The 57,671-nt window shown below is 73.0% G+C and carries 47 protein-coding genes and 1 tRNA gene (2 of these 48 cut by a window edge); 21 read left to right on the top strand and 27 right to left on the bottom strand.

Features of this window, described 5'->3' with window-relative positions; translation table 11 throughout:
* On the top strand, nt 1-580 hold the end of the coding sequence (locus WAB15_RS33965; RefSeq protein WP_407288587.1) for an alpha-L-fucosidase. The gene continues 1,250 nt to the left of window position 1, outside the view; the window shows 580 of its 1,830 coding nt (coding positions 1,251-1,830); its start codon lies off the left edge, out of view; the stop codon is at nt 578-580.
* A gap of 120 nt (nt 581-700) precedes the next feature.
* Nucleotides 701-1,276, top strand: coding sequence for a TIGR03086 family metal-binding protein (locus WAB15_RS33960; protein WP_399145144.1), 576 nt, complete (start codon nt 701-703; stop codon nt 1,274-1,276).
* 52 nt (nt 1,277-1,328) lie between these two features.
* Here the strand turns inward: WAB15_RS33960 and WAB15_RS33955 are convergent, their stop codons facing one another.
* Nucleotides 1,329-1,499 carry a hypothetical protein gene (locus WAB15_RS33955; RefSeq protein ID WP_384429709.1) on the bottom strand — a complete coding sequence of 57 codons (171 nt, stop codon included), beginning with the start codon at nt 1,497-1,499 and terminating at the stop codon, nt 1,329-1,331.
* A 373-nt stretch (nt 1,500-1,872) separates the two neighbouring features.
* Here WAB15_RS33955 and WAB15_RS33950 point away from each other — a divergent pair, with 373 nt between their 5' ends.
* A complete protein-coding gene (locus WAB15_RS33950) occupies nt 1,873-3,297 on the top strand; it encodes a lipase maturation factor family protein (RefSeq protein ID WP_407288586.1) in 1,425 nt (474 codons plus the stop codon).
* Here WAB15_RS33950 and WAB15_RS33945 read toward each other — a convergent pair.
* Nucleotides 3,191-4,279, bottom strand: a complete 1,089-nt coding sequence (locus tag WAB15_RS33945) for a tetratricopeptide repeat protein (RefSeq protein ID WP_407288585.1) — start codon at nt 4,277-4,279, stop codon at nt 3,191-3,193. The genes WAB15_RS33950 and WAB15_RS33945 overlap by 107 nt on opposite strands.
* Nucleotides 4,280-4,598: 319 nt before the next feature.
* On the opposite strand from WAB15_RS33945, the gene WAB15_RS33940 reads away from it, so the two are divergent.
* Nucleotides 4,599-5,816, top strand: a complete 1,218-nt coding sequence (locus WAB15_RS33940) for a lactonase family protein (RefSeq protein WP_407288584.1) — start codon at nt 4,599-4,601, stop codon at nt 5,814-5,816.
* An 86-nt stretch (nt 5,817-5,902) separates the two neighbouring features.
* On the opposite strand, the gene WAB15_RS33935 is transcribed toward WAB15_RS33940, so the two are convergent.
* Nucleotides 5,903-6,673 carry a PaaX family transcriptional regulator C-terminal domain-containing protein gene (locus WAB15_RS33935; protein ID WP_399145140.1) on the bottom strand — a complete coding sequence of 257 codons (771 nt, stop codon included), beginning with the start codon at nt 6,671-6,673 and terminating at the stop codon, nt 5,903-5,905.
* Between the two features lie 82 nt (nt 6,674-6,755).
* Here WAB15_RS33935 and WAB15_RS33930 point away from each other — a divergent pair, with 82 nt between their 5' ends.
* From WAB15_RS33930 to WAB15_RS33915, 4 genes are all read left to right on the top strand, one after another.
* Nucleotides 6,756-8,417, top strand: a complete 1,662-nt coding sequence (locus WAB15_RS33930; protein ID WP_407288583.1) for an acyl-CoA dehydrogenase family protein — start codon at nt 6,756-6,758, stop codon at nt 8,415-8,417.
* On the top strand, nt 8,417-9,181 hold the full coding sequence (locus WAB15_RS33925; protein WP_407288582.1) for a crotonase/enoyl-CoA hydratase family protein: 765 nt from the start codon (nt 8,417-8,419) through the stop codon (nt 9,179-9,181). Before WAB15_RS33930 ends, WAB15_RS33925 begins: the two co-directional genes overlap by 1 nt.
* Before the next feature lie 56 nt (nt 9,182-9,237).
* Nucleotides 9,238-9,744, top strand: a complete 507-nt coding sequence (locus WAB15_RS33920; protein ID WP_407288581.1) for a DUF1990 family protein — start codon at nt 9,238-9,240, stop codon at nt 9,742-9,744.
* Between the two features lie 178 nt (nt 9,745-9,922).
* Nucleotides 9,923-11,143, top strand: coding sequence for a metallophosphoesterase (locus WAB15_RS33915; protein WP_407288580.1), 1,221 nt, complete (start codon nt 9,923-9,925; stop codon nt 11,141-11,143).
* A 53-nt stretch (nt 11,144-11,196) separates the two neighbouring features.
* Here WAB15_RS33915 and WAB15_RS33910 read toward each other — a convergent pair whose 3' ends face one another.
* On the bottom strand, nt 11,197-12,960 hold the full coding sequence (locus tag WAB15_RS33910) for a coagulation factor 5/8 type domain-containing protein (RefSeq protein ID WP_407288579.1): 1,764 nt from the start codon (nt 12,958-12,960) through the stop codon (nt 11,197-11,199).
* A 564-nt stretch (nt 12,961-13,524) separates the two neighbouring features.
* Between WAB15_RS33910 and WAB15_RS33905 the strand changes: the two genes are divergently transcribed.
* Complete coding sequence (locus tag WAB15_RS33905; protein WP_407289342.1) at nt 13,525-15,687, top strand: SpoIIE family protein phosphatase; 2,163 nt, start codon at nt 13,525-13,527, stop codon at nt 15,685-15,687.
* Nucleotides 15,688-15,743: 56 nt separating this feature from the next.
* Here WAB15_RS33905 and WAB15_RS33900 read toward each other — a convergent pair whose 3' ends face one another.
* The 5 genes from WAB15_RS33900 to WAB15_RS33880 form a co-directional block, all read right to left on the bottom strand.
* The gene (locus WAB15_RS33900) at nt 15,744-17,141 is read right to left on the bottom strand and encodes an NADP-dependent succinic semialdehyde dehydrogenase (protein ID WP_399145133.1); all 1,398 of its coding nucleotides are present in this window, start codon (nt 17,139-17,141) and stop codon (nt 15,744-15,746) included.
* 714 nt (nt 17,142-17,855) lie between these two features.
* On the bottom strand, nt 17,856-19,892 hold the full coding sequence (locus WAB15_RS33895; RefSeq protein ID WP_407288578.1) for a dipeptide ABC transporter ATP-binding protein: 2,037 nt from the start codon (nt 19,890-19,892) through the stop codon (nt 17,856-17,858).
* 28 nt (nt 19,893-19,920) lie between these two features.
* Nucleotides 19,921-20,814 (bottom strand): ABC transporter permease, encoded by an 894-nt coding sequence (locus tag WAB15_RS33890; RefSeq protein ID WP_407288577.1) that lies wholly within the window; start codon nt 20,812-20,814, stop codon nt 19,921-19,923.
* Nucleotides 20,811-21,761 (bottom strand): ABC transporter permease, encoded by a 951-nt coding sequence (locus tag WAB15_RS33885; protein ID WP_407288576.1) that lies wholly within the window; start codon nt 21,759-21,761, stop codon nt 20,811-20,813. The genes WAB15_RS33890 and WAB15_RS33885 overlap by 4 nt, the downstream gene beginning before the upstream one ends.
* The gene (locus tag WAB15_RS33880; protein WP_407288575.1) at nt 21,758-23,557 is read right to left on the bottom strand and encodes a peptide ABC transporter substrate-binding protein; all 1,800 of its coding nucleotides are present in this window, start codon (nt 23,555-23,557) and stop codon (nt 21,758-21,760) included. The genes WAB15_RS33885 and WAB15_RS33880 overlap by 4 nt, the downstream gene beginning before the upstream one ends.
* Before the next feature lie 202 nt (nt 23,558-23,759).
* On the opposite strand from WAB15_RS33880, the gene WAB15_RS33875 reads away from it, so the two are divergent.
* Entirely contained in the window at nt 23,760-24,914 is a 1,155-nt protein-coding gene (locus tag WAB15_RS33875) for an ROK family protein (protein WP_407288574.1), read from the top strand.
* A 55-nt stretch (nt 24,915-24,969) separates the two neighbouring features.
* Nucleotides 24,970-26,511, top strand: a complete 1,542-nt coding sequence (locus WAB15_RS33870; RefSeq protein ID WP_407288573.1) for a M81 family metallopeptidase — start codon at nt 24,970-24,972, stop codon at nt 26,509-26,511.
* A 530-nt stretch (nt 26,512-27,041) separates the two neighbouring features.
* On the opposite strand, the gene WAB15_RS33865 is transcribed toward WAB15_RS33870, so the two are convergent.
* The 4 genes from WAB15_RS33865 to WAB15_RS33850 form a co-directional block, all read right to left on the bottom strand.
* Complete coding sequence (locus tag WAB15_RS33865; protein WP_407288572.1) at nt 27,042-28,331, bottom strand: MFS transporter; 1,290 nt, start codon at nt 28,329-28,331, stop codon at nt 27,042-27,044.
* 73 nt (nt 28,332-28,404) lie between these two features.
* Nucleotides 28,405-29,553, bottom strand: coding sequence for an amidohydrolase family protein (locus tag WAB15_RS33860; RefSeq protein WP_407288571.1), 1,149 nt, complete (start codon nt 29,551-29,553; stop codon nt 28,405-28,407).
* Nucleotides 29,553-30,953 (bottom strand): glutamine synthetase family protein, encoded by a 1,401-nt coding sequence (locus tag WAB15_RS33855; RefSeq protein ID WP_399145123.1) that lies wholly within the window; start codon nt 30,951-30,953, stop codon nt 29,553-29,555. The genes WAB15_RS33860 and WAB15_RS33855 overlap by 1 nt, the downstream gene beginning before the upstream one ends.
* 81 nt (nt 30,954-31,034) lie before the next feature.
* Nucleotides 31,035-33,098 (bottom strand): SpoIIE family protein phosphatase, encoded by a 2,064-nt coding sequence (locus WAB15_RS33850; RefSeq protein WP_407288570.1) that lies wholly within the window; start codon nt 33,096-33,098, stop codon nt 31,035-31,037.
* A 218-nt stretch (nt 33,099-33,316) separates the two neighbouring features.
* Between WAB15_RS33850 and WAB15_RS33845 the strand changes: the two genes are divergently transcribed.
* From WAB15_RS33845 to WAB15_RS33825, 5 genes are all read left to right on the top strand, one after another.
* Nucleotides 33,317-33,649, top strand: coding sequence for a DUF427 domain-containing protein (locus tag WAB15_RS33845; protein ID WP_407288569.1), 333 nt, complete (start codon nt 33,317-33,319; stop codon nt 33,647-33,649).
* Between the two features lie 146 nt (nt 33,650-33,795).
* Complete coding sequence (locus WAB15_RS33840) at nt 33,796-34,779, top strand: metallophosphoesterase family protein (protein WP_407288568.1); 984 nt, start codon at nt 33,796-33,798, stop codon at nt 34,777-34,779.
* Nucleotides 34,780-34,811: 32 nt separating this feature from the next.
* On the top strand, nt 34,812-36,161 hold the full coding sequence (locus tag WAB15_RS33835; protein WP_407288567.1) for an MFS transporter: 1,350 nt from the start codon (nt 34,812-34,814) through the stop codon (nt 36,159-36,161).
* Entirely contained in the window at nt 36,158-37,225 is a 1,068-nt protein-coding gene (locus WAB15_RS33830) for a hypothetical protein (RefSeq protein ID WP_407288566.1), read from the top strand. Before WAB15_RS33835 ends, WAB15_RS33830 begins: the two co-directional genes overlap by 4 nt.
* A gap of 64 nt (nt 37,226-37,289) precedes the next feature.
* Nucleotides 37,290-37,829 (top strand): DUF309 domain-containing protein, encoded by a 540-nt coding sequence (locus WAB15_RS33825; protein WP_407288565.1) that lies wholly within the window; start codon nt 37,290-37,292, stop codon nt 37,827-37,829.
* 36 nt (nt 37,830-37,865) lie between these two features.
* Here WAB15_RS33825 and WAB15_RS33820 read toward each other — a convergent pair whose 3' ends face one another.
* From WAB15_RS33820 to WAB15_RS33795, 6 genes are all read right to left on the bottom strand, one after another.
* The gene (locus tag WAB15_RS33820; protein WP_399145116.1) at nt 37,866-38,990 is read right to left on the bottom strand and encodes a D-alanyl-D-alanine carboxypeptidase family protein; all 1,125 of its coding nucleotides are present in this window, start codon (nt 38,988-38,990) and stop codon (nt 37,866-37,868) included.
* A gap of 208 nt (nt 38,991-39,198) precedes the next feature.
* Nucleotides 39,199-40,425: a cytochrome P450 gene (locus WAB15_RS33815; protein WP_399145115.1), complete on the bottom strand. Its 1,227-nt coding sequence runs from the start codon at nt 40,423-40,425 to the stop codon at nt 39,199-39,201.
* Nucleotides 40,426-40,578: 153 nt separating this feature from the next.
* Nucleotides 40,579-41,799: an MAB_1171c family putative transporter gene (locus tag WAB15_RS33810; RefSeq protein ID WP_407288564.1), complete on the bottom strand. Its 1,221-nt coding sequence runs from the start codon at nt 41,797-41,799 to the stop codon at nt 40,579-40,581.
* Entirely contained in the window at nt 41,792-42,403 is a 612-nt protein-coding gene (locus WAB15_RS33805; RefSeq protein ID WP_399145576.1) for a hypothetical protein, read from the bottom strand. The genes WAB15_RS33810 and WAB15_RS33805 overlap by 8 nt, the downstream gene beginning before the upstream one ends.
* 79 nt (nt 42,404-42,482) lie before the next feature.
* A complete protein-coding gene (locus WAB15_RS33800) occupies nt 42,483-42,857 on the bottom strand; it encodes a helix-turn-helix domain-containing protein (protein WP_399145113.1) in 375 nt (124 codons plus the stop codon).
* A gap of 497 nt (nt 42,858-43,354) precedes the next feature.
* A tRNA-Pro gene (locus WAB15_RS33795) sits at nt 43,355-43,431 on the bottom strand.
* Nucleotides 43,432-43,596: 165 nt separating this feature from the next.
* Between WAB15_RS33795 and WAB15_RS33790 the strand changes: the two genes are divergently transcribed.
* The 3 genes from WAB15_RS33790 (at nt 43,597) to WAB15_RS33780 (ending at nt 45,670) form a co-directional block, all read left to right on the top strand.
* Entirely contained in the window at nt 43,597-43,890 is a 294-nt protein-coding gene (locus tag WAB15_RS33790) for a YiaA/YiaB family inner membrane protein (RefSeq protein WP_393500240.1), read from the top strand.
* 84 nt (nt 43,891-43,974) lie between these two features.
* A complete protein-coding gene (locus WAB15_RS33785) occupies nt 43,975-44,697 on the top strand; it encodes a transketolase (RefSeq protein ID WP_399145111.1) in 723 nt (240 codons plus the stop codon).
* Between the two features lie 64 nt (nt 44,698-44,761).
* Nucleotides 44,762-45,670: a transketolase family protein gene (locus WAB15_RS33780; RefSeq protein WP_407288563.1), complete on the top strand. Its 909-nt coding sequence runs from the start codon at nt 44,762-44,764 to the stop codon at nt 45,668-45,670.
* A gap of 49 nt (nt 45,671-45,719) precedes the next feature.
* Here the strand turns inward: WAB15_RS33780 and WAB15_RS33775 are convergent, their stop codons facing one another.
* Nucleotides 45,720-46,643 (bottom strand): alpha/beta fold hydrolase, encoded by a 924-nt coding sequence (locus tag WAB15_RS33775; RefSeq protein ID WP_399145109.1) that lies wholly within the window; start codon nt 46,641-46,643, stop codon nt 45,720-45,722.
* 182 nt (nt 46,644-46,825) lie between these two features.
* Here WAB15_RS33775 and WAB15_RS33770 point away from each other — a divergent pair, with 182 nt between their 5' ends.
* Both WAB15_RS33770 and WAB15_RS33765 read left to right on the top strand, forming a co-directional pair.
* The gene (locus WAB15_RS33770; RefSeq protein ID WP_407288562.1) at nt 46,826-50,059 is read left to right on the top strand and encodes an amidohydrolase family protein; all 3,234 of its coding nucleotides are present in this window, start codon (nt 46,826-46,828) and stop codon (nt 50,057-50,059) included.
* Nucleotides 50,060-50,347: 288 nt separating this feature from the next.
* Nucleotides 50,348-51,667: an acyl-CoA dehydrogenase family protein gene (locus WAB15_RS33765; RefSeq protein WP_399145106.1), complete on the top strand. Its 1,320-nt coding sequence runs from the start codon at nt 50,348-50,350 to the stop codon at nt 51,665-51,667.
* 63 nt (nt 51,668-51,730) lie between these two features.
* Here WAB15_RS33765 and WAB15_RS33760 read toward each other — a convergent pair whose 3' ends face one another.
* The 7 genes from WAB15_RS33760 to WAB15_RS33730 form a co-directional block, all read right to left on the bottom strand.
* Entirely contained in the window at nt 51,731-52,336 is a 606-nt protein-coding gene (locus tag WAB15_RS33760; RefSeq protein ID WP_399145105.1) for a GAF domain-containing protein, read from the bottom strand.
* On the bottom strand, nt 52,333-52,950 hold the full coding sequence (locus WAB15_RS33755; protein WP_407288561.1) for a GTP-binding protein: 618 nt from the start codon (nt 52,948-52,950) through the stop codon (nt 52,333-52,335). Before WAB15_RS33755 ends, WAB15_RS33760 begins: the two co-directional genes overlap by 4 nt.
* Nucleotides 52,928-53,317 carry a DUF742 domain-containing protein gene (locus WAB15_RS33750; RefSeq protein WP_407288560.1) on the bottom strand — a complete coding sequence of 130 codons (390 nt, stop codon included), beginning with the start codon at nt 53,315-53,317 and terminating at the stop codon, nt 52,928-52,930. Before WAB15_RS33750 ends, WAB15_RS33755 begins: the two co-directional genes overlap by 23 nt.
* A gap of 8 nt (nt 53,318-53,325) precedes the next feature.
* Complete coding sequence (locus WAB15_RS33745) at nt 53,326-53,775, bottom strand: roadblock/LC7 domain-containing protein (protein WP_399145102.1); 450 nt, start codon at nt 53,773-53,775, stop codon at nt 53,326-53,328.
* A complete protein-coding gene (locus WAB15_RS33740; protein WP_407288559.1) occupies nt 53,765-55,810 on the bottom strand; it encodes a sensor histidine kinase in 2,046 nt (681 codons plus the stop codon). Before WAB15_RS33740 ends, WAB15_RS33745 begins: the two co-directional genes overlap by 11 nt.
* Before the next feature lie 156 nt (nt 55,811-55,966).
* On the bottom strand, nt 55,967-57,205 hold the full coding sequence (locus WAB15_RS33735; protein WP_407288558.1) for an MBL fold metallo-hydrolase: 1,239 nt from the start codon (nt 57,203-57,205) through the stop codon (nt 55,967-55,969).
* Between the two features lie 227 nt (nt 57,206-57,432).
* A protein-coding gene (locus tag WAB15_RS33730; protein ID WP_407288557.1) for a GNAT family N-acetyltransferase crosses the window boundary here: on the bottom strand, nt 57,433-57,671 show its 3' portion. The gene runs 631 nt beyond the window's last position; 239 of the gene's 870 nt are visible here — the last part of the coding sequence; the start codon falls outside the window, past its right edge — the gene reads right to left on this strand; it ends in the stop codon at nt 57,433-57,435.

Below are 57,671 nucleotides of genomic sequence, written 5' to 3'. Positions count from 1 at the left end.
CGCGGCCCGGGTGCTCGGCAGCTCCCAGCGGGTGGCGGTCACCCGCGCCGGCGACGGCTTCGACCTCACCCCGTCCGGTGCCACCCCCGATCCGCTCGCCGGCGTCATCCGGCTCACGATCAGGCCGCCGGCCGCGGCACCCGTCGGCGAGGGCACCGGCCTGACGGCGCGGAGCTGGGCGAACGACTCCTTCACCGGCCCGCCCGCGGCGGTCGGCGTGGACCCGACGGTGAACAAGTCCTACCGCTTCGACGGCTCACCGGACCCGACGATCCCCGCCGATCACTTCGCCACCCGCTGGACCGGCACCCTCCAGCCGCGCTACGACGAGACGTACACCCTCACCACCGTCTCCGACGACACCGTGCGGCTGTGGATCGACGGCCGGCAGGTGATCGACGGCTCGGTCCCGCACGGCGCCAGGGTCGACAAGGCGACCGTGGCCCTCAAGGCCGGGCACCGGCACCGCATCCGGATCGACTACACGGAGCGCACCGGCGAGGCGCATCTGAAACTGCTGTGGTCCAGCCCCGGCCAGGAGCAGCAGATCGTGCCGCGGAGTCAGCTCTACGCGGACTGATCGCGGCCGCGGACGGTACCGGCCGGCGGGCGGAAGGGACGGGAGATCCCTCGCCCCCGGCTGGGCCGTTCGGGTCACCGCGGGGGCGGTTGTCAGTGCCCGCTCCTATCCTCGGGGACCATGAGCGACGACGAGATCCTGCGGACCCATGGCGAGGCCCTCGCGCTGTTCGGCAGCCGGGTGCACGCCGTCCGCGACGACCAGTGGGACGGCCCGACGCCGTGCTCGGAGTGGTCGGTGCGCGATCTGGTGAACCACCTCACCGCAGAGCAGCTGTGGGTGCCCCGCCTGGTGCGGGACGGCGCCACGATCGCGGAGGTGGGCTCCGAGTTCGACGGGGATGTGCTGGGCGACGATCCGGCCGCGGCGTGGGACCGCGCGGCGGTGGCCGCCGTGGCGGCGTTGGCGGAGCGCGGCGCGCTGAGTCGTACGGTCCAGCTGTCCTACGGATCCAGCCCGGCCGACGCGTACTGCTCGCAGATGACGGCCGACGCGGTGGTGCACGCCTGGGACCTGTCCCGTGCGATCGGCGCCGAGGAGCGGCTGCCAGACCGGCTGGCGACGGCGGCGCTGCGCGAGGTGGAGCCGTACGCCTCGGGGCTCGACGCGTCCGGGCTGTTCGCTCCCGCGGTGGACGCCCCGGAGGACGCCGACGATCTCACCCGGCTGCTGTGCCTGCTCGGGCGTCGGCCCTGACCCGGAGGGAAACACCCCCAGGGGCAGGGCCGACGCCCGAGTGATCCGTTGATCAGTCGATGCCGCGGATGATGTACGGCTCGGCGGGGTCGTCATCGCAACCGGCGAGGCGCACCGGCGCGCAGCGATCCCAGACTTCGAGGTTACGGACTTCCCTGATACGACCTGGTCGCTCGCCCCGCTTCAAGCGGGGCTGCTTGTGTTGAGCCTTGTGCATTGCCACCACGCACTCCTTCATCGAGGTATCGGTCCGACGCGGTGGCGCCTTGTTCACAAACCGGGAGGTCGGCCAAGGTTTGTGGCGTTCCCGCGACGGGCCAATTGGTGTTGGCGTCTCCCAGAAAGGTCGTCCGTCGCCCCTCAGAGTAACGACGCCGCACCCGGCGCGCTCGACGTTTTCCGGCGAGATGGTCACATCGCCGGAAGGCGGGAATTCCGCCCCCTGTGGTGACAGGGAAATAGGGCGGGATATGTGATGCACATCACTCACTCGAATGGCCCCGCCGTTGCTGCATCTGCCCCGATCCGTACGCGGGAGAGTGACCGCGCGGAGGGAGTGTTCCCACCCGCGCGGCCGCGGTGCTACCCATGGGCGAGTGGCATGGTTCTCGGATTCCGGTTACTGGCTCGGGCGGCTCGTCTTCCAGCGGACGCTGGCGGTTCTCTACCTGGTCGCGTTCCTCGCGGCGGTGCGGCAGTTCCGGGCACTGATCGGGGCGCGCGGCATGCTGCCGGTGCCCGCGTACGTGGCACGGGTGCCGTTCGGCGCGGCGCCCTCGGTCTTCCACTGGCACTACTCGGACCGCTTCTTCGCCCTGTGGTCGTGGTCCGGCGCGGTGCTGGCGGCGGCCGTGGCGGCCGGGGCCGCGGACGCCGTGCCGCTGTGGGCGTCGATGGTGCTGTGGGCCGCCCTGTGGGCGATGTATCTGTCGATCGTGAACGTCGGGCAGACCTGGTACAGCTTCGGCTGGGAATCACTGCTGCTGGAGGCGGGCTCGCTCGCGGTGTTCCTCGGCAACGCCGAGACCGCTCCCCCGGTGCTGATCATGTGGCTGCTGCGCTGGGTGCTCTTCCGGGTCGAGTTCGGGGCCGGACTGATCAAGATGCGCGGCGACCGCTGCTGGCGGGATCTGACCTGCCTCTACTACCACCACGAGACCCAGCCGATGCCGGGGCCGCTGAGCTGGTTCTTCCACCATCTGCCCAAGCCGCTGCACCGGGTGGAGGTGGCCGCCAACCATTTCGCCCAACTCGCCCTTCCGGTCCTGCTGTTCACCCCCCAGCCGATCGCCGGATGGGCCGCCGCCGCGATGGTCGTCACCCAGCTGTGGCTGGTGCTCTCGGGCAATTTCGCCTGGCTGAACTGGGTGACCATCGCGCTGGCGATGTCGGCCGCCGCCCCGCTGTGGGCTCGGCCGTCCCACCCGCTCGCCCCACCCCCGGTGTGGTTCGAGGTCCTGGCGCTTCTGGCCACCGCCGGGGTCCTGTGGCTCAGCTACCGGCCGGCGCGCAATCTGCTGTCCCGGCAACAGATGATGAACACGTCCTATGAGTCGCTGCATCTGGTCAACTCGTACGGCGCCTTCGGCTCGATCACCCGGGTGCGCCGGGAGATCATGGTGGAGGGGACGGCGGATGCCGTGACCGGGCCCGGCACGACCTGGGTGGCGTATGAGTTCCACGGCAAGCCGGGCGATGTCGGGCGGCTGCCGCGCCAGTTCGCGCCGTACCATCTGCGGCTGGACTGGCTGATGTGGTTCGCCGCGCTGTCACCGGCCTACGCGCGGGCGTGGTTCGTACCGTTCGTGGCGCGGCTGCTGGAGAACGACCGGGACACACTGCGGCTGCTGCGCACCAATCCCTTCCCCGATCTGCCGCCGGCCAGGATCAGGGCCCGGGTCTTCCGCTACCGCTTCACGACCTGGCGGGAACTGCGGGAGACCGGAGCGTGGTGGCATCGCACCGAGGAGCGGGAGTTTCTGCCGCCGGTCGCGCGGTCAGCTCTGCACGGAACGCGATGACCATGTCGCGGGCGTGGCGCAGCCCGATGCGGGCGAAGTCCCGCTCCAACACGGCCAGTTCGCTCAGTGTCGCCTCCCGGTCGCGGCCGAGGCGGGCGCGGGACTTGGCCAGCCCGAGGCGGGAGAGCGCGACCCCGCGCGGCTCCTGCATCTCGCTGAACTCCTGCAGCGCGAGGGTGTAGATGTCGCGTGCGGCCTCGTAACGGCCGGCGCGGTACAGGACGTTGCCGCGCATCTTGTGGTTGTAGGCGAGCGCCGACGCCAGGTCCATCGCACGGCAGATGCCCTCCGCCTCGGACAGCAGGTCCAGCGCGCGGTCCGTCTGCCCCTGCACGGACAGCACATCGGCTATCCCCCGCAGCGACCAGGCGCGGCCGCGGGCGTCCTCGCCGGCCTCGGCTATTCGGGCGGACTCCTCGAACAGCTCCAGGGCTTTGGCGTAGTCGCCGGTGTTGCGGTGCATCTGGGCTATGCCGGACATCGCCCAGACCATGTGCCGGGCCTCGCCGTGCGCCCGGCCCTGTTCGAGCAGCTGCTCGTGGAGCTCGGCGACCGCGGCGTAGTCGCCCTGGATGCGGCCGGTCTCGGCGAGGCCGGCGAGCGAGTAGCCGTGGGCGAGGCGGTCGCCGCTGCCGTCGGCCAGGGCGACCGCGTGGGTCAGCAGCCGGCGGGCCAACGGCAGGCCGCCGCACTGGCGGGCCAGGGTGCCACCGCTCCACAGCGCCCAGGCCATGGCGCCCGCGTCACCGGCGGTGCGGGCGCTGCGGTAGCTCTCCCGCCAGGCGGCGCCGGCCTCCGTCACCCGGCCGAGGCGCCGGTTGGCCTCGGCGACCGCGAGCGCGGCCCGCGCCCGCTCCAGCGCGGTGTCCGCCCGGTCGTGTGCGTGGCTGGCCTTCGCCAGCACCTCCTCGTAGGAGGAGTTCACGCCCAGCGCCGAGCCCAGCTCGCCCTGGTACTCCGGGGCGAATGCCTTGCCGTACATAAATCCGTGGCCTCCCGATCATTTCCGTGCCTTGATCACGAAACTACGAGCGGCAAGGGGTCCGGCGAATCAGTCCGCGTATGGGTTGTGCCGTACGACTGGAGTGCTACGCGGGGGTTCATGGTCATCATGCGGATGTACGCGCTCATCAGGGTCGTAGGACCGGGATCCGGGCCGGAGCGGCTCCAGCACGGCGCAGGGCGGCCTCAGGGGCGGCTCAGGGGTCCGGCGCCGGAGAGGCTCCGCCATCGCGTTGCACATGCTGCACCCTGTGTTGCGGCTCTTGCCCGGGATGGACGCGGCGGGCCACCCTGCTGCCATGACAGCAGCGGGTACGGGAGCGCGGTCCGCAGAAACCGCCGGGGCGGACCGCCGGCGGTTTCTGCGGACCGCCGCGGCGGGACTGACCATGGCGGCCGGGGTGGGGCTGCTGACGGCGGCGGACACCGCCCCCGCGCCGGCCCGTGCCGAACGCGTCACAGGCCCGCCCGCGCGCCGCTCCCGTCCGCTCTATCTGGGGACCTACACCTCGAAGGACGGCGGCGGCACCGGCATCGGACTCGCCACCTACGACACCACGACCGGGCGGATCACCACCACCGGCGTCGTGGCCGGGGTCGCCGATCCCTCCTATCTCGCCCTCGCTCCGAGCGGGCGCACCCTCTACGCCGTCGACGAGCAGGAGCGGGGCGGGGTGACCGCCCTCGCGCTGACTCCCGGCGGCCCGCCCCGGGTGCTGGGCACCCGGTCCACCGGCGGCGCCGGGCCCTGCCATCTGTCGGTGCACCCCGGCGGACGCTGGCTGCTCAGCGCCAACTACCTCTCCGGCAGCGTGGCCGTCCACCCGATCGACCGGGCCACCGGCGCCCTGGGCGAACGCACCGACCTCGTCACCCACTCCAGCCCGCCGCCCGGCCCCGGTCAGGACGGGCCGCACGCCCACCAGATCATCACCAGCCCCGACGGCCGGCATGTGCTGGCCGTCGACCTCGGCAACGACACCGTCTACACCTACCGGCTGGACGCATCGGCCGGGCGGCTCGCCCAGGTGTCGTACGCGGCGCTCCGCCCCGGCGCCGGCCCCCGCCATCTGACCTTCCACCCCTCCGGCGACTTCGCGTATCTGGCGAACGAGGTCGACAACACGGTCGTGGTCTGCGGCTACGAGCGCATCAGCGGGCGGCTGACGCCCGGTGCGCCGCAGTCCACCGGGACCGGACCGGGGACCAGTTACCCGGCGCAGCTGCTCGTCACCCGCAACGGCCGCTTCGCGTATCTCGCCAACCGCGGCCACAACAGCCTCACCCGCTACGCCGTGGAGGCCCGCGGTGCGCGGCTGCGGCTGCTGGACACCGTGCCGGTGGGCGGGGACTTCCCCCGGCAGATCGCGTTCTCGCCGGATGAGCGCTGGCTGTTCGCGGCGAACCAGAAGTCCGGTTCGGTGACGGTGTTCTCGGTGGACGGGCGGGCCGGGGCGCTCAAGAGCGCGGGGGAGCCGTTCGCGGCGCCGATCCCGGTGTGTGTGCTGGCGCGGTGAGCCGAACGGGCCGGGCCGGCTGAGGCACCGCGCCAACGGCCCCGCGGGGTCGGCCGGTGAGCACCGGTCAGGGCGCCGGGCGCGGCTCAGCCGGCCAGGTACTGCCGCAGCAGGTCGCTCAGCTCCCGCTCGAAGCCGTCGTAGCGGGCGCGGAGCCGGTCGCCCGGCCAGTCGCGCGGCAGCAGCGCGTCCGGCAGGAGCGGATCGGCGAGGAGATGGCGCAGGGCGGCCGCCGCGACCGTGAAGCGCCCGGCGGGCGACTCGGCGCGGTCCAGGGCGGACATCAGGGCGCCGGCCCGCGCCGCCCAGCCGTCCAGGTCCCACAGGCGGGCGGCGAGCACGAAGGGATCGTCGTCCGGAGTGCCGCTGAGCCAGGTGCACTGCTCGGTCACGACGGGCGGGCGGGGCCGGTCGAGGTTGGCGGGGCGCAGCCAGCTGCCCTCGCGGAGTTCGGCCAGCCGCAGCGCCGCCATCGCCTGGCGCAGTGCGGTGCGCTCGGCGGCGGGCCGACCCTCCGGGGTCGTGACGACGGCGATCTCCCAGTCCCCGCGCCAGGGCCGGGTCCTGGGTGAGCGGCTCTCGTCCTGACGGGTCTGGCGCGCCAGCAGGCGGGCGGTCAGCTCGTAGGAGCCGTCGGTCTGCCGCAGGTCGCCGGCGGCCACCATGCGCGAGAGCGCGACCCGGACGGTGCCCTCGGCGATGCCGAAGAGTTCACCGACCCGCACCAGGGCGCGGGCGGGCAGCTTCGGCGGATGGTGGCCGAGCAGGGTGCTCAGCACGATGGAGCGCGCGGTGAGGGGCCGCAGCGCGAGCGCGGCGGTGCCGTCGGGGTCGTCGTGGGTGCCGGGGTCGTTCATATGTGCAGCGAATTCTAGGGCGTGGGCCGCGGGAAGCCTTACGATCTTCCCACGGCTGTTCGATTTCTGTAACGTCAATGCCATGACCGTCACCCATGAAGTCGTGAACCAGGCTCCGCCGCTGACCGGGTTCAGCACGGCGGACGAGCCGGCTCTACTGGAGGCGCTGCGCCGGGACGGCGCCGAGTGGGGCGCGCCGGAGGTGGCCGAGCTCGGCGCGCTGGCCGGTTCGGCGGCGGTGCAGGACCAGGCCCGCTGGGCGGAGCAGCAGTCGCCCCGGCTGCACACCCACGACCGCTTCGGGCACCGCGTCGACGAGGTGGAGTTCCATCCGGCCTGGCATCAGCTGATGACCGTCGCGGTGGAGCACGGTCTGCACGCGTCGCCGTGGACCGACGACCGCGCCGGGGCACATCTGGTGCGCGCCGCGAAGTTCTACGTCTGGTCGCAGGCCGAGCCGGGCCACGGCTGCCCCGTCTCGATGACGTACGCCGCCGTCCCCGCACTGCGCGCCGCACCTGACCTGGCCGCGCAGTACGAGCCGCTGCTGGCGTCCCGTTCCTACGACTTCGGGCTGCGGGCGCCGCTGACCAAGTCGGGGCTGATCGCGGGCATGTCGATGACGGAGAAGCAGGGCGGCTCCGACGTACGGGCCAACACCACGCGTGCGGTGCCGGCCGGCGACGGCACCTACCGCATCACCGGCCACAAGTGGTTCACCTCCGCCCCGATGAGCGATGTGTTCCTGGCGCTGGCGCAGACCGAGGAGGGGCTGAGCTGCTTCCTGCTGCCGCGGGTGTTGCCGGACGGCACGCTCAACGGGATGCGGCTGATGCGCCTCAAGGACAAGCTGGGCAACCGCTCCAACGCGTCCTCCGAGATCGAGTACCACGAGGCGATGGCCTGGCCGGTCGGTGAGCCGGGCCGCGGGGTGCGCACCATCGTCGAGATGGTGAACATGACCCGGCTGGACTGCGTGCTGGGGTCGGCGGCCGGGATGCGGGCGGGCCTGCGGCAGGCGCTGCACCACACGGCTCATCGACGGGCGTTCGGACGGGAGTTGGACCGGCAGCCGCTGATGCGCTCGGTGCTGGCGGATCTGGCGGTCGAGTCGGAGGCGGCGACGCTGTTGGGCATGCGGCTGGCCGCGGCGGTGGACCGCTCGCAGGCCGGGGACGCCGGGGAGTCGGCGCTGCGCCGGCTGGCGCTGGCGGCCGGCAAGTACTGGGTGTGCAAGCGGGGCAGCGGCCATGCGGCGGAGGCGCTGGAGTGCCTGGGCGGCAACGGCTATGTCGAGGACTCGGGCATGCCGCGGCTGTATCGGGAGGCGCCCCTGCTGTCGATCTGGGAGGGCTCGGGCAACGTCGCCGCGCTCGATGTGCTGCGGGCGCTGGGGAAGGAACCGGCCGCGCTCGACGCCTTCTTCGCCGAGGTGGAGACGGCCGCGGGCGCCGATCGGCGGCTGGACGCGGCGGTGGCCGGGGTCCGCAAGATGCTCGGCGGCTTGGCCTCTCCGGAGCGCGCGCAGCTGATGGCGCGGTCGCTGGCGGAGCGGATGGCGCTGGTGCTGCAGGCCTCGCTGCTGGTGCGGTACAGCCACCCGGCGCTCGCCGACGCGTTCTGCGCCTCCCGGCTCGACGGGGAGTGGGGCAACGCGTACGGCACCCTGCCGGCCGGGGTCGATCTGACCGCGATCCTGGAGCGCGTCCGGCCGCCGGCGCCGGACACGGCCGGGGGCGCGTGATGTCCATACGGATCGAGCGGGCCGGGCCGGTGACGACGGTGGTGCTGTCCCGGCCCGCGTCCCGCAACGCGGTGGACGGCCCGACGGCACGCCAACTGGCCGACGCCTTCCGGGAGTTCGACGAGGACGACACGGCGCGGGTGGCCGTGCTGTGGGGCGAGGGCGGGACGTTCTGCTCCGGCGCCGACCTCAAGGCGATGGGCACCGAGCGCGGCAACCGCGTCGCGCCGGACGGCGACGGCCCGATGGGGCCGACCCGGATGCGGCTGGGCAAGCCGGTGATCGCGGCGCTGGCCGGCCATGCGGTGGCCGGCGGGCTGGAGCTGGCGCTGTGGTGCGATCTGCGGGTCGCGGAGGAGGACGCGGTCCTCGGGGTGTTCTGCCGGCGGTGGGGGGTGCCGCTGATCGACGGCGGTACGGTGCGGCTGCCGCGGCTGATCGGCGCGAGCCGGGCGATGGACCTGGTCCTGACGGGGCGCCCGGTCCCGGCGGCGGAGGCGCTGGACATCGGGCTGGTCCACCGGGTGGTGCCGACCGGCACGGCGCGCGCGGAGGCCGAGTTGCTGGCGGCGGAGATCGCCCGCTTCCCGCAGGCGTGTCTGCGCAGCGACCGGGCCGCCCTGCTGGACCAGGAGGGCCACGACGAAGCGACCGCACTGGCCGCGGAACTCCGTTACGGGCAGACGGTGCTGGCCGAGGCGATGACGGGTGCGGCGCGCTTCGCGGCGGGCGCGGGGCGCCACGGGGAGCCGGACCGGGCCTAGGCGGTACCGCCGGTCCCAAAGGATCACGGCGTACCCGGGGTGACACCATGCGCCTCATGAGCGATCTGACGTACCCCGAGGCGGGCGGCACCCGGCGCACCCCGCTGCCGGCCGGCTACCACCATCTCCACGAGGAGCTGCCGGTCGGCCGCGGGCGCGAGGTGCTGGCCGCGGCGGGCGAGGCGATCACCACCTTCCGGATGCACCGCGCGGCGGGCACCGGCGTCCGCGCCGATGCCCCGCAGGCCGCACCGGGGGTCGCCGTCGAGGTCTCGTTGGGCGTCGGCCCGCTGCGGCTGCGGGCTCCGTGCCGCGTGGTGTGGACGGTGGCCGACGAGGACCGCATCGGCTTCGCCTACGGGACGCGCGACGGGCACCCCGAGTGCGGCGAGGAGGCGTTCCTGGCCGAGCTGCGCGCGGACGGCTCGGTGTGGTTCACCGTGACCGCCTTCAGCCGCCCGGCCCGACCCGTCACCCGTCTCGCGGGCCCCCTGGTCCTGGTCTTCCAGCGGCTGTACATCCGCCGTCTCGGCCGCACTCTGCGCCGCCTGGCGAACCACTGAACGCCGGCCCGGCGGCGGCCGGAACGCCAGCCCTCCGTCCGCTTTTCTCACGCCCTGATGCCGCCCGGAGACGCGTAGTTACCGACGCGTAGCCCCGCCACCGCTGATCGCCATACGTCCACTTGCGCTTCATCTTTTCGTCACCATCTCCCCTGGCGACCGTGAGAGAAATCCAGCCATGTGTGACGATGAACTGATCCCGCCGCAGGCGGACATGACCGAGCGGGAGTGGCTGCGGGCCGGCTCGGACGCGGCGGCCGGGGCGCCCCCGATGCCCACGACGGGGCGCGTTCCGCAGTGGGTGAACCGGCGGACGCTGCTGGGCGGCGCGATGGCCGGCGCGGCGCTGGCGGTGCTGCCCTCGCAGGCGCAGTCCCCCGCCTCGGCCGCGACCCGCCCGGGCACCCCGGGGGCCTTTCCGTTCCCCGAGCACCCCAACGGCAAGGGCGAGTTCGCCGTCCTCGTGACCGGTGACGCCGGCACGGGGGACGAGGCGCAGTACGCGGTGGCGGCCGCGGCGCGGGATGTCTGCCGGGCCGAGGGCATCGGGCTCGCGGTCGGCCTCGGCGACAACATCTACGAGAACGGCCCCGAGTCCGCCGACGACTCCGAGTTCCAGGACAAGTTCGAAAGGCCCAACAACGGCATCGACGTGCCCTGGCTGATGGTGCTGGGCAACCACGACTGCTCGGGGCTGATACCCGGCAGCGGCGGCGACCCCTCGCGCGGTGACCGCGAGGTCGCGTACGCCAAGACCTCCAAGCGCTGGTACATGCCCAACCGCTACTACAGCGTCCCGCTGCCGGCGGCCGACCCGCTGGTGGAGTTCTTCGCCATCGACACCATCCCCTGGTCGTCCTATGTCGCCCAGCTCGACCCGTACTACCACTGGGACGGGCCGTACATGCGCGAGCAGCGGAGCTGGCTGGACCGTGCGTTGAAGGCGTCGCGGGCCCGCTGGAAGGTCGTCATCGGCCACCACCCGTACCTCAACAACGGCAAGCACGGCAGCGCCGGTTCGTACGACGGGTTCGAGATCGGGAACTACACCAGCGGCGTCCACCTCAAGGACATGTACGAGAAGGTGGTGTGCGGGCGGGCCGATCTGATCCTCTCCGGCCACGACCACACCCTGCAGATCCTGGAGCCGACGGCGCGGACCGGCGGCACCCGGCAGGTGGTCTGCGGGGCGTCGGCCAAGACGGAGGACGGCAAGGCGCACTTCGGGCACCCGGCCGCCTGGCAGAACTTCTCCGACAACGGGTTCATGGTGCTGAAGGTGTCCGGCGCGCGGCTGACCATCGACGCGTACACCGTCGACGTGGCGACACGGACGGCGACGCTGCGGCACCGGACGCGGCAGACCACCCCGGTCGCGGCGGCGCGGGCGCACGCCTGACGAGGTGAGCCGTCCTGGTCGGCGCGCGCCCAGGACGGCTCGCCCCGCTCACCTCACTGCGGATGGCCCACCAGGTTGGCGACGTTGCGCTGGGCGTCCGAGGGGCCACCCGTCCCGTTGACGACGTGGTGGATCGTGCCGGTGCCGCCGAGCGACACCGTCACCATGTCGTGGAAGCGCACACCGGGGGTGTCCGGCACCTCGAAGGCGTGCTCGGCGGCGACCTCACGGTTGACGTTGAAGAAGCAGTAGCTGCCGAGGCCCCACGCCTCGTGGTTCTTCACGCCGTCGCCGACCTTGTAGGCGGCGTAGCCCTTGGTGCCGCCGTTCATCCAGGAGCCCTGGTCCGGCGGGTCGTAGGGCATCTCGTTCTGGTAGAAGTACGTCCGGCCGCGCTCGCCGTTCCAGACCGTCTGGTGCTGCTGGTAGTGCTCGACGAACAGGCCGTACATGGTGACGTCGGCGCCGTTGACGGTCAGGCCGTTGGCGGCGGTGTTGGTGTTCCAGCCGACGCCGTCGCCGTGGTCGGCGCGCCAGATCCACAGATGGTCGCCGATGACATGGGAGCTGTTGACGACCAGGCTCCTGTCGGCCTTGCCGGGGCCGGCGCCGCCGACGCGGAAGAACACATCGTGCAGCGAGGTCGGATCCTCGGCGTGGCTCGCCGCGGAGTTCTGCGGGCCGACCTCCATCAGGGACGGCGAGCTGGTGGTGCCCGCGTCGATCAGCAGTCCGGCGATCCGGACGCCGTCGACATCGGCGACGGACAGCGCCGTGACGCCGTTGTCGGGGATCAGGGTGGCCAGGCCCAGGCCGAGCACCACGGTGTCCGGCCTGGTGATCCGCAGCGTCCGGTCGAGGTGGTAGACACCGGGCGTGACCAGCAGGTGCTTACCGGCGTCCAGGGCCGTGTTGATCTGCTCCGCGGTCGCCCCGGGCTTGGCGACGAAGAAGTCGCTCAGCGGCAGTGAGCCCCCCTGCGGGTCGCCCGAGGACCAGCTGGTGCCCTGGGAGTCCTTGCGCAGGGCCGGCAGGAACACCCGGTAGTCGCCGGCGTCGTCGACGTACAGGAACGGCTTCTCGCGGGAGACGGGGGTGTTCTCGACGCGGGTGTAGGGCGGGGCGGGGAAGTCGCCGGCCGGGGCGTTCTTCGCGCCGACGAAGACCATGTTCCAGTTGGCGCCGCTCCAGCTACCCCATTCGGTGTTGCGGGACAGCCACTGCTGCTGGGAGCCGGAGCGGACCTGGCCGTCGACCTTGGTGTCGGCCAGCAGCCCGCCGCTGGACCAGCCGCCGTCGTCGAGTTGCAGATCGCCCTTGAGGTGCATCCGGCGGTACGGCGCGGCCTGCGAGACCGCCCAGCGGTCGGCGCCGCCGGACGGGTTGACGGCCAGGTTCTCCGCCGACCGCCAGAAGTTCTGTGTCGCGTTGCCGTCGAACCAGTCGGCCTCGGCGTGCACCGCGCCGTTGATGGTGGTGTCGTCCGGTGAGCGGCCGAGGCCGGCGATCTGGGTGTAGAAGCCGATGTTGGCGTCGACGTCGTACGAGCCCGGCTTGAACAGCAGCGCATGCCGGGCCGTGCCGAACTGGTTCTTCTCCTGCTCCTTGAAGACGTCGTCGACGGCGCTCTGGATCTGGCCCTTGGGCGTCGACGGGTCGAAGATCTGCACGTTCGGGCCGAGGTCGGGGTCGGCCGCGGCGGCGTCGGCCCGCGGGAGCGCGAGGGTGGCGGCGCAGGCCGCGAGGACGACGGCGAGGAGCGTGGCGCGGCGTGGCAGCCGCGCTCTGCGGTGCCCGCGGGTGATTGCGCGTGTCATCTGTGGGGGTCTCCTACCAGGTGAAGGTGGCCGGAGCGCCGACGGGAGGCGGTAACCGAGGCGCTGTCCGGCCCAGTTGAGGTCGGGCCCGGTGGTTCCGGTGTCGTGGCCGGGTGTGCGGTCCGCCCTCCTGTGCCGAGGGCAGGCGGGCGCGCACGCCTCAGCTCTGCCCTGTGGACCGGTGTGGACACGGTCCCGCTGCTGCTTGTGGCCGGTGTGGACACGGCCGACGGCTCGGCCTCATGTTTCGGGACTTGAACATGTCACGTCAAGACTCCTGCACGGGCGAGGAGTTGGCGCGGCCGGTTTCCGCCGTATGCGTTCACTGCCTGAACGCCTACGCCGCTCGGCCGGCGCACCGCGACATGCGGTGTCCCCGACCCGCGCCTAAGGTGTTCGCATGGCCGCGTTCCGGTGGGTATCGGCCCCGGTCAACGACGACCCGCGGCCGAGGGCGCGGGAGGTGTCCGCCGCGCCGCCGCCGGCCCACGCCCGGACACGCCGCCGCCTTCAAGGTGTGAGCCCGCAGTGCCCGAGCTCCAGGACTCCGCGGCGCGGCACCCCATGACCGGCCGATCCCCCGCGGAACTGCCCCCCGATCCGTCCGGCCCGGGCTACGACCCCCGCTCCGGCCGGGACTGGCACCCGGTCGAGGAGGACGTGCCCGGGGCGTCGGACCACGAGCCCGTCGGACTGCGCGAGCGGCTCTCGCTCAACCGGACGGGCACCTTCGACTGGGACCTGGACCGCGGGCGCATGGCACTGGACACCGGCGCCATGGAGGTCTTCGATCTGCGCCCGGACGAGTACGACGGCGCGCCGATGTCCCTGATCCCGCGGGTGCCGCCGGAGGAGGGCCTACGGCTGGACGAGGCGCTCTCCCAGGCCCTGCAGGACGGCCACCCGTCGTACGGCGCGTACTTCCGCGTCCACTGCCGCGACGGAAGCCGGCGCTGGACGCACTCCCAGGGGCGGATCCTGCACGACGCGGACGGGGTGCCGTACCGGGTCATCGGCATCGTCCGGGAGGCGACCGGCGAACTGGCGGACTCCGCGCTGCTGCGCTCGCTCCAGCAGGACCGGCAGCGGCAGACCGTGATGGTGCAGCAGACCACCGCCGCGCTGGCCCGTGCGCTGTCCGTCCGGGACGTCACACGGGTGCTCGGCGGTACCGGCGGAGCCCGGCGGTTCGGCGCCGACGGGCTGGTGCTCGGGCTCGTCGAGAACGACCGGTTCAAGGTCATCGCCACCGCCGGGATGGAGGGCGAGGTGCCCGAGGAGATGATGACCTCGCGGCTGGACGACACCCTCCCGCTGGCCGATGCGGCGTGCTCGCGGCGGCCCGCCTTCCTGAGCACCCGCGGCGAGCTGATCGCCCGCTATCCGCGGTTGCGCCCGTACACCGGCCTGCTGCCGACGGGCAGCGCGGCGTTCCTGCCGCTGGTCGCGCAGGACACCGTGATCGGGGCGCTGGGGCTGTTCAACACCGAGCCGGCCGTGCAGTCGCAGGAGGCCAGGAACCTGGCGCTGGCGCTGGCCGGTGTCGTGGCGCAGTCGGTGCAGCGGGCCACGCTCTTCGACCAGGAGCGCGAGTTCGCCACCGGACTGCAGGAGACGATGCTGCCGCGCCGGCTGCCGGCCATCGCGGGTGGCGCGGTCACCGTGCGCTACCACCCGTCGAGCGTCGGCCGGGACGTGGGCGGCGACTGGTACGACGTGATCGCGCTGCCTCAGGGGAGGATCGGCCTGGTGGTCGGCGATGTGCAGGGCCATGACACGCATGCGGCCGCCGTGATGGGCCAGCTGCGGATCGCGCTGCGGGCGTACGCCGGCGAGGGACACACCCCGGAGACCGTGCTGGTGCGGGCCTCCCGCTTCCTTTCCGAGCTGGACACCGAGCGCTTCGCGACCTGTACGTACGTCCAGGCCGACCTGCAGTCCGGGGCGCTGCATGTGGCACGGGCCGGCCATCTCGGACCGCTGATCGGCGACAGCTCCCGGCACATCGACTGGCCCGAGGTCTGCGGCGGGCTGCCACTGGGCCTGGCCACCGCTTTCGGGCACGACCACTTCCCCGAGACCCAGCTGTTCCTGGAGCCGGGGTCGACGCTGCTGCTGTGCACCGACGGCCTGGTCGAACAGCCCGGCCGGGACATCGGCGCGGGCCTCGACGCGCTCGCCGCGGCGGTCCGCGACGGCCCCACGGACCTGGAGGCGCTCGCCGACCGGATCTCGGACCGCCTGTGGGCCGCCCCCGGCTCCGAGGACGACATGGCCCTCCTGCTGCTGCACCGGTTGCCCGGTCCCGGCGGCGCCGACGCCACCCCGCGGCTGCGGCTGCATGTACATCAGGCCGACCCGCAGGGCGCCGCGGAGGTCCGCTCGGCGCTGCGCCGCACGCTGGACCAGTGGCGGGCGGGCGGCGTCCTGCACAACGTCGAGGTCGCCGCCTCCGAGCTGATCGCCAACGCCCTGACCCACACCGAGAGCGGCGCCCTGGTCTCCGTGGAGCTGCTGCCCGGCGCCCCGCGCCGGATGCGGCTGGAGGTCGAGGACCGCTCCAGCCGCTGGCCGCGCCGCCGCAGCCCCGGCGAGACCGCGACCTCCGGTCGCGGGCTGATGCTGGTCGAGGCCCTGGCCGACCGCTGGGGCGCGGAGCCGCGGGGCGCGGGCAAGGCGCTGTGGTGCGAGTTCGTCGTGCCGGAGGAGCCGGACGCGACGCGGTAGCACCCGCACCGCCGGGGCGCCCCGACCCGCGGACACCCCCTAGCCCTCCGGCCGGCTCAGTCCTCCGGCCCGAACCACAGCGTGGTCATATTGCAGAACTCCCGTATGCCGTGCCCGGAGAGCTCCCGGCCGTAGCCGGAGCGCTTGGCCCCGCCGAAGGGAAGTCCCGGGTGGGAGGCGGTCATACCGTTGAAGAAGACGCCGCCCGCCTGCAAGTCCCTTGCCAACCGGTCCTGTTCACCGGGATCGCGGGTCCAGGCGTTGGAACTCAGGCCGAACGGCACGTCGTTGGCGAGCGCCACCGCCTCGTCCAGGTCGGCGACGCGGTAGAGCGTGGCGACCGGGCCGAACGCCTCCTCGCGGTGGATGCGCATGGTGGGCGTGATACCGGCGAGCACGGTCGGCTCGTAGAACCATCCGGCGCGGTGCTCGGGCGGCCGGCGGCCGCCGCACAGCGCCCTCGCGCCCTGGTGGACCGCGTCGTCGACCAGTTCCTCCAGGTCGGAGCGGCCCTGCTCGCTGGAGAGCGGCCCGACCTCGGTGTTCTCGTCCATCGGGTCGCCGACGGTCAGGGCCGCCATGCGGTCGGTGAACCGCTCGGCGAAGGCGTCGTAGACCTCGTCGTGCACGATGAAGCGCTTGGCCGCGATGCACGACTGCCCGTTGTTCTGCACCCGCGCGGTGACCCCGACGCGGACCGCCTTGTCGAGGTCGGCGGAGGGCAGTACGACGAACGGGTCGCTGCCGCCGAGTTCGAGGACGGTCTTCTTGACCTCGTCACCCGCGATCGAGGCGACCGAGCGGCCGGCGGGCTCGCTGCCGGTCAGCGTCGCCGCCGCGACCCGCGGATCGCGCAGCACGTCCTCGACGGCGCCGGATCCGATCAGCAGGGTCTGGAAACAGCCCTCCGGGTAGCCGGCGCGGCGGAACAGCTCCTCGATGTACAGCGCGGTCTGCGGGACGTTCGAGGCGTGCTTGAGCAGTCCGGTGTTGCCCGCCATCAGCGCCGGCGCGGCGAACCGTACGACCTGCCAGAGCGGGAAGTTCCAGGGCATCACCGCGAGGACGGTGCCCAGCGGGCGGTAGCGGACCACCGCGCGCACCGCGCCGGAATCGCGCACGTCGGCCGGGTCGGGATCCTCGTCGGCCAGCAGCTGCTCGGCGTTGTGGGCGTACCACCGCATGGTCTTGGCGCACTTCGCGGCCTCCGCGCGGGCCTGTACCAGCGGTTTTCCCATCTCGGTGGTCATGGTGCGGGCGATGCCGTCCTGGTCCGCGTCGAGCAGTTCGGCGGCCTTGAGCAGCAGCTCCGCCCGGCGCGCGAAGCTCGTGCCGCGGTGCTCCTGGAAGGCCTGTTCCGCCCTGACCAGGTGGTCTTCGATCTCGCCCGCGTTGAGCGCGTCAAAGGTCTTCAGGGTCTCGCCGGTGGCCGGGTTGACCGTGGCGATCGCCATGATCAGCACCTCCTAGGAGAGCGGTGAGGGGGCCGGAGAGGGGTCCGGTACGGGGTCCGGTCCGGGCGGCCGGGGGATCGGCTCCGGCTCCGGCGGAATCGGTTCAGGTGGCGCAGGCGGAACCGGCGGGCCGGGAAGGGGCTCCGGAACGGGGCTCGGCGACGGCCCTCCCGGGTCCGGCGGCGTCGGCTGCGGTTCGCGGTCGAGCGTGCGCTCACCGCGAGTCAGTGGCTGCGAATGCGGATGCGGCTGCCGCTGCACGGCGGGCCTCCAAACGACGGCTGGTGGCACATGTGTCCCCGTACCCGAGTTTGGCTTGTGTATGGCCTCGCCGCGAGCCGCTGGCCGCTGCGCTTGGGCTGGCTTCCCACGTTGTCGGCTTTCCCGCCGTGGGGGTTTCTCGCCGTTGCGCCTGCGGCGGGGCCGGTTGCCGCTGCGCGGAGCGTTTTCGGCAGCGGGTGCGGCCCTCCGGACTCCGTCCTGCGGTCCGCCCCCTCCCGGGGGTGGGGGGAAGGAGACCGGTGGGGGTGGACGTCAGCCTTCGTGTGGGCGCGGTCGACGGATGGGGCCCGCCCCCACCGGCCTTTTCACCCTCCACCCACGGGAGGGGACAGACCGTAGGACGGAGTCCGTAGGGCTGTCACCGCACCCGAAACACAAACGCCCGCCGCAGGCGACACGGCGAACAACCACCACGGCGGGACAGCCGCACGATTACAGAAGGTGACAGGCCACCCGATGCCCGGCCGAATCCGGTTCGGCCGGGGGTGGCTCCGTGGTCGCGCAGACGGCTTTCGCGATCGGGCAGCGCGTACGGAAGCGGCAGCCGGAGGGCGGCGCGGCGGCCGAAGGGGCCTCGCCGGCGAGCGCGCCCGAGCCGGCTCGCAGCAGACCTTGCGTGTACGGATGCAGCGGACGGGTGAAGACCCGCTCCGCGGGACCCGTCTCGACGAGCTTGCCGAGGTACATCACGCCGACCGAGTCCGCGAGGTGCCGCACCACCGCCAGGTCGTGCGAGATGAAGAGGTAGCTCAGGCCCTTCTCGCGCTGGAGTTCCCGCATGAGCTGGAGGATCTGCGCCTGGACGGAGACGTCGAGCGCGGAGACCGGCTCGTCGGCGACCACCAGCGAGGGGGCCAGGGCGAGAGCACGGGCCAGGCCGAGGCGCTGGCGCTGGCCGCCGGAGAACTCGTGCGGATAGCGGTCCACCGCGCCGCGGGGCAGCCCGACGTCGTCCAGCAGCCCGGCGATCCGCCGCCGCTGCTCCGCCCGATCGCCGATGCGCTGGATGACCAGCGGTTCGCGCAGTACGGCGCCCACCCGCATCCGTGGGTCCATGGAGGTGGCGGAGTCCTGGAACATCAGCTGGACATCGCGCCGGTGCGTGCGCAGCTCCCGCCTGGTGAGGTCGGCGAGGTCGCGGCCGGCGAAGTGGACGGCGCCGCCGCTGGGCGCCTCCAGGCCGACGGCCATCCGGCCGAGGGTGGACTTTCCGCAGCCGGACTCCCCCACGATGCCGAAGGTCTCACCGCGCCGGACGGTGAGCGAGACGCCGGCCACCGCACTGACCTCGGCGGCCTGCCGGGTGCCCGGTCTGCGGCGGCCGAAGGGGCCGCCGTGCAGCGGGTAGCTCTTGCTGACGTCGGCGAGCCGCAGCAGGGGTTCCTCCGTACGCACCGGGGGCGCGGACGGCGCGCGGAGGGTGGCCGTGGCCGGAGGGCGGGCGGGTACCTCGGCGGCCGGGCCGGTGTCGGGGGCCGGTGCGGCGGGGTGGAAGCAGGCGAAGGCGTGGGCGGTGCCAGCGGGCGGGGTCTCGTGCAGGTCGTCGGTGAGCTCCGGCTCGGCGGCGCGGCACAGGTCGGTGGCGTGCGCGCAGCGGGGGGCGAAGCGGCAGCCGGTGGGGCGGGTGAGCAGGGACGGCGGCAGGCCGGGGATGCCGGCCGGGGGCCGGGCGCCGGCGAGGGCGCGTTCGGGGAGCGCGGCGAGGAGGGCCTGGGTGTAGCGGTGCCGCGGGGTGGCGAACAGCGGCCGTACCGGGGCGCGTTCGGCGATTCGGCCGCCGTACATCACCGCGACCCGGTCGACCCGGCGGGCGATCACTCCCAGGTCGTGGGTGACCAGGATCATCGCCATGCCGAGGCGGGCGCGCAGCTCGTCGACGAGTTCGAGGATCTGGTGCTGGGTGGTGACGTCGAGGGCGGTGGTCGGCTCGTCGGCGATCAGCAGCCGGGGTTCGCAGACCAGCGCCATGGCGATCGCGACGCGCTGCCGCATCCCGCCGCTGAGCTGGTGCGGATAGCTCCTCAGCCGCTCGGCGGGGCGTGGCATCCCGACCAGCCGCAGCATCTCCTCGGCCTTCGCCCAGGCCTCGGCCCGGCTCGGCCTCCGGTGCAGCAGCAGCGGTTCGGCGACCTGGGCGCCGATGGTGAGGGTGGGGTTGAGCGAGGTCATCGGGTCCTGGAAGACCATGCCGACGCTGTTGCCGCGGATGTCCCGCAGGACCTGTTCGGGGGCGGCGGCGAGGTCGGTGCCGTCGAACAGGATCCGTCCGCCGGTGATCCGGCCGCCGGGCGGCAGCAGGCCGAGGACGGACAGCGCGGTCATGGTCTTGCCGCAGCCGGATTCGCCGACGACGCCGAGCGATTCGCCGGGCGCGAGGTCGAGGTCGACACCGTCGAGGGCGTGCACGGTGCGGCCGCGGCCGGCGATCTCGACGCGCAGGTCCTCGATCCGCAGGAGCGGGTCGGTCATGGTGCGGGTCCTTCCTTCCGGCAGCGCGTCAGTTCTTCTTCAGGCGTACGTCGAAGGCGTCGCGCAGACCGTCCCCGATGAGGTTGAAGGCGGCGACGACCAGCACGATCGCGATGCCCGGCGGGAAGATCAGCCACCAGTAGCCGACCTGGGTGTAGGTGATGCCGGCGGAGAGCAGCGAGCCCCAGTCGGCGGCGGGCGGCGGAAGGGACAGGCCGAGGAAGGAGAGGTAGGCGACGTAGAGGATGGCGTCGGCCACTTGGAAGGTGGCGTTGACGATGACGGTGCCGACCGCGTTGGGGAGGATGTGCCGGAAGACGGCCCGGCCTCCGCCGCCGCCCATCAGCCGCATGGCGTGGACATAGTCGCGGCCGCGCAGCGCCAGCGCCTCGCCGCGGATGAGGCGGGCCGGGGAGAGCCAGGCGACGGAGGCGATGATCACGATGAGGACGGGCTTGCCGGGGGTGACGATCGCCGCGACCACGACGAGCAGGAAGAGCGCCGGAACGGCGAGCGCGGCGTCGGTGATCCGCATCATCGCGGCGTCCACCCAGCCGCCGCAGTAGCCGGCGACCGCTCCGTAGACCGTACCGAAGAGGGTGGCCAGCAGCCCTGCCGCCAGGCCGACTTCGAGGGAGGTGCGGCCGCCGTACATCAGCCGGCCGAGCAGGTCGTAGCCCAGGTCGGTGGTGCCCAGCGGGTGTCCGGCGCCGGGGGCGCGGTTGGCCTGGGAGAGGTCGGTGTGGATCTGGTCGGTGGGGTGGATCAGCGGCCCGAGGAAGCAGAAGGCGAGCAGGGCGAGGAGGATCAGGGCACCGGTGAGGGCGAGCTTGTTGCGGGCGAAGACGGCGAGCGTGCGGCGGGCCGGTCCGGGGGTGGCCAGGTCCGCGTCCGGCCCGGCGTCGAGGGCGGTGGTCGTCACGGCACGCTCCTGATGCGCGGGTCGAGGACGGCGTAGGCGATATCGGCGAGCAGCGAGCCGAGGACGGTGGCGACGCCGACGACGAGGGTGACGCCGAGCAGCACGGGGAAGTCCGAGCTCTGCGCCGCGTTCCAGAACAGCAGCCCCATTCCCGGGTAGTTGAACATCGACTCGACGACGAGGGTGCCGCTGAAGAGGGTGGGGAGGTAGAGGCCGAGGAGGGTGGCCAGCGGGATGAGCGCGTTGCGCAGCACGTGCCGGGCCATGATGCGGGCGCCGGACTGGCCCTTGGCGCGCGCGGTGCGTACGTACTCCTCGGCGAGGTTGTCCAGGACGGCCGAGCGCATATAGCGGCTGAAGGCCGCGATGATGCCCAGCGCGGTGGTCACGACGGGGAGCACCAGGGCCGGTGCGTCGGCGAGGATGCCGCGGACGGTGTCGGCCTGCGGCGCCTCGGCGGGCAGCAGTTGCAGCTGTTGGCTGAAGACGAGGATGAGGACCAGGCCCAGGAAGAACACGGGGGTGGCGTAGGCGAGGAAGGCCGCGCCGGTCAGGACGTAGTCGGCGGCCTTGCCGCGCCGTACGGCCTGCAGGATGCCGAGGGGGACGGCGAGGATCGCGGCCAGGGCGAGCGACAGCCCCGCCAGCAGGGCGGTCTTGGGGAGGCGCTCGCCCAGCAGCGAGGCGACGCTCTGATTGAGCTTGTAGGACTCGCCGAGGTCGCCGGTGAGCAGCCGGCCGAGGTGGATCACATACTGCTCGGGCAGCGAACGGTCGTACCCCTGCTGGTGGTTGAAGTGCGCGACGGCCTCCGGGGTGGCCCGCACACCGAGGATGGCGCGGGCCGGTCCGCCGGGCAGCAGATGCAGCAGGACGAAGACGATGACCGAGACCAGCAGCAGTACGACGAGTGCCTGCCCGAGGCGCTTGATGAGGAAGGCGGTCATCCGGCGGCACCGCCCTTCTTCACGAAGTACCAGTTCTGCGGTGCGAGGGAGAGCGTCGGGTTCTGGTCGACCCCTCGTAGGTCGTTGCGGATGGCGGAGACCTGGTAGGCGGGGTTGGGGGTCCACAGGACCGGGAGCCGGCGGGCCACCGTGCGGCCGTAGTCGCGCATCGCGGCCCGGTCGGCGGAGTACTCGGTGGCCCGGATCAGCCGGTCGGTCTCCGCGTCGGCCCAACCGCCCATGTTCGAGGGCGCGTTGGTGGCGAAGATCTTCTCTCCGCTGGGGTCGGGCGGGAAGTACCAGCTGCCCTGGGTGCCGAAGAAGCCGAGCTGCCACTGCGCGCAGAGCGGCTCGTCGGCCGTACAGGGGACGGTGGTGCCCAGGACGGTGTTCAGCGGCTGCTGCCGGATGTCGAGGGCGACGCCCGCCTTGCCGAACTCGGACTTGACGGCCTGCATCGTGTTGGAGGTCTCGGTCGAGCCGGACTGGGAGAGCAGCGAGAGCCGCAGCTCCCGGCCGCGCGCGACGCCCGCGCCGCAGTCGTGCGCGCCCCGCCCCGGCCGTACGCAGCGCAGCGTGCCGTCCCTGGCGGCCCAGCCGTGACCGGCCAGCAGCGCCTTCGCACGCGGTGGGTCGTACGGGTAGGGGTCGCGTTCCAGGAGGCCGGCGGGGACCGGGCCGAGGGTGGGTGCGGCGCTGCCGTGCCAGATCACCCGGGAGATCGACTGCTGGTCGATGAGGTGCTGGAGCGCCTGGCGCAGATAGGCCTGGCGCAGCAGCGGCCCGGCCGTGGGGTGGTGGAAGTTGAGGACGATATAGGTGATCGACCAGCCCTCCCAGGGGTCGATGCGATAGCCCATCTCCTTGAACCGCGCCGACTGCGCCATGACGGACGGCGGAAGGTAGCCGTAGTCGACACCGCCGGCGCGCAGCACGTTGAATTCGGAGTCCGCGGTGGTGAAGGGCTTGAGGACCACCCGGTCGAGATGCGGCCGGTCCGGCCCTCGGTAGCGCTCGTTGGGGACCAGCGAGACCTGACCGGCGGTGGTCCACTTCTCGATCCGCCAGGGCCCGTCGACCGTCTTCCACAGCGGATCGGTGGCGAACCGGGAGAACTGCTTGGCGTGTCGCATCAGCCGGGCGAAGGCCCGCTTCGGGTCCTCGTGGCGGGGGTTCCAGGCGTGTACGGGAAGGGCGACGAAGTCCTGGAGTTCATTGGCGGTGAACCACGCCGGGTTGTAGGCGCGATCCAGCCGGAGCCGGAAGGTGCGGTCGTCGACGAGCTCGAACGCCCTGACGTCGTCCGGCATCAGCTTGGGCGAATATCCGGCCCAGTCCTGCTTGTTGTGCGTGATCAGATCGAACCAGAACTTCACGTCGCGGGTGGTGACGGGCGCTCCGTCGGACCAGCGGTAGCCCTTCTTCAGGGTGATGCTGACGGTTTTGTTCCCGTCGCTGTAGCGGGGCATCTCGGCGAGGCTGCGCGGTGAGTCCAGGGTCAGTGCGTCGCCCTTCGGTTCGGGCAGGTACAGCCGCAGGAAGAGCAGGTCCTGGATGGCGCTGTTGTACGAGGCCAGATAGCCCGGGGCGCCGATGGGGAAGATCCAGTTGGGGGTGGAGGCCGGCGGCAGGGCCATGGTGACGGTGCCTCCCTCGACGGGCGTGCCCCCGGTGGCGCCCATATCGGTGACAACGTTGCCAGCCGGGCCGCAACCGACGAGCGCGAAGGCGGCGAGCAGGACGGCGGCCACAACCCGCCCCAGGGGCCCGCGAATTCGGGTGCTGCGCAGACCCATGCTGCCTCCGAGGTGGTCGGCCGGTCGAAGAGTGCGAGCAAAGTACGGACGGCCGGGAAAGGAAGTCAAGGCCTTGGCGAAAGCACGCCAACCGCGCTCTACTGTCAGCGAGTTGGACGACATCTTCCTTCGATGACCGAAAAAAGTCGCCCCGCCACCCTCCCTCCGCAGCCCCTCCCCCCATCCCGGCGAAAGGCGCCCGATGACCGCCTCCGACGAGCCGCCCGGCTCGGCCGCGCACGTCCTCGAACTCGTCGCGAACGGCTCCGCCGCCTCCCGCGCGGACCTCGTGCGCGAGCTGGGGCTCGCCGCCTCCACCGTCTCCACCCGCGTCCAGGAACTCGTCGAGGCCGGGCTGCTGACCGAATCCGGCGAGGGCGTCTCGCGCGGCGGCCGTCGCCCACGACTGCTGCGGATCGCCGACCGGGGCGCGGTCGCCCTCGCCGCCGACCTGGGCAGCCGGCACATCCGCACCGGCGCGGTCGGCCTGACCGGCGGCTGCTTCGACACCGCCGACCACCCCTTCGATCTGACCGCCGGGCCCGAACCCGCCCTGGAAGCGCTCGCCGAGCGGCTGGACCTGCTCGCCGAGCGGCAGCGCGCGGCCGGCCGTACGGTCCGAGGCATCGGGGTCGGCTTCCCCGGCCCGGTCGACGCGGACGGCGCGCGGATCATCGCGCCGTCCCGGATGCCCGGCTGGCATCTGTTCCCGCTGCGCGACCGGCTGGCGGCCCACCTCGGACTGCCGGTGCTGCTCGACAACGACGCCAACATGATGGCGCTCGGCGAACACCGCGCCGCCCACCCGGCACGGCGCCATCTGGTCGTGGTCAAGGCGGGCCGCGGCATCGGCTCCGGCGTCATCAGCGACGGCCGGCTGCACCGCGGGGCCCGGGGCTCGGCCGGTGACATCAGCCATGTCCGGGTGGACGAGACCGCCCATCTGCCCTGCTCCTGCGGCAACATCGGCTGTCTGGAGACGGTGGCGAGCGGTGCCGCGATCGCCGCGGCGCTGCGCGGCAAGGGCCTCGCCGTCGACTCCGCGGCCGAGATCCTGCGGCTGGTCGAGAACGGCGAACCGCACGCCACCACCCTCGTACGGCAGGCCGGCCGCGACATCGGCGCGGTGCTCGCGGTCGTCGTGAACTTCTTCAACCCCGAGGCGGTGGTCCTCGGCGGTGCGCTGGCCGGCGCGCAGCCGCTGGTCGCGGCCGTACGCGGGACGCTCTACGAGCGCTGTCTGCCGATGGCCACCAGCGAACTCACCATCGACGCCGCCGCCTGCGGCCCCGACGCGGGACTGCTCGGCGCGGGCCGGTCCGTACTGCGCCGCACGGCCGCGCACTCCCTCACGTAGCCCGCCGTCCCCCGGAAGCACACCCGCACGCCCCTCCGACCGAAAGCGAGGCACCGTGCCCTCACCCACCAGCCCTCGTCCCGGCTCGCGGCGCCGACTGCGCATCGGCGTCGGCGGCATGGCCATCGAGTCCAGCCAGTTCTGCCCGCATCGCTCGACGTACGACGACTTCCGCGTCACCCGGGAGGGCGCGCTGCTGGACCGCTACACCTGGACCCGTCCGGACGACGAACTGGCTGAGCTGGTCGAGTGGGTGCCGCTGGTGCACGCCGTCGCGGTGCCCGGCGGCCCGGTGGAGCGCGCCACGTACGACCGCATCAAGGGCGAACTGGTCGACCGGATCAGTGCGTCGGGACCGCTCGACGGCCTGGTCTACGACATCCACGGAGCGATGAGCGTGGTCGGGCTGGACGACGCGGAGGCCGACCTCACCGACGCGGTGCGCGCCGCCACCGGCCCCGACACCCTCATCTCGGCCGCCATGGATCTGCACGGCAATGTCTCGCGCCGCTTCGCCGAACGCCTCGATCTGCTCACCGCGCACCGTATGGCGCCGCACGAGGACGCCTGGGACACCCGGGAGCGGGCCGCCCGCAAGCTCGTCGGACGGCTGGCCGCCGGGAAGGGGCGCCCGTACCGCGCCTGGGTGCAGATCCCCGTCCTCCTCCCCGGCGAGAAGACCAGCACCCGTCTCGAACCGGCCAGGTCGCTCTACGGGCGGCTGGCCTCGGTCGAGGCGCTCGACGGGGTCGTCGACGCGGCGATCTGGGTGGGGTACGCCTGGGCCGACGAGGAGCGCTGCCGGGCCGCGGTGGTGGTCACCGCGGACGATCCCCGGCTCGCCACCACCCAGGCCGAGTCGCTGGCTCGCCAATACTGGTCCGTACGCCGCGACTTCACGTTCGTCGGGCCGACCGGCGACGCCGACGACTGCATCGCCCGCGCCGTCGCCTCCCCCGCCCGCCCCTTCGTCATCAGCGACTCCGGCGACAACCCGACCGCGGGCGGCGCGGGCGACCTCGCCTATATGCTCGGCCGGCTCCTGGCACACGAGGAGTTGGCGAGCGGCCGGGTCACCGCCCTCCACCCCGGCATCACCGACCCGAAGGCCGTCGCCGTCTGCTTCGACGCGGGGGTGGGCGCCGAGCTCTCGATCGGCGTGGGCGGCCGGTTCAGCGCGGGCACCGGCCCGCACGCCGAACCGTACGAGCTGACCGGTACGGTCACCGCCCTCGACGACCCGCCCGGTCCGGGCTCCGGCGCGCCGCGCGGCAATCCGGCGTACGACGGCGGCGGCCGGTCCGCGGCCGTCACCCGCGGCGGGGTGACGGTGGTCCTGACCGAACGCCGCAAACCGTTCCACACCCGGGCCGACTTCGGCCCCCTGGACCCGCTCGCCTACGACCTGCTGGTCGTCAAGATCGGCTACCTGGAACCCGAACTCCACGCCATGGCCGCCGACTGGCTCCTCGCCCTCACCCCCGGCGGCGTCGACCAGGACCTTCTCCGCCTGGGCCACCACAGGGTACGGCGGCCGCTCTATCCATTCGACGACGCGGGCTTCGAGGAGACGGACTTGAGTGCCGTATCGCTGTAGCGCTTGGCTGGCTTCCCACGTTGTCGGCTGTCCCGCCGTGGTGGTTTCGCTTGGTTCGCCTGCGGCGGGCGTGGGTTGTCGGCTGCGGCGCCGTGGTGCCTTGTCACCGGTGCGCCTGCGGCGGGCGTGGTGTGTCGGGTGCGGTGACAGCCCTACGGACTCCGTCCTACGGTCTGTCCCCTCCCGTGGGTGGGTGGAAGGCAGGCCGGTGGGGGCGGGCCGAATCCGTCGACCGCGCGCGCACGAAGGCTGACGTTCACCCCCACGGTCTTTTTCCACCCACCCACGGGAGGGGGCGGGCCGGAGGGGTAGGGGTGTGGGACGTAAAGCGCAGCAGTCCCACACCCCTACCCCTCCGGCCCGTCACCGGCAGCCGAACAGCCCCGCGCAGCGGCACCGCCCGCCGCAGGCGCCACGGCGAGTAAGTCGAACACGTCGGCCGCAGCAAAGCGCAGCGGACGGGCCCGCCGCAGGCGAACCACGCGAAACCCCCACGGCGGGACAGCCGAAAACGTGGGGACAACCCATCACTACGGCCGTGGGTCCCGCGCGTCATACCGCGCGAACGCCCGTCGGCCCAGGCCCAGGGCCGTGACCGCCAGGACGCACGCCAGACCGCCGCCGATGATCGCGACAGCCGGGGAGGTCAGGTCGGCGGTCGAGCCGGCGAGGAAGTCGCCCAGGCGGGGGCCGCCCGCGACGACGACGATGAAGACGCCCTGGAGGCGGCCGCGCATCTCGTCCGGGGTCGCGGCCTGGAGCATGGTGCTGCGGAAGACCATCGAGATGGTGTCCGCGCAGCCGGCCACCGCCAGGAAGAACAGCCCGAGCCACAGGTGCCTGGAGAGCCCGAAACAGGCGATGGCCGCGCCCCAGGCGGCCACCGAGATCAGGATGGCCAGGCCGTGCCGGCGGATCCCGCCGAGCCAGCCGGAGAACAGCCCGCCCAGTACGGCGCCCACCGCGGGCGCGGCGACCAGCAGGCCGACGGTCTTGGCGTCCCCGCCGAACCAGAGCACCGCGACCGCGGGGAACAGGGCACGCGGCTGGGCGAGCACCATCGCCGCCATGTCGGCGAAGAACGTCATGCGCAGGTTCGGGCGGGTGGCGAGAAAGCGCAGTCCGTCCAGTACGGAGGCCCGGCGTCGCGGGCCGTCCCCCTGGTCGGGCAGCATCGACGGCAGCCGCCACATCGCGTACAGCGCGCCGGTGAAGGCCACCGCGTCGATCAGATACGCCGCCTGGTAGCCCCACAGGCCGACGATGACACCGCCCAGCATCGGTCCGCCCATCAGACCGAGGTTGCTGGTCAGGGAGTTGAGGGCGTTGGCGGCGGGCAGCTGCTCGGTGGGCAGCAGCCGCGGGATCATCGAGGTGCGGGCCGGGGAGTTCATCGCGAAGCAGACGGCCTGGAGGGCGACCACGGTGTAGAGCAGCCACACCCGGTGGTATCCGGCCAGCGCGGCGGTGGCCAGCATGATGGACATCGCGGTCGCGCCCGCGGCGCTGTAGAGGCCCAGTTTGCGGCGGTCGACGGTGTCGGCGATGGCGCCTCCGTACAGACCGAAGACGACCAGCGGGACCAGCGAGCACAGGCCGACCAGGCCGACCGAGAAGGTGGAGCCGGTGATGGCGTAGACCTGCAACGAGACCGCGAGGGCGGTCATCTGCTGGCCCATCCAGGAGATGGTGTTGCCGCACCACAGGCGGCGGTAGTCCGGGGAGGTGCGCAGCGGTGTCAGATCGGCGAATATTCGGGAGCGCAGGGGGGGTTCGCCCTTGTCGGGGCCGGTGTCGTCGTCGGTAGTTGTAAGGGCCACGCGGCGCAGTAAAGCACGCGGCGGGGGAACGACGGACGGCAGGGCGGGAACGGGCGCTCGCGGCCGGTGCCCCTTACGGCTCCGTCGGCGGGAGACCATACACCCTGCGCGCGTTACCGGCGGCGATCATGGCGCCCACCCGTCGGGCGTCTTCCTGGGACCACGCCCCGCCGGCGGTCCACTCCCCCAGCAGGGCGGACAGCGCCGTCCGGAAGAGCGCGCTGCCGACGACGTACAGCTCGGGGAGGCCGTAGGCGTCGGTGGAGAAGAGCAGTTTGCCGAAGGGGGCGAGCTCCAGGAACTCGGCGAGTACGGCGGTGGCCCTCGGGCCGGTGTGGGTGAGGGTCAGTCCGATGTCGGCGTAGACGTGCGGGAAGACGCCGGCCAGGTAGGCGGCCTGGCGGTGGTACGGGTAGCAGTGCAGCAACACCAGGTCCGTGCCGGTGTCGGCGGTGGCCCGGACCAGGTCGGTCAGCAGGGCCGGGTCGGCGTGGTCGAGCCGCAGGTCGGGGTCGCCGAAGCCGGTGTGGAGCTGGAGGGGGCGGCCGGTGGCGACGGCCAGCCAGATCAGGTGGCGGAGCAGGACCGGGTCGGTGAGGCGGGGTGCGCCGGCGGCGAGCCAGGAGCGGGCGGCGGCGCGTACGGCGTCGGGGGTCGGTGGCCCGGGATCGAGGGCCAGCCCGTGGCGGTAGGCGGCGACGCTCTTGAAGGCGACGGCGGTGCGGGCGGCCGCCTGGACCGCGCCGGCGAGGACGTCGGTGAACTCCTCGGTGTCGTGCGCGGCGGCCGCGATCCGTTCGGCCAGCGCCTCCAGGCGTACGACCGGGTACCCGGTGGCGCCGCCCGCCTCGGCCGTCTCGGCCGGGCCGGTCAGGTCGCCCGGGAGGCCGGTGTCCAGGAGGTAGGCGCCGATTCCGGTGGCGCGCAGCAGGCGGCGCCGGGTCTCGTCGGGGCCCAGCTCGCGGCGGCGGGCGAGGTAGCTCTCGGGTGAGCAGTGCGCGGGCAGGTCGAGCAGCGGCGGGCACCAGCGGCGCACGGCGAAGCCGGCCTGGGTGTCGAAGAAGGTGGTGCCCGCCGCGGGCGGCCGGTCCGATTCGGTGAGGTACCCGGCGAACGCCCGGGGGTCCGGTTCGTGCCGGAGCACGCCGTGGCAGTGGTGGTCCACCAGCGGCGGCAGGCCGTCGTCGAAGCCGGGGCCCCGCCCCGGGGCGTCCGCGGGCATCACCAGCGCCAGCGGGTGGCGGCGGCGATCTCCTCGGCCTCGCTCTCGGCGAAGTGGGCCTCCTCGGCACGCCGGACCGCGAGCACCGCGCCGTGCAGCACCTTGCCCATCGCCTCGTACAGCGGCGCCGACTTCTCCAGCCGGTCGGCGGCCTCGGTCAGCGTGGCGGGCAGCCGTACGATGCCGCGCCGGGCGCGCTCGCGGACGCCGAGCGTGCCCGGGTCCCCGGTCTGCGGCGCCGGCATCTGGGTCCGGGACGTGATGCCGTGCAGTCCGGCGGCGAGCACCGCGCCGACGGCGAGGTAGGGGTTGGCGGCCGCGTCGAACGTCTTGACCTCGGCGTGGCCGCCGTCCGGGTCGTCGGGGGCGCCGGTGATCAGGCGCAGCGCCGCCTCGCGGTTCTCCACGCCCCAGCACTGGTAGACGCCGGCCCAGTGGGAGGGCTGCAGCCGCAGATAGCTGGCCGGTGACGGGCAGCCGATGGCGAGCAGGGCGGGCATGGCCTGGAGTACGCCACCGAGGAAGGCCCTCGCGTCCGGCGCCAGGCCCCATTCGGCGTCGGGGTCGCGGTGCAGGCTCCGGCCGTCGCGGTACAGCCCGAGGTGCAGGTGGCAGCCGTTGCCGACCTGCCCGGCGACGACGGAGGGGGCGAAGGAGGCGCGCAGCCCGTGGCGGGCGGAGACCGCGCGGATGGTCTCGCGGACCAGCACCACGTCGTCGGCGGCGCGTACCGGGTCGGCCGGCGCGGTGGTGACCTCGAACTGGCCCGGCGCGTACTCGGGGTGGAGCTGGAGCACGTCGATGCCCTGGAGGGTCAGCGCCTCGGTGACATCGCGGAGGTAGTCGGAGAGTTCGACGACCCGGGTCATGCCGTAGGCGGGGCCCGCGCAAGGGTAGTCGAGCACTTCGTCGGCGCCGGCGGCTGCCGGGCCGTGCTTGTCGGGGGCGCGGGTGACCACCCACTCGGTTTCGAAGCCCATCCGCACGTCGAGGCCGGCCTCGGTGGCCTGTGCGGCCATCCGCCGGGCGAACAGCCGCTGGCAGGCGGGGTGCGGCGCACCGAGCTGGTCGTAGCGGTCGACCGGCGCCCAGGCCCAGCCGGGCTGGGCGGCGAGGGTGGTGACGCGGTCCAGGTCGGGGAAGAGCCGCAGGTCCCCGTCGGGCCCGCCGAGGTGGTCGGATTCGGTGATGGCGTCGTCGGAGGTGAAGACGTCGAAGACGGGCGACATCCCGACGCCGCGCTCGGCGGTGTCCGCCAGCCGCGCCACCGGAATGGTCTTGACCCGGGCGATGCCCGCGTTGTCCACCCAGGTCAACGCCACGTTGCGGACGGCCTCCGCCTCCAGCCGCGCCGCCACCCGGCGGGCTTCCTCGCGCTGTTCCGCAGCCCGCGTTGCCATAGTGCCGTCCTCACTCGACCGTGCCGATGCCTCGGCGCCCGCTCCCCCGCTGCTCGCCCGGGTGGCTCGACGCCATCCCGGTCAGGGGCAGTTGAACTCGCACCATACGCACTTTCCGCCACCGCGCGGCTCCACACCCCAGACATCCGCCAGCCGGTCGACGAGGAGCAGGCCCCGGCCGGAGACTCCGGCCTCGCCCGGTTCGCGGCGTCGCGGCAGGCTGCTGGAGTGGTCCTCGACCTCCAGTCGCAGGCACCGCTCGACGCTGTGCGGCATCCGGATGTTGACCACGGCCTCCCCGTCGGTGTGCAGCAGCGCGTTGGTGATCAGTTCGTCGGCGACCAGCTCGATCTCCTCGGAGCGGTCGGCCGCGCCCCAGGCGCGTACCGCGGCCCGGATCATGTGCCGGGCGGCGGAGAGTCCTTCGGGGTCGGCGGGGGCGATGTGCTGACGGAACCGTCCGACGGTGTCGTGCTCGGGCGCGCCGAGCCGCCTCAGCAGCAGCAGCGCCATATCGTCCTCGCCGGTCCGGGCCCCCGCCGAGTCGCAGAGCCGGTCGGCGAGTTGCTGGACGTCCTGGGGGCCGTCGCGGACCTCTCGGGCCAGTTCCCGCATGCCCTCGTCGAGGTCGGTGCCGGGCTGTTCGACGATGCCGTCGGTGCACAGCAGCAGGGTGTCGCCGGGGGCGAGCTGGACGGTGGTGACGGGGTAGTCGAGCCGCCGGAACTCGGAGGAGATGCCCAGCGGCAGCCCGCCGGCGACCGGCAGCCGGCGGCAGATGCCCTCGGCGTGCCGCAGCAGCGGGTCGATATGGCCGGCCCGCACGATCCGGGCCGCGCCGGTGCTCAGGTCGGCGTCGACGTAGGTGCAGGTGGCGAAGCGGTCGGTGTCGAGCTCGTTGAGGAAGGCGGAGGCGCGGCCCATGACGGTGGCGGGCGAGTGCCCCTCGGCGGCGTAGGCGCGCAGGACGATCCGCAGCTGGCCCATCAGCGCCGCCGCCTGGGTGTCATGGCCCTGGACGTCGCCGATCACGGCCCCGACCCGGCCGTTGGGCAGGGGTATCACGTCGTACCAGTCGCCGCCTATGTGCCGGCCCATCCGGGCGGAGCGGTAGCGGACCGCGACCTGGGCGCCGGGGATACCGGGTATCCGGCGCGGCAGCATGGCCTGCTGGAGGCCGGCGGCGATCTCGTGCTCCTGGTCGTAGAGCATGGCCCGCGCCAGGCTCTGCGCGATGCTGCTGCCGAGCGCCACCAGGACGTTGCGCTCCTGGTCGCGGAAGTCGCTCTCGCGCTCGAAGAACAGGCCGATCACACCGATCGGGCGGCCCTGGGCGATCAACGGCAGATACGCGGCGGAGTTGACGTTCAGCGGCTCGATGGCGGGCCAGAGCCGGGGATAGCCGTATTTGAACTCGTCGCGGGTGTGCACGTAGCGGGGGGTGAGCGTGCGCACCACCTCGCCCATCGGGAATTCGTCGCCGACCCGCGTGTACTCGAGATCGGGAACGTAGCTGCCCGCCTTGCCCTCGGAGACCAGCCGGATGCGTCCCGCCTCGACCAGCCCGAGGATGACGTTCTCGGCGCCCAGCCGGCTCAGGCCCTGGTCGCCGGCGAGCACGGCGATCACTTCGCCGACGGTTCTGGCGTGGGCGAGGGCGGCGGTGGTGCGCTCCACGACGCTGGTGTGCCGGCGGCGCTCCTCGTCGATCGCGAGCCGCTCGGCCGCGTGGGTGTATTCGTGGCTGGCGTCGCGGACCACGCCGATGATCCGGCGGGGCCGGCCGGTGGCGTCGCGGCGGATGCTGCCCTGGGCGTGGGTCCAGCGCAGCTGCCCGTCGCGCAGCCGCACCCGGAAGTAGGCGCCGTAGGAGTCGCTGCCGTCCTTGAGGGCCCTGGAGACCAGGGCGTCGAGCCGGGCGGACTCATGGGCCGGGACACGGGAGCTGAGGCTCTCGGGGCGGTCGTCGTATTCGGACGGGCGCAGGTCGAAGACCTCGAGGGCGGGCGGGTCCATGTGCATCAGCCCGCTGTCGAGGTCCCAGTCGAAGCCGCCCATGCCGTTGAGGGCCAGTGTCAGGTCCGGGTGGGCCGGCCAGTCGTCCGGTACCGACACGGTGGGCTGCTTCACTGCCCGGTCAGCCATGCCGTCACTTTGCCACATTCACCCGGATTGCGGAGGGTCCAGCCGAGGTCACCGATGGCATCGGGGAGGTCACCGACCGTGTCCGACAGGCGAGGGGGCGGCGCACCCCGGGGCGGCCCAGCCGTGCGGGCGGATTGTCAGTGGGCGCTTCTAGGCTGGAGATCGCAACGGCAGGAGGGGCCGGGAGCGGTTTCCTCCGCGAGCGAAGGGACACGACCATGAGCACCGTCCGAGGCCACCGGATCGAGATCGACCAGGGTACCGACCACGTCCGCGTCAGGGTCGGCGGGCAGCTGCTGGCCGACAGCCGCCGCCCGCTGCTGCTCTCCGAGACCGGCTATCCGGTGCGCTACTACCTCCCGCCCGAGGACGTGCGCACCGACCTGCTGACCCCGTCCGAGACCCACACCGTCTGCCCGTTCAAGGGCACCGCCTCCTACTGGTCACTTCCCGGTGGCCCGCAGGACATCGCCTGGGCCTACCCTGAGCCGCGTCCCGAGGTCGCGCAGATCAAGGACCATCTCTGCTTCTTCGAGGTCGAGTTGGGCTGAGCCGGCCGCGACTGCGTCCAGCGGGTCGGCGCCGGACAGAACGGGCAGGAAAGTTTCCTAACAATTACGTCAGCATCCTTGACGCGTACATGGCTCGACGTCAGGATTTCCGGGACGGCTCCCCCACGCCGACCCAGGAGACGGATATGACCTCCCCCCGCGCCGAGAAGCCCGTACCGCCGCCCCAGCGGCGCGAGACCCCGACCGGCAGCCGCCGATGGGGAATCCCCGTCGCCGCGGGCGCGGCGCTCGCGCTCGTCGGCGGGGTGGCGCTGTGGTCGAACGCCGGGCGGGCCGATGCCGCGCCCGACCGGACGACGGGCGCGCACGCCGCCGGGTTCACCACCGTCGCGGCCGGCGATATCGCCGAGCGGTGCACGGCGAGCGACAGCGACTGCGAACACCCCAAGACCGCGGCGCTGGTGAAGCAGATCGACCCGGCGTTCGTGCTGACCATGGGCGACAACCAGTACGACGACGCCCGACTCAAGGACTTCAAGCGCTACTACGACACGAGCTGGGGCGCCTTCAAGAGCAAGACGCACCCCGCCCCCGGGAACCACGAGACATACGACCCCGAGGGCGAACTGGCCGGCTACAAGTCCTACTTCGGGTCGATCGCCTACCCCAAGGGCAAGAGCTACTACAGCTTCGACCAGGACAACTGGCACTTCATCGCGCTCGACTCCAACAGCCTGGACCAGGCGCAGACCGACTGGCTCAAGGCCGACCTCGCCGCCAACTCCAAGAAGTGCGTGGCCGCTTACTGGCACCACCCGCTCTTCTCCTCCGGCGAGCACGGCAACGACCCGGTCGGCCGCCCGGTCTGGAAGCTGCTCCAGGACGCCAAGGCCGAGCTGGTCCTCAACGGCCACGATCACCACTACGAGCGTTTCGCACCGCAGGACGCGGACGGCAAGGCCGACGAGAACGGGATCGTCGAACTCCTCGCCGGGATGGGCGGAGCCAACCCGTACAAGATCGAGGAGGTCCAGCCGAACAGCGAGAAGCGGCTCACCGACACCTTCGGCGTGGTGAAGCTGAACTTCACCGACACCGGCTTCTCCTGGGAGCTGGTGGGCACGGACGGGAAGACGAAGGACCGCAGCCCCGCCTACCAGTGCCACTGACCGGCCCAAGGGACCCAAGGGCGGTCTGACCGATGTATCTCGCGACCACGGACGCGGCCGCGACGGCGACACAGGTGAGGCGCGGCCGCGTCGGGGGGCCGGTGCTGGCTCTCGGCGCGGTCAGCCTCGTCACCGACATCTCCTCGGAGATGGTCACCGCCGTGCTGCCGCTCTACTTCGTCCTCCAACTGGGGCTATCCCCCCTCCAGTTCGGCTTCCTCGACGGCCTCTACAACGGCGTCACCGCGCTGGTGCGGCTGCTGGGCGGGCACGCCGCGGACCGCGGCGGACGGCACAAGCTCGTCGCCGGGGCCGGCTACGCGCTCTCGGCGCTGTCCCGGCTCGGGTTGCTGCTCGCCGGCGGCGGCACCCTCGGCATCGGCGCCGCGCTCGCCGCGGACCGTATCGGCAAGGGCGTGCGCACCGCCCCGCGCGATGCGCTGATCTCGCTTCAAGCCCCGCCGGACGCGCTCGGCCGCGCCTTCGGCGTGCACCGCGCGATGGACACCACCGGTGCGCTGCTGGGCCCGCTCGCGGCGTTCGCCCTGCTGTGGGCCACGGCCGACGCCTACGACGCGGTGTTCGTCGTGAGCTTCTGCGTCGGGGTGGTGGGGGTGCTGCTGCTGGTCGCGTTCGTGCCCGGTAGAGCTGCCGTGGCCGCCGGCCACGGGGCACCGGGCGGCGGGCCGCACACCCCGGCACCGGCCGCCCCACCGAGCCATCACCAGGCGCCCGTCGCCCCGCCCCGCCCCCGGGCACGGCTCCTGGCGCCGCTGCGCGACCCCGCGTTCCGGCGGGTCTTCGTGGCGGCGGCGCTGCTCGGCGCGGCGACCATCGGCGACTCGTTCCTGTATCTGCTGCTCCAGCGGCGGCTGGACTTCGCGGTGAGCTGGTTCCCGCTGCTGCCGCTGGGGGCGGCCGCGGTCTATCTGCTGCTCGCGGTGCCGGCCGGGCGGCTCGGCGACCGGATCGGCCGCCGGGTGCCGTTCCTGTGCGGGCACGCGGCGCTGCTCGCCGGCTATGTCCTGTTGCTGACGACCGACGCCGGGCCGGTGCTGCTGGTGGGTGTCCTGCTGCTGCTCGGGGTGTTCTACGCCGCCACGGACGGTGTGCTGATGGCGCTCGCCGGCCCGGTGCTGCCGGCCGCCCGGCGGGCGAGCGGGATGGCTCTGCTGCAGACGGGCCAGGCGTTGTGCCGGCTGCTGGCGGCCGCCGGATTCGGCGCCGCCTGGACGCTGTGGGGCACCCGTCCCGCGCTGTTCCTCGCGATGTTCGCGCTGGCCGCGGCGCTGGCGGCGGCCGCCGTCCTGCTCCCCCGCCGGGACCGCCCGGCCGGGTCGAACCCACCGGACCGCCCGGAAAGGCAGTCGTCGCGCGCATGACCTCGTCCCGCACCGCTCCCTCCCCGTCCGCCCGGCTCTCCGCCGTCTCCCTCCGGGCCCGGATCGTCGCCGTGCTGGCCGCCACCGTGGTCCTCGCCACCGTCGCCGTCGTCTACACGATCGGCGCCGCCCGGCGCGCCCAACCCGCCGACCCCGCCTCCGCGTTCGGCCTCGACCACGGCCGGCTGTACTTCCGCAGCACCGGCGCCGGCGCCGGCCGGGTGGCCCGGCTCCCCGCGCCGGACGACCGTACCGGCGCGGCCTCCTCGGCCTCGGCGCCCCGCTCCGGGCACCGCACCACCGGCGGGCCGGCCTGCGAGCGCTTCTACGCGGCGGCCGGGACGGGCCTGTGCCTGCAGCGCCGCCCCGGTATCCCGCCCCGGTCGTACGCCGTGGTCCTGGACCGGCGGCTGCGCGAGAAGCGGCGGATCGCGCTCACCGGCATTCCCAACCGGGCCCGGGTGTCGGCCTCCGGGCGGATGCTGTCGTGGACGATGTTCGCCACCGGGGACTCCTACGCCACCACCGCGTTCTCCACCCGCACCTCGATCCTGGACACCCGCACCGGCTACCTGATCAAGAACATGGAGGAGATCCCGCTCACTCTGGACGGCCGCCGCTACCACTCCCCCGACGTCAACTACTGGGGCGTCACCTTCGCCCGCGACGACAACCGCTTCTACGCCACCGTCTCGACCAAGGGCAAGACCTACCTCGTCCAGGGCGATCTGCGCAGGTGGGCGGCGCGGACGATCCGCGAGAACGTGGAGTGCCCCTCGCTCTCGCCGGACAACACCCGCCTCGCGTTCAAAAAGCGGGTCCGTCCCGGCGCGGGCGATCCCTGGCGGCTGTACGTCCTGGACCTGCGCACCCTGCGCGAGCATCCGCTCGCCGAGTCCCGCAGCGTCGACGACCAGGCCGCCTGGCTGGACGACCGCACCCTCGCCTACGCCCTGCCGGGCCGCGCGGGCCACGCCTTCGACGTCTGGACCGTACCGGCGGACGGCGGCGGCAGCCCCTCGCTCGCCGTGCCGGACGCCTCCTCACCCGTACGGGTCCCTTAGGGGGTGTCTCCCCGCACAGGGGCGGCGGACCACCGCGTCGCCGCCCGGGGCGCACAATTGAGGGGTGAACTACACCCAGGAGCCCCGGCACGAACCCCGCCGGGACCGTGACGAAGAGGGACGGGCCCGTAACGCCCGGCCGCGCGACGGTCTCGGCCGCCCGCTGCCCTACGGCACCCCCGGCGTGGCCCGGCAGCCCGAGGGGGTGGTCCGTACCCCCGCGCAGTCACTGGCCGAGGCACAGCGGCTGCTCGACGCCGGGATGCCGTTCCACGCCCATGAGGTGCTGGAGGACGCCTGGAAGGCGGCGCCCGAGGCGGAGCGCGAGCTGTGGCGGGGACTCGCCCAGCTCGCGGTGGGACTCACCCATGCGGCCCGGGGCAATGCCGTAGGGGGTGCCGCGCTGCTCGACCGGGGGACGGCGGCCATCAGGCCGTACGCGGACACCGCCCCCTATGGGATCGATATCGGGGGACTGCTCTCCTGGGCCGGGGAGTTGACGGGTCGTCTGACCGCTCCGGGCGCCGTATCGGCGGCGAAGGCCGCGCCCCGGCTGCGGACCGCCGAGGGCGCGGCCGGGAACCGCCCGGCCGGCGAGGGGTGACCGCGGGCTCCACAGGGCCGCGCGGAGCCGTCCGGCCTACTCCGCGCGGCCGCGGCCGCGCGGATCCCGCCACCGGGCGAGCATGGCCCCCAGCCCCATGACCACGATCCCGGCGGCGCCCGCCCCGAGGACGAGGGCGGGACGCCAGGGTGTGGCGCCGCGGGCGCTGGGGGCGCCGGTGTCGTACGCGGCGCTCACGGCGTGCAGCGTGCCCACCGGTTCCGCGTTGCCGGCCGTACGGAAGCCCCAGTCCAGTAGGGCGCCGGCCTCCTTGTAGACGCCGTTGGCCACTTGTGACTGCGGGTTCATCACGGTGACCAGCAGCGTGCGGCCGTTCCGGCGGGCGGCGGCGATCAGCGTGTTTCCGGCCTTGGAGGTGTAGCCGTTCTTCACGCCGATGATGCCGGGGTAGCGCGGCAGCCCGTGCGAGCCCGCCAGCATGCGGTTGGTGTTCTCGATCTGGGTGGTGCCACCGGGGCCTGGGAACGGGGCGCGGACGGTGGCGCAGTAGCGGGCGAAGTCCTCCTGGGCGAGCCCGGCGCGGGCGAAGACGGTCAGGTCGTGCGCGGAGGACACCTGGCCGGGCGCGTCATAGCCGTCGGGTGACTTCACCGTGGTGTCGCGCGCGCCGAGTTCGCGGGCGGTCTGCTGCATCTCGCGGGCGGTGGCCTGCCAGCCTCCGTTCATCGCGGCCAGCACGTGCACCGCGTCGTTGCCGGAGCGCAGGAAGACCCCGCGCCACAGGTCGGCGACGGTGTAGCTGCGGCCGTGCCGGACGCCGACGACGCTGCTGCCGGCCCCGAGGCCCGCGAGGTCCGCCGAGCTGACCTGGCGGACGGTGTCGGACGAGAACTTCGGCAAAACGGTCACCGCGAACAGCGTCTTGAGGGTGCTCGCCGGGGCGAGCTTGCGGTGCGGGCTCTTGGTGGCCAGCACATTGCCGGTCTCCGCGTCGGCCACCATCCAGGACAGTGCGCTCAGCCCGCTGGGCAGGCTCGGTGCGCCGGGGGCGGCGACCGCCTGCACCCCGTCGGTGGTCTTTGCGGGTTGACGGGCCGTCGGCCCGCTGGCGGCAGCCGGTATGGACGTCAGGGACAGCCCCACGACGGCCAGGAGGGCCATTGCGGCCGCCTTCTTGGACACACGCGCGTCACTTGCCATGCGGTAACGCTAAGTAGGGAGCGCCCCGTTCGCACAGCGGGTGAGCCAGACGGGCCAACGGATCCCCGGACGCCGGGCGTGTCGCATCTGCAACACCTGCAAAGAAGGACCCGCCCGGTGCGACGGGGGATGCACACCGGGCGGGTCTCAGGAACATTTCTACCGCATCGACGAACGGTTGCGCCTCAAAAACGTGTTCGTTTCCCGATTACCAGGCGACGGGCAGCGAAATCAGGCCACGCGCACGAAGTGCCCGACGGTGCCGCAAATCACCCCGCGGAACGTCGAGTCGCAGCCCCGGAAAGCGGGCGAGCAGCGCCTCCAGAGCGGTGACGGCTTCCAGGCGGGCCAGCGGGGCGCCGAGGCAGTAGTGGATGCCGTGACCCAGCGCGAGGTGCCCGGAGAGGTCCCTGCCGCGGTCGAAGGCGTCGGCGTCGGGGAAACGGGCGGCGTCGCGGTTCGCGGACGCGATCGCCAGCAGCACGCTCTCCCCCGCCGGGATCCGTACGCCCCCGATTTCCACGTCCTCCTTGGGGAAGCGCCGGATCGCCAGCGGAGCGGGGCCGTCGTAGCGCAGGAACTCCTCGACCGCGGCGGGCAGTTCGGCTGGATCTCGCCGCAACATACGAAGTTGTTCGGGGTGGTCGAGCAGGGTGAGCACGGCATTTCCGATGAGGTGGACGGTGTTCTCGTATCCGCCGAAGAGGATGAGGAAGGCGAGCGAGGTCAGTTCGTCCTCGGTGAGCCGATCGCCGCCCCGTCCTCCGTCCGTCTCGTCGCGCACCGCGATCAGATCCGAGAGCAAATCGTCGCCCGGCTCCGCGCGCTTGGCCGCGATCAGGCCGGTGTAGAACTCCAGCATCGCCCCGATCGCCTGCTTCATCAGTTCCGGCCGGGCCGGGTCCGGGGTGATGAGCCGGTCCGTCCACGCCCGGAAGTCGCGGCGGTCGCGCTGCGGGACGCCGAGCAGATCGCAGATCACGGTGATCGGCAGCGGCCCCGCGTAGTCGGCGATCAGGTCCGCCGGACCGCCGCGCTCCTCCATCGCGTCCAACAGCCCCTCGGCGACCCGCCGTACAGGCTCGCGCAGCGCCTCGACCCGGCCCGGGGTGAAGGCCTTGACCACCAGGCGGCGGATCCGGGTGTGGTCCGGCGGATCCATGTTGAGCAGATTGGCGTCCAGCGCGGGCGGCAGCGCGAAGCCGCGGAAGCCGCCTGGGGCCGCATGCCGCTTGTCCAATGAGAGCCGCGGATCGGCGAGCGCACTGCGGACGTCCTCGTAACGGGTCACCAGCCAGGCGGGGTTCCCGTCCGCACCGGTGATCCGGTGCACCGGCCCGGCTTCGCGCAGCGCGGCGTAGGCGGCATACGGATCGTCGAGCAGGGGCGTGATGTCCAGGGGGGCGTCGGGGCCGGTCTCGGCGGATTTCTGCATGATCCCGACTCTAGGTGCCCATACGGCGAGGCTCGGGTGCTTGGCGCCAACAGGCGGCGTAGGGGGGCGGCACCGGTCCTCGCGGACCGGTGCCTCCTCCGTCGTGCCGGGCGGCCCGGACCCCCGTGCCGGGCCACCCCGTCTGTGGCGGCGTCAGCCGCGCGCCATCGCGCTTCGCTGACGCAACTCGGTCAGCACGGTCTCGATCAGCGGCGAGTGGTAGACGTCCGCGACCAGCGCCAAGTGCTCGTACTCCGCGGCCAGTTCGGCCTGCTCGGAGCCGGTGACGACCACCACGCTGTCGGCGCCGTGGGCGGGGACGTGGCCGACCGCGCGGTTCTCCAGGCCGCGGCGGAGCGCGGCGGCCTCGGCGACGGCCGCCAGCTGCCGGTCGTCCAGCGCGACCGCACGGGCCCGTTCGCGGGCGATGTCGACGGCGTCGGACTCCACATGGCGGCGGATTCCGCGCTGGACGTCCCGTATCTCGGCCATCTGCCGGTTGGCCCGCCACTCCAGATCGGCGAACGGCCAGCGCACCGACCACGCCCGGGGTTCCATCGTGACCTCCGGCGTCTGGGCGGTGACGGTCCGCCAGAGCGGCGAGAGGCGGCGCAGCCGGCGCCAGGCGGCGACCCGGGGGCCGGCGGCCGGCAGCGCGAAGCCGGCCAGCACCAGGATCGCCGCGACCGACGCGCTCAGCGGCGCCACCCCGTTGGAGAGCCAGAGCGCGGGGTGGCCCGTCCAGGACAGGAAAAAGCCGACGACCTTGCAGGCGCAGTAGAGCAGGCCCAACCAGCAGCCCGCGGCCAGCACCCGCAGGCCGCGCGCCAGATGCGTACCGCCGAGCCGGGCGGCGTAGCGGGGGCAGAGCGTCCCCAGGCCCGCCAGGCTCGATCCGAAGACGGCCAGATAGAGCACCAGGAACAGCATGACTCCCGGGGAGTCGGTGTAGGCGGTGCTGAAGTCCCGGGGGTGCTCGACGGCGTCGGGTCGGCCGACGGCGAAGCCGGTGACGGCCACCGCCCACAGCGCGGCCACACCGCCGACGGTGGCGCGCGCCCTGACCCGGGCGCGGGCGCGCGCCTCGGCGCCCTCGCCCGCGGTCCAGCGCAGCAGCAGCACCAAGGCGCCCGCGGCGAACACCACGACGGAGGAGTAGAGGAAGACCATCGCGAGGTTGGCCACGCCGACCATCCGGTCGAAGGCGCGGTAGAGGCTCGGCGCGGAGAAGAGGAAGACCGTCGCCACACCTCCGGTCATCACACAGGCCAGTCCCAGGTCCGCGTTGCCGCGGTCGCGGAACCAGGCGACGGACTTGTATCCGACGATCACCCAGGCGGCCAGCCCGAACGACAGATAGATGACGTCAAACACGTCGGCCCCCGTCCTTGGGCGCGCCCGCGGCGGCGCCGGCGGTGTCCGCGCCGCCTGCGGTTACGTCCTGTTCCCGCCGGATGTGCTGCAGGGCCGGTCCGAGCGCCGCCGCCAGCTCGGCCGCCGGTCCCTCCAGGGGGAGTTCCTGGTCGGCCGCGGACGGCGCCACCCGCTCCATCAGGAGCGTGCCGAGCACCTCCGTCTCCCGCTCGGCGAGGTTGTCGTAGCCGTGGTGCCGGGCCAGGCCCGTCGTCAGACCCATCCGCCGGAGGGCGGTGGTGACGTCGACGGACGGCGTCCACACCTTCAGCGCGTCCTCGGTGACGACCGGGTCCTGGGCGTGCCCCAGCAGGAGGTGGCCCAGCTCGTGCAGCACGATGTGGGCCTGGTGCCAGGGCGAGGTCTGGAGCTCGTAGAAGATCCAGTAGCCGTCGTCGGTGACGGCCGTCATGCCCGAGACCACACCGCCCAGGCTCATCGGCACCAGATGGACGGGCCGCTCCACCCGCGCGGCGACCAGGTCGCACATCCCGCGCAGATCGGTCGCGGCGGGCAGCGCCAGCCCCTTGATGAGCCGCTTGCACCGCCTGCGTATCTGGCCCACTCGCATGCTCGTCCCGTCCTCGTGTCCGGTCCGCTCCCAAGACGAGAAGATCTGGTCGCGTTCCGCGGTCCGTATCGCATCACTCACCGCGCCGGTCACCACCCTGCTCCGGCGGGTCGGCCGGCAGATTCATCTGCTGCCGGAACTGGGAGATGATCGTCGTCAGACTGTCCTGCACCTCCGGAGGCAGCCCGACGGAGCGCAGCGCGATGGCCCGCACCCGCCGATCCCGCATCGCGGCGAGGAAGCGGACCTCCTCCTCCACCCGCGCGGCCTGCGGCTGCGAGAGGTCTCCCAGCAGATAACCGACCGGCACGGCAAAGAACTTGGCGAGCGCTCGCAGCAGCTCCGGGCTCGGATTGGCCCGCCGGCCGTTGCGCAGCATCGACAGATACTGCTCGGTGACCGTGACCCCGCCGTACTCCTCCACCCCGCCGCTGATCTCGTCGGCCACGAAGGCGTTGGTATACGGGGCCCCCGGCGGATGCATGTTCGCGAAGAGGTGATTGAGCCGCTCCGCGAGTGCACCGCCCGCCCCCTCGGACCGGCCCTCGCCCCCCACGCCCATGCTGACCGTCCCCAATCGATCGGGCCCAACGCACAGTTAAGGCCGCCCCCGTTGTGTTGCGCATCCTGTCATGCAACGAACGCGCCGCACCAGTCCACTTACGGACAGTGAGGCCCACCGGGCTTAACGGGGAGTTGAGTGAGGGCGCAAGCACCCGGCGCCGGACCCGCGCCGGCCGCGCACAGCCGGGGAGAGCAAGGAGAACGAAGAGGGCGCAGAGAGCGCGGAGAGTGCGGCGAGTGCGGCGAGCGCGGAGAACCGGGAGGCCGGGGAGGCGGAGGAGCGCGGCGAGAGCGCGGCGAGAGCGCGGCGAGAGCGCGGCGAGAGCGCGAAAAAGCCGCCTCCTCTTCCGAGAAGACGGCTTCCGACCTGCGAAAAGTCGCTGGTCGGGACGACAGGATTTGAACCTGCGACCCCTTGACCCCCAGTCAAGTGCGCTACCAAGCTGCGCCACGTCCCGATGCCCGTTCCGGCCGGGATGTCCCGGCTGACCGCGCACGAGAACAATACCGCATGTCAGAGGGTGGGTGCTGCCATGTTCCGGCCCCGTGGCGCGGGCGGCCCGGCGGGCAGGATGAGTACCCGTACTCATGCGCCGGTGTCACCGCGCCGCCACGCTACGCGCATGACTACTCCATCGATTCAGCGGCCGACGACGACGGCCTTCTTCGTGCAGGCCGCGATCTCCTTCGGGCTGTCGCTGGCGGCGCTGGTGATCGGGATCATCAAGCTGCCGGTGGGTCCGTGGGAGCGCGGATTCCTCGCCATCGGCCTGGTCTTCGTGGTGTCGTCGGCCTTCACTCTGGCCAAGTGCGTACGCGACCGCCAGGAGGTGGAGGAGGTGACGAACCGGGTGGACAAGGCCCGGATCGACAAGCTCCTGATCGAGCAGGACGTCTTCAAGCCGGGACAGGTCTGATTCCGGCCATACCGGACCGCGGGCCTCCGGGTCGGCGGTCCGACGCTTGACCTCAAGCGCGCTTGAGGTTGCACGCTCAACGACATGACGAACACGACGACGAAAGCGCCGGCCGCACCGGCACCGAAGATCGACTTCGACGAACTGCCCCGTCTGATGAGCCTCATGACGGGCGATGAGAAGCACGGCCCGGCGGCCACCTCCACGCTCGACGCCCTCTGGGTCCTCTACGACCGCGTTCTGCGGGTCTCCCCCGCCACCGCCGCGGACCCCGGGCGGGACCGCTTTCTGCTCTCGAAGGGCCACGGGCCGATGGCCTACTACGCGGTGCTGGCCGCCAAGGGCTTCTTCCCCGTGGACCTGCTGCCGGGCTTCGGCTCGTACGACTCCCCGCTCGGCCACCACCCCGACCGGCTGCTGGTGCCCGGGGCCGAGATCGGCAGCGGATCGCTGGGGCACGGTCTGCCGCTGTCCGTCGGCACCGCGCTCGGGCTGCGGGCGCAGGGCCTGACCGAGCCGGCCGTATGGGTGCTGATCGGCGACGCCGAACTGGACGAGGGCAGCAACCACGAGGCGGTGGCCTACGCGGGCGCCGCGGGCCTGGACCGGCTGCACACGCTGGTCATCGACAACTCCTCCGCCACACACGGGTGGCGCGGCGGTATCGCCTCCCGCTTCGAGGCCGCCGGCTGGTCCGCGGCCACGGTCGACGGCCGCGACCACGAGGCGCTCCACGCGGCCTTCAGCGCACCGCATCCGGGCCGTCCGCGCGCGGTGGTCGCCCGTGTGGAGCGCAAGGGCGCCTGACCGCCCGCCCGGCTCCGCGCCCGGGCGCCATGACACCGATCAGGACTTCGAGAGGAATTCAGTGATGGACACCATGCGTGAGCGTTTCACCTCGGTCACCTCGCGGCTGCTGGACGAGGATCCGCGGCTGGCGGTCGTACTCGCCGACATCAGCGCGGACCGCTTCGCCGGGGCGGCCGAGCGGCATCCGGACCGGGTGGTGAACGTCGGCATCCGGGAGCAGTTGCTGGTCGGGGTGGGCGGCGGGCTGGCGCTCACCGGGCTGCGCCCGATCCTGCACACCTTCGCCAGCTTCCTGGTGGAGCGCCCCTTCGAGCAGGTCAAGCTGGACTTCGGCCACCAGGGCGTGGGCGGCGTACTGGTGAGCGCCGGCGCCTCCTACGACTGGCCGAGCGGCGGCTTCACCCATATGGCGCCCGGCGATGTGGCGCTGCTCGACACGCTCGACGGCTGGACCGTGCATGTGCCCGGGCATCCGGACGAGGCCGAGACGCTGCTGCGGCACGCCGCGGCGGCCGGTGACGACAAGGTCTACGTACGACTGTCCCTGCAGGTCAACGATGCGCCGCGGCCCGTGGACGGGACCGGGTTCCACACCGTTCGACAGGGGCGCCGCGGGGTGGTGGTCGCCGTCGGCCCGATGCTGGACAACGTGCTCGCGGCGACCGAGGGGCTGGATGTGACCGTGCTGTACGCGACGACCGTGCGGCCCTTCGACGCCGCGTCGCTGCGCGCCGCGACCGGGGCGGCCAACGCCTCCGACGTGGTGGTCGTGGAGCCGTACCTGGCGGGGACCTCGACGCGCTTCGCCAATGACGCGCTGGCGGACCGGGCGCACCGGGTGCTCGGCCTCGGCGTCGGCCGCCAGGAGCTGCGCCGCTACGGACAGCTCGACGAGCACCTGGCGGCGCACGGCCTGGACCCGCACGGCCTGCGCGAGCGGATCGCCGGGTTCCTGCGGGGGCGTTCCTGACCGTGCCGCGGGGCGCCGGCAGCGGGCCCCGCCGTGCTCCGCGCCCGGTTCAGACGTGCTTGCCGAGCCAGGACGCCAGGTCGTCGTGCACCTCGTCGCGATTGGTCTCGTTCAGGATCTCGTGGCGGGCGTCGGGGTACGCCTTCCAGGTCAGATCGCGGGTGCCCAGGTAGCGGAAGTCCTCCAGGAGTTCATGGACCAGTGTCATCCCCTGGTGGCAGGGGTCGAGGTCGCCGACGGCGACATGGACGGGCAGTCCCCGCGGGATGCGGGCGAGGTTGGCCGGGTCGTTCACCTTGCGGATGGCGCGTACCCAGTCCAGGGCGAGCCCGGCGCAGAACGGGAAGCCGCAGTCCTCGTCGGCGGCGTAGGCGTCCACCTCGGCCGGGTCGCGGGAGAGCCACTCGAAGCCGGTGCGGTGGGGGAAGGCGTCGTTGAAGGAGCTGAAGTTGCGCGGGATGAAGTCGGAGAGGTCGGCGCGGCCGCGGGCGGCGACCTCCGCCTCCAGCTCCGTGACGGCGCCGTCGATGTCCAGGCCGGGCAGGGTGCGGAAGGTACCGGTGAGGATCAGGCCGGCGAGGTCGGCACCGTACTCCTGGGCGTAGTCGCGGGCCAGCATCGCACCCATGCTGTGGCCGAGCAGGACAAGGGGGGTGCCGGGGTGGGCGGCGGCCGCGTGGTCGCCGATGCCCTTCAGGTCGGTGACGATGGCGCGCCAGGCGTCCGCGCCGACCACACCGCGGCCCCCGGTGGAGGCGGCGGTGGCACCGTGGCCCCGGTGGTCGGAGGCGATGACGCCATAGCCGAGACCGGTCAGGAAGCGGGCGAAGCGGTCATAGCGCCGACCGTGCTCCGCCGCGCCGTGGGCGATCTGGACGAGGGCGCGCGGATGCCCGGACTCCGGGAGCCAGGTGTAGGTGGCGATCCGCGCACCGTCCGTCGCCTGGTGGAAGTCCTGCTGCATGGCCTGCATGGCGTCCTCTCCTGACTGCCGGGGTGGTGGCTGACGAGTCGTCGGCGCCCACTCTTGCGCTCCGGGCGGCGGTGCGCCATGGGGCGCGCGTAACGGAGTTGACCACTGAGCCGCGCGGCGTGACACGATCAGCCGGTTCTTTCCTGGCACCAGTGACGCAACCGCCTGACACAGGAGGACCGTTGGACACCACGGACCGTTGCGAGAACTCCCCCGAACCGCCCGGCGCCCCCCTTCCGACCGCGCCCCCTCGCCCCTGGCCGCTCTCCCGCCGCAGATTTCTGCAGGGCACCGCCTCGGCCGCCGCCGCGGCGGGCCTCGCCGGTGTCGCCGCCCCCACCGCCGCGGCGAGCGACGCCGGCGCCCGGGGCGCCGTACTGTCCTTCACGGCCGCCACCAACGGCGCGGCCTCCCTCGCACCGGCCGGCGACCGGCTGATCGCCGAGATCCAGAACGTGCTGTGGTCGCTGCCGCGGGCCGGCGGCGACGCGGTGGCGCTGACCCCGCCCGACCTGGAGCCCACCCGTCCGGTGCACTCCCCCGACGGCCGCCGGATCGCCCTGTGCGCCTATCACGGCGGCAACTTCCATCTGTGGACGCTCGCCACCGACGGCTCCGGACTCCGGCAGCTGACCGACGGCCCGTGGGACGACCGCGGTCCCGCCTGGTCCCCGGACGGGACCCGGATCGCCTTCGCCTCGGAGCGGGGCGGCGACGCGGTGGCCGGCAGCGCCTACCGGCTGTGGGTGCTGGAGGTGAAGACCGGGCGGCTGACCCGGGTGACCGGACTGCCCGGCCAGGAAGGCCCGCATCAGGACGGCGCCTGGGAGGACTTCGACCCGTGCTGGTCGCCGGACGGCTCGCGGATCTTCTTCGTACGGGGTCGGGTGGCGGGCGCGGCGCTGGCCTGCCATGAGGTCGTCTCGGTGCCCGCCGACGGCGGTGGCCCGGTGCGCATCGAGCACACCGACGCCTCGGCCGCCCAGGTGATGGTGCCGGCGCTGTCCCCCGCCGGCCGGCTCGCCTATCTGCGGACCACGGACTATCCGGGGCCGACCTGTGCGCTGGTGGTGGACGGTGCGCCGGTGGCGGTCGACGGCGATGTGGAGCCGGTGCCGCCGCGCTGGGTCTCACGCGATGAGCTGCTGCTGACGGTCGGCGGGCAGTTCCGGATCGTCCGGCCCGATGCCCCGCAGCGGGCCGAGACCATCCCGTTCACCGCGCGGATGCCGCTGGACCGCCCCGGCTACCGTGTCAAGGACTACGGCTTCGAGCGGACGGCCTCCGGCCCGGCGCGCGGGGTGCATCTGCCGGCGCTCTCCCCCGACGGCCGCAAGGTAGCCTTCGCCGCCCTCAACTCGCTGTGGGTGGCGCCCACTTCGGGCGGCGGCGCACCGCGCCGGATCGTCCGGGCCGACGCCACCCGCTACGTCCTGGCGCCGAGCTGGTCCCGCGACGGGCGGGCGCTGCTGTACGCCGACGACCGGGACGGGCTGTTCGCGGTGCGCCGCCGGGATCTGGCCTCCGGCGAGGAGACGGTGCTGGCCACCGGGGGCCGGGTGCAGCCGGCGCTGTCCCCGGACGGCGGGCGGCTGGCCGCGCTCGACATGAGCGGAAACCTCGTCTTACACACCCTGTCCGACGGCGGGGAGCGGGTGCTGGCGGCGCCGATGGGCGCCGGCGGGCTGCCCGGCCGGCCCAGTTGGTCTCCGGACGGCCGCTATCTGGCCTACTGCGACCGCAACCGCCTCAACCGCCGTTTCCGCGAGGGCTACAACGTCATCCGGGTCGTGGACACCGAGACCGGCAAGGACCGGCTGTTCGCGCTCGCCGAGCATGTCTCGATCTCCGACCGCTACGACTCGGGGCCCGTGTGGTCGCCCGACGGCCGCTGGATGGCGGTGATCGCCGAGTCCGCACTGTGGGTGCTGCCGGTGCGGCCCGACGGGGCGCCGGACGGGGCGCCGCGGCGGCTGACCGACGAGAGCGCCGACCATCCGTCGTGGTCCGGCGACTCCGGCACGCTGCTGTACCTCTCGGCGGGCGGGCTGCGGCTGATCCCGGTGTCCGGCGGCCCGGCCCGGAGTGTCCCGCTCGCCCTCACCCACCGGCCGTCGCGCGCCAGGGACACCGTCGTCCACGCGGGCCGGTTCTGGGACGGCACCGGCGACACCGTGCACGAGGACGTCGATGTGGTGGTGCGGGACGGGCGGATCACCTCCGTGGAGCCGCACCGCCCGCACCGGTCCGGCGCGGCCCGCCGGGTGGATGCCTCCGCACGGACCGTGCTGCCCGGCCTGTGGGACGCGCACACCCACCCCTGGCAGACGACGTACGGCGGCCGGCAGACCGCACTGCAACTGGCGTACGGCATCACCACCACCGTCTCCTGCGGCGGCTTCTCCTATGAACAGGTGCGCATCCGGGAGGCGGTGGCCGCCGGTGCGCTCGCCGGCCCGCGGCTGCTGACCTGCGGGGAGCTGCTCGACGGCGGGCGGGTCGCCTACAGCATGGGGCGGGCGCACCGCACCCGGGCGGGGCTGCGCCGGTCGCTGGCCCGCGGTGCCGCGCTGGACTGGGACTTCGTCAAGACGTACGTCCGGGCGCCGGGCTGGGTGATGGAGGAGGCCGCTCGCTTCGCCCATGACCGGCTCGGGGTCCGCTCCGGTAGCCATCTGCTCACCCCGGGCGTCCACCTGGGCCAGGACCTGACCACCCATCTGCAGGCCACCCAACGTCTGGAGTTCGGGCATGCGGTGTCCCGCTCGGGGCACGCCTACCAGGACGTCGAGGAGGTCTACGCCAAGGGCGACTTCCACCTCCTCGCGACCCCGTTCTCGGCCGAGGCGCTGCTCGGTGACGATCCGGCGCTGGCCGACGATGTGCGGGTCGCGCGGCTGATGCCGCCCTGGGACTCCGCGCTCGTGCGGGAGAACGCCGGGCAGCGCCCCACTGCGGCGCAGCTGGCCGACATCGAGACCGAGGTCGGCGTCTACCGGCGGGTGCTGAGCGGCGGCGGACTGGTCGCACTGGGTACCGACCAGCCGCTGACGCCGGTGGGGCTGGGCCTGCATCTGTGCCTGCGGGCGCTGCACCGGGGCGGCCTGAGCGTGAGTCAGACGCTGCGCACCGCGACCGCGCTGCCCGCCCGGGTGTTCGGCGCCGAGCGGGATCTGGGCACGCTGGAGGTCGGCAAGCTCGGCGATATGACGCTGGTGGACGGCGATCCGTTCAGCGATTTCGACTCGCTGGTGCGGACCTCGGGGGTGCTGCGCGGCGGTCGGCTGTTCGAGCAGCGGGAGCTGGTCGGCTCCTTCCCCGCGCCCGCCGCCCGCACCCTGCGGTCGTCCGTGGCGGACTGGCTGGAGGTGGGCCGGCAGCAGCGCCGTGAGTCCTGCTGCGACCACGGGCACTGACGCCCACCGCCCGGCGGTCGGGGTGGTGTGGGGTGGCGCGGTTCCGGGGCCCTGGGAACCGCGCCACGCCATTCATCGGACCGGGGTGGTGCGCCCGCGCTTCGCGCTCCAACTCCTGCCGTCAATGCGCCCAGTTGATGTTTTGTGCGGTCCGCAGCAGGTATGCCAACGGGTATTGCACACGAAGCGATAGATCACGTTCCGGAACGTTCACTGCGCACGGCACCGCCAGGGCGGTCCCAGGCGGGGTGCGACCAGCACGGGGAAGATCGCGGAGGAGGGCTCGTCTTGCATCGCTACTTCACCGACCAGCGGCATGAGGGACTCCGGCAGAAGGTGCGTGACTTCGCCGAGAGGGAGGTCCGCCCCCGGATCGCGGAGATGGAGGCGAGCCGTGCCGTCTGCCATGACCTCTCGCGGCTGATCGCCCGTCAGGGCTGGGTCGGCGCGACGGTGCACCGGGCGTACGGCGGAATGGGCGCCGGGCATGTCGCCAAGACCCTCATCATCGAGGAGCTCTCACGGGTCAGTGCCGCGATGGGTGCGATGGTGCAGGCGTCCCAGCTGGGCGTCGCGAAGATCGTCCACTTCGGCAGCGAGGAGCAGAAGAAGAACTGGCTGCCGGCCGTCGCCTCCGGGGACTGCCTGCCGACCATCGCCGTCACCGAACCGCAGTCCGGCGGCCACGTCCTGGGCATGGAGAGCACCGCGGTCCGCGACGGCGACGACTACCTCCTCAACGGCCGCAAGATCTACGTCGGCAACAGCCACGTCGGCGATCTGCACGGTGTCGTCGCGCGCACCGGCGAGGGCTCCAAGGGGCTGTCGGCGTTCCTCGTCGAGTCCGGCAGCCCCGGTTTCCGGGTCGCACCGCAGCAGCCCGCGATGGGCCTGCACGGCTTCAGCTTCGGCGAGCTGTGCTTCGACGACTGCCGGGTCCCGGCGGCGAATCTGCTGGGCCGGGAGGGCGACGGACTGTCCGTCGCGTACTCCTCCAGCGTCCTGTACGGACGGCCCAATCTGACCGCCGTCTCGCTGGGCATCCACCAGGCCGTACTGGACGAGACGACGACGTTCTGCGCGCAGCGCGAGCGCTACGGCAAACCGCTGGCCGACCTCGGCAACATCAAGCTCAAGCTCGGACGGATCCAGTCGCGGCTGCTGCTGGCCCGGCTGTCCGCGTACCACGCGGTGCACCTGCTGGACCAGGGGCTGCCGTGCGATGCGGAGCTGATGAACGCCAAGCTGGTCAATGTGGAGTCGGCGCTGGAGTCGGCGCGCGACGCGATGGACATCCATGCCGCGTGCGGGCTGTTCACCGACCGGCCCGTCGAGCGCTTCCTGCGCGACGCCCACCACATCTTCGCGCCGGCCGGCACCTCCGACGTCCAGTTGCTGCGCCTGGGCGAGATCGCGCTGGGCCAGACGAAGGGCGAGTGGTCCGCCCGGCTCGCGGAGCTGCTGCGGCTGGATCCGTCGGAGTGGCCGGAGGAGGACACCGTCAACGCCCCCGCGGACCCGGTCCCGGTCGAGGACGTCCAGGCCACGGTGCCGGAACAGCGCACCGGTCCGGCCCGGCAGCGCTCGTGGTTCGCCCGCCTGAGGTGAGCGGCCGGCCCTGCCCCGGGGCCGCGGCCCCGGGCCGGCCACCGCCCAGGGCACCGTGGCCGATCAGCCGGTGCCGCTCTGGCGCTGCTCCATGCGGTGGATCTGCTCGACGAGTTCGGCGGCCATCGCCTTGATGGTCGCCAGCCCCTCCCGCCCCCAGGGGCGCGGTTCGAGGTCCACGACACACACGGTGCCCAGCGTCATGCCCGTACGGTCGATCAGTGGCGCGCCCAGATAGGAGCGGATGCCGATCTCGTCGACGACGGGGTTGCCGGCGAACCGCGGATAGTCGCAGACGTCCTCCAGCACCAGCGCCTTGCGGCGGACGATGACATGCGGGCAGTAGCCGTGGTCGCGGTCCATCTCGCGGCCGGGCTGGGCGCTGGCGGGTGCCGGTCCCAGCTCGACGGCCTGGTCCTGGGCCGGCGTGTAGAGGCCGGCGAAGTACTGCCGGTGCTCGTCGATGAAGTTGACCATCGAGTACGGCGCCCGGGTGGTGCGGGCGAGCTTGCGCGCGAAGTCGTCGAACGCGGGCAGCGGGGAGTCGCCGATGCCCAGGGCGCGCAGCCGGGCCACCCGCGCCGGAGCCTCGTCGTCCTGGGGGGTGAGCAGCAGATGGCGCGTCGGGTCGTAGGAGACGTACGGGACGCGGGAGGCGGGGTGGTTCATGGCGGCTCCGGGGTCGCGGCGAGGGCGGGCGTGAGCAGATGCTGGACGAGCGATACCAGGACGCGGGTGGCCGAGCTGCACTGGCGGGCGTCGCAGAGCACGACGGGGGTGTCCGGGGCCAGGTCCATGGCGTTGCGGACCTCGTCCGGCTCGTAGAGGTAGGAGCCCTCGAACTCGTTGACGGCGACGATGAACCGGATGCCCCGCCGCTCGAAGAAGTCGACGGCGGCGAAGCACTGGTCCAGGCGGCGGGTGTCGGCGAGGACGACCGCGCCGAGCACACCGTTGGACAACTCGTCCCACATGAACCAGAAGCGCTGCTGCCCCGGCGTCCCGAAGAGATAGAGGATGTGCCGGGGACCGAGCGTGATCCGGCCGAAGTCCATGGCGACGGTCGTGGCCTGCTTCTGCTCGACGCCCGCCAGATCGTCGGTGCCGACGCTGATCTGGGTGAGGAGCTCCTCCGTGCTGAGCGGCTCGATCTCGCTGACCGCTCCGACGAACGTCGTCTTGCCGACCCCGAAGCCGCCCGCGACCAGGATCTTCAGGGCCGTCGGGAAGAGATCGGCCGAGGCGTCCGCCTGCCGGGTGTCACAGTCGTTTGCGAAGTCCATTCAGCACCGCCTCCAGCAGGGCTCGGTCGGTACGGGACGCGGGCCCGGCCGAAACGGCCGCGGGGGCCCGCGCGGTGAGCGCCCCGCAGTCGACGAGGTCGGCGAGGAGCACCTTGGTGACCACGGCGGGCAGCCGTATGTGGGCGGCGATCTCGGCGACCGAGACCGGCCCGCCGCACAGCCCCAGCACCTGGGCGTGTTCGGGGCCCTGCCCGGCGACGGGCCGCCGGCCGGTGGCCATCACCATGGTCAGCAGGTCGAAATGCGCCGTCGGACGGGTCCGGCCGTTGCTGATGGTGTACGGACGGACCAGCCGGCCCGCGGCGTCGTCGTACCACGCCTCCCCGCCCCGCTGCCGCCGACGCACGGCCGCGGTCAACGACCGCCCGCGGACGCCTGGTGGCGCGCGGGAGTGGCAAGGTACGGCCGGACGCTCTTGACCAGCATCGACATCTCGTAGCCCAGGACCGCCACATCGGCCTCGCGCCCGGCGAGCACCGCCAGGCAGGCGCCCGATCCGGCGGTGGAGACGAACAGGAACGACGACTCCAGCTCGACGACGACCTGAAGGACGTCGCCGCCCTCGCCGAAGCGGGCGCCGGCGCTGCGGGCGAGGGAGTACAGGCCGCAGGAGAGGGCCGCCATGTGGTCGGCGCTGTCGGGGTCGAAGCCGTGGGCGGCCTTGACCAGGCCGTCCGAGGAGAGCAGGAGGGCGCTGCGGGCGTGCGGCACGCGTTGGACGAGCCCGGTCAGCAGCCAGGACAGGTCGGTGTGCTGACTGCTCTGCAGCTGCGACTGCGCCTGCGCACGCACATCACTCATCATGGTTGCGGTCGTCTCCTCGGGAGCGGGCCATGTGGGCCTCGTGGTCATGGTCGTGGAGCGGGTCACCGCCGGCCGGGACGCTGGTGTCGCCGCCGTGGGCCGGAGTGCCTCCGTCGTCGCCGGCGGGGCCGGCATGGCTGTCGTCGGCGAGGCTGAAGCCGCGCCGGAAGGCGGCCATCAGGCCGGGGTCGTGCTCGGGCTCGGGGCCCGTACGGCGCGCCGCGGACGGCAGGATCGGCTCGCCGCGCAGCTCGGGGACGAGGTGCGTCTGTCTGTGCCGCCTCGGCAGTCGGGGGCGGGCGCCGTTCTCCACGGAGGCGGGCGGCGCGGGCGGCAGCACGACCGGGCCGGGGTCGGCGGGGGTGCCGTGGGCGGCTTCGGGGCGGAGCGGTTCGGGGGTGGGTGCGTCGGGCACGGCGGCTTCGGGGCGGTGGGTGCCCGCCGCGTGGACCAGCCGGTGGCGGAGGGCGCCGGAGCCGGTGTCGGTGTCCGCACAGGCCTGGGCGGGAGCCGGCGCCCCAAGGTCGCCGTAGCCGCGCTGCGGGGTGCCGAGCGCGTCGTCGGGGGCGGGGGCGGGCGCGGGGATGGCCGCGGTCCGGGGGCCGTCGCCGCTGCGGTCGCGGGGTGCGTGACGGTCGTGTCCGGCGTCGTCCTCGGGGTCGTGGCCGCCGTCGTACCTGCCGTGCTCGCGGGCCGGGTCGGTGTCCGGGGACCCGATGCGCGGCGCGCCGGCACCGCCCGCCTCCCCGTCGGCGAAGTCCGCGCCGAGCAGTCCCTGCGGCAGGATCAGCACGGCCTGCACACCGCCGTAGATGTTGCTCTGCAGCCGGACGACGATGCCGTGCCGGCGGGCGAGCGAGGAGACCACGAAGAGCCCGATCCGGCCGTCGCTCAGCAGCTCGGCGACGTCGACGTGGTCGGGGTCGGCGAGCAGCGCGTTCATCCGCGTCTGCTCGTCCGCCGACATCCCCAGGCCGCGGTCCTCGACCTCGACCGCGAGGCCGGCGGTGACGAGCTGGGCGCGCAGCAGGACGGGGGTCTGCGGGGCCGAGTAGATCGTGGCGTTCTCGACGAGTTCGGCGAGCAGGTGGATGACGTCGGCGACGGCGTGCCCGCGCAGGGTGCCCTCGATCGGCGGCACCAGCTTGATCCTCGGGTACTGCTCGACCTCGGCGATCGAGGAGCGCAGTACCTCGGTCATGGAGACCGGGCGGCTCCACTGGCGGCGCGAGATGGCGCCGCCGAGGACGGCGAGGTTCTCGGCGTGCCGGCGGATGCGGGTGGCCAGGTGGTCGACGTGGAACAGGCCCTTGAGCAGATCGGGGTCCTCGACCTGGTTCTCCAGCTCGTCCAGCAGCTCGATCTCGCGGTGCACCAGGGACTGCAGCCGGCGGGCGAGGTTCACGAAGACCTCGACCTTCTGCTCGCTGCCGCTGGCGTTGCTGCGGGCGATGGCGACCGCGTCGACGACGGCGGACTCGGCGGCTCGGCCCGCGGCGGCCACTTCATGGGCGAGCAGGTCGAGGGTGTCGCCGGTGGGTACCAGGGCCGCCTCGGGGTCGCGGCGCTGGAGCCATTCGCCCTGGCGCACCCGGTCCAGCAGGTCGTACAGGTCGGACTGGCTGCGGGCGCAGACCTGGCGCAGTCGGACGTAGCGGGTGACCGTGGCGCGGGCCTCGGAGTTGGCGGCCGCGCTCGCGGTGAGCACGATGACGCAGACGATGGCCAGTCCGCCGGACAGCACCACCCACTCCCGGCTGGTGATCCGGGCACCGCCGGCCTGGACGACGAAGGCGGCGACGGCGGTGCAGACGACCGCGGTCAGCAGGCAGGGGACGGCGGTGAGCCGGACCAGACGGGACCGTATCGCCGAGTCGGCGGCCGACTCGGGGAAGGATGCGCGGCCGTGTCGTCCGCCCTCCCGTTCCCGCCGCCTGACGGCGGGAACGGGGGCTGCCCCCGGGGAATCCTGGGCCTCTGGGGACCTTGGAGCCTCCTGGGACGTCTGGGGCCCCTGGGGGAATGCGGTAGGCATGGACGCCCTCCGGATCGGCCGTCGGCAGTTCACGGAGCACGCACGCTAGTTGTTGCGGGGGTGGGGTTCGGACCTACTTCGGCGTTTCGCTACCCCGCGCCACCTCCCTGGGTGGGCGGGGCACGCACGCCCGTGCGAGCAGATCCGAACCCCCGTTCACAAAGAGGGAGTTGACGCCTCCGTGGACGCTTCTTCCGACGGTCCGGACGGTTGCGACAGTTCCAACGGCTCGCGGACGGCGCTCGCCGGTGCGACGCGCGCCGGGGGCCAACTCGGCCAGCCCTGAACCGGCGGCACGGCCACGGCTCGCCACCAGGGTTCCACGACCGGCTCGTCGGCCGGCTCGAACGGCTTGCCCGGTGGCGGTGCGGCCACCGTCGCGCCGTGCCGCCGCGCCGCCGCGACCGTGCGCTCCACGGGCTCGGACCAGGGGTGGGGCGCGAGGTTGAACGTGCCCCAGTGGATCGGCAGCAGCACCCCTTCCGGACTGCCGCCGGACAGGTCGGCGTGCGCCCGCAGTCCCTCCTCCGGGGTCATATGGATGTCCGGCCAGAAATCGCTGTACGCACCGATCTGGATCATCGTCGCGTCGAACGGGCCGTGTGCCGCGCCGATCTCGGCGAAGCCGGAGAAGTAGCCGGTGTCGCCGCTGTGGTAGATCCGGTGCTGGGGGCCGGCGACCACCCAGGAGGCCCACAGGGTGTGCTGCGGGCCGCGCAGGCCGCGGCCGCAGAAGTGCTGGGCGGGTGTGGCGGTGAGGGTCAGGCCGCCGATACGGGTCGCCTCGTGCCAGTCCAGCTCGGTGATCCGCTCCTCGGGGACGCCCCAGAACTCCAGGTCGGCGCCGATCCCGAGCGGGACGACGAAGGCCGCGCCGGTGCGCATCAGGCCCTGGATCGTCGACATGTCGAGATGGTCGTAGTGGTCGTGCGAGATCACCACGACGTCGACCGGGTCGAGCGCGTCCAGCTCGACGGGCACCGGGTGCATCCGCTTGGGGCCGGCCCAGGTGAAGGGCGAGCAGCGCTCTCCCCAGACCGGGTCGAAGAGCACCCGCCGCCCGTCTATCTCCGCCAGCACGCTCGAATGGCCCATCCAGGTGAGCCGCAGCCCGGAGGCGGGCGGCCGGCCCCAGTCCTCGGCGGTCGGGCGGTGCACCGGGATCCGGCCGACCGGCGCCCGGCGCAGCCGCCCCTCACGGCTCAGCTGCGTACGCGCCATCGGCAGCGCGGAGCCGTGGAGCAGCTGCCTGGTGGGCGCCGGATTGCGGAACTGTCCGTCCACGAACTGCGGTGATCTGCGCATCCTGGCCAGCCGCTCCCCCGTGGGCTCGGCGCCGAAGCTTGCGGGGCGCAGGGCGGAAAGTCGAGTGCGGCGGGGTCGGGAACCGGTCACGGCACCTCCATGGTTCGGGGCAGTCGCGAAGTGAACGGGCCGCGCGAGCGGCGGGTTCCGGCACACCGCGCCTCGGGGCCCCGCCGTGCGCTCTCCGCACCGCGAGACCCGGACTCAACACCATCACCCGCAGAGGAGAACCGCGCGACCGGCCGCGGCATTCCAGGCGGGGGTGTGAGGTCTTCCCGGATGTCTTCTCGCTGGTGGCAGGGCGGGCACCGGCGCCCCTAGGGCGCATCCGCCAAGCCTCTCGTCTCGAACTCCAGTACGACATGCTCCTCGGCGGGACGGTAGCCGAGCCGCTGGTAGAGGGCGTTGCTGGTGGGGTTGGCGAGGTCGGCGAAGAGCAGCACCTCGTGGGCACCGGCATCCCGTGCGGCACCCGAGACGGCGGCGGTCGCGGCCCCGGCGAAGCCGCGTCCGCGCAGCTCGGGCGGGGTGTAGACGGGGGCGACCCGGGCCGTAC

Source organism: Streptomyces sirii, assembly GCF_045690365.1.
GTDB lineage: Bacteria > Actinomycetota > Actinomycetes > Streptomycetales > Streptomycetaceae > Streptomyces > Streptomyces sirii.
Note: the sequence above shows the minus strand (reverse complement) of the source record. Positions and strands in the feature narration are given on the sequence as shown.

Bases quoted from the DNA above. Each gene is read 5' to 3' on its own strand.
- WAB15_RS33925 (WP_407288582.1), top strand. From the start codon at position 8,417: ATGTCCATACGGATCGAGCGGGCCGGGCCGGTGACGACGGTGGTGCTG.
- WAB15_RS33835 (WP_407288567.1), top strand. From the start codon at position 34,812: ATGTATCTCGCGACCACGGACGCGGCCGCGACGGCGACACAGGTGAGG.
- WAB15_RS33760 (WP_399145105.1), bottom strand. From the start codon at position 52,336: ATGAACCACCCCGCCTCCCGCGTCCCGTACGTCTCCTACGACCCGACG.
- WAB15_RS33740 (WP_407288559.1), bottom strand. From the start codon at position 55,810: ATGCCTACCGCATTCCCCCAGGGGCCCCAGACGTCCCAGGAGGCTCCA.
- WAB15_RS33815 (WP_399145115.1), bottom strand. From the start codon at position 40,425: ATGCAGAAATCCGCCGAGACCGGCCCCGACGCCCCCCTGGACATCACG.
- WAB15_RS33920 (WP_407288581.1), top strand. From the start codon at position 9,238: ATGAGCGATCTGACGTACCCCGAGGCGGGCGGCACCCGGCGCACCCCG.
- WAB15_RS33875 (WP_407288574.1), top strand. From the start codon at position 23,760: ATGACCGCCTCCGACGAGCCGCCCGGCTCGGCCGCGCACGTCCTCGAA.
- WAB15_RS33945 (WP_407288585.1), bottom strand. From the start codon at position 4,279: ATGTACGGCAAGGCATTCGCCCCGGAGTACCAGGGCGAGCTGGGCTCG.
- WAB15_RS33930 (WP_407288583.1), top strand. From the start codon at position 6,756: ATGACCGTCACCCATGAAGTCGTGAACCAGGCTCCGCCGCTGACCGGG.
- WAB15_RS33850 (WP_407288570.1), bottom strand. From the start codon at position 33,098: ATGGCTGACCGGGCAGTGAAGCAGCCCACCGTGTCGGTACCGGACGAC.
- WAB15_RS33775 (WP_399145109.1), bottom strand. From the start codon at position 46,643: ATGCAGGCCATGCAGCAGGACTTCCACCAGGCGACGGACGGTGCGCGG.
- WAB15_RS33915 (WP_407288580.1), top strand. From the start codon at position 9,923: ATGTGTGACGATGAACTGATCCCGCCGCAGGCGGACATGACCGAGCGG.
- WAB15_RS33910 (WP_407288579.1), bottom strand. From the start codon at position 12,960: ATGACACGCGCAATCACCCGCGGGCACCGCAGAGCGCGGCTGCCACGC.
- WAB15_RS33900 (WP_399145133.1), bottom strand. From the start codon at position 17,141: ATGGCGATCGCCACGGTCAACCCGGCCACCGGCGAGACCCTGAAGACC.
- WAB15_RS33780 (WP_407288563.1), top strand. From the start codon at position 44,762: ATGGACACCATGCGTGAGCGTTTCACCTCGGTCACCTCGCGGCTGCTG.
- WAB15_RS33830 (WP_407288566.1), top strand. From the start codon at position 36,158: ATGACCTCGTCCCGCACCGCTCCCTCCCCGTCCGCCCGGCTCTCCGCC.
- WAB15_RS33855 (WP_399145123.1), bottom strand. From the start codon at position 30,953: ATGGCAACGCGGGCTGCGGAACAGCGCGAGGAAGCCCGCCGGGTGGCG.
- WAB15_RS33745 (WP_399145102.1), bottom strand. From the start codon at position 53,775: ATGATGAGTGATGTGCGTGCGCAGGCGCAGTCGCAGCTGCAGAGCAGT.
- WAB15_RS33895 (WP_407288578.1), bottom strand. From the start codon at position 19,892: ATGACCGACCCGCTCCTGCGGATCGAGGACCTGCGCGTCGAGATCGCC.
- WAB15_RS33840 (WP_407288568.1), top strand. From the start codon at position 33,796: ATGACCTCCCCCCGCGCCGAGAAGCCCGTACCGCCGCCCCAGCGGCGC.
- WAB15_RS33935 (WP_399145140.1), bottom strand. From the start codon at position 6,673: ATGAACGACCCCGGCACCCACGACGACCCCGACGGCACCGCCGCGCTC.
- WAB15_RS33960 (WP_399145144.1), top strand. From the start codon at position 701: ATGAGCGACGACGAGATCCTGCGGACCCATGGCGAGGCCCTCGCGCTG.
- WAB15_RS33845 (WP_407288569.1), top strand. From the start codon at position 33,317: ATGAGCACCGTCCGAGGCCACCGGATCGAGATCGACCAGGGTACCGAC.
- WAB15_RS33755 (WP_407288561.1), bottom strand. From the start codon at position 52,950: ATGGACTTCGCAAACGACTGTGACACCCGGCAGGCGGACGCCTCGGCC.
- WAB15_RS33860 (WP_407288571.1), bottom strand. From the start codon at position 29,553: ATGCCCGCGGACGCCCCGGGGCGGGGCCCCGGCTTCGACGACGGCCTG.
- WAB15_RS33790 (WP_393500240.1), top strand. From the start codon at position 43,597: ATGACTACTCCATCGATTCAGCGGCCGACGACGACGGCCTTCTTCGTG.
- WAB15_RS33785 (WP_399145111.1), top strand. From the start codon at position 43,975: ATGACGAACACGACGACGAAAGCGCCGGCCGCACCGGCACCGAAGATC.
- WAB15_RS33905 (WP_407289342.1), top strand. From the start codon at position 13,525: ATGACCGGCCGATCCCCCGCGGAACTGCCCCCCGATCCGTCCGGCCCG.
- WAB15_RS33880 (WP_407288575.1), bottom strand. From the start codon at position 23,557: ATGGGTCTGCGCAGCACCCGAATTCGCGGGCCCCTGGGGCGGGTTGTG.
- WAB15_RS33940 (WP_407288584.1), top strand. From the start codon at position 4,599: ATGACAGCAGCGGGTACGGGAGCGCGGTCCGCAGAAACCGCCGGGGCG.
- WAB15_RS33820 (WP_399145116.1), bottom strand. From the start codon at position 38,990: ATGGCAAGTGACGCGCGTGTGTCCAAGAAGGCGGCCGCAATGGCCCTC.
- WAB15_RS33885 (WP_407288576.1), bottom strand. From the start codon at position 21,761: ATGACCGCCTTCCTCATCAAGCGCCTCGGGCAGGCACTCGTCGTACTG.